Genomic DNA, 46,553 nt, shown 5'->3' with positions numbered 1-46,553 from the left:
GCCCGCATCGCCGACATGCCGCAGAACCGCCTCGACGACCTTCTGCCCTGGAATTGGGCAGCCGGAACTCTTGGGATCGAAAAGGTAGCCGCATAGCCACAGTATCACCGCAGGCCCTTCAAGCCGCGGTCCAGGCCGGACGGTTACCTCATTTTTGCTCTCATTCAGGTATTCGCACCTTACTGGCATCCGGATTATGTGGGTGAACAACGCCGCCTGATCACATTAGAAAACCAACTCGAGGCCATCCAAAGGCAGCTCGAAGAGTTTGAAATAACAGGCCCCTCGGTCCCTGATGCTGTAGACGGACCTGACCAGGTTGGTCCTCCGATGCCCGATAGCAACATTTCCGAAGGAGCTGATCCGTCTGATGCGAACTAATTGGCAGGCGGCTGCAGAAACAGAGTCGTTTCCTTCAAATGCAGCCTTCCATTTGGGACCTCTCCTAGGTCTGTCGACTGACCACCAGAGCGAGAAACGCTGAGACATCCATCAGCCAGTCCCTCTGTGCCGGCCTGAAGGTCTCATGGAGGCCTCGCGGCACCACCAGCTGCAGGAGTTTGGACCGCATCTCGTCGGTCTGGTTTTCCGACACCCCAGGCTGAAGGGTCAGAAGATGCTTCTGCTCAATCCTGATGGCTTCCGACAGCACCTGTCGCCAGCGGTCCTTGAGCGTGGATTTCGCTCCCAGCATTGTCAGGCGGGGCGAGGGGAAATCTGGATCACGGTATTCGTCCTGGCCGGGAAACAGGAAATCGGGCTTGTTTCGATTTTCCGTCTCGACCCCTCGCGCGTGGCGGAGACCGTGGACATCGAGAATGGCCGCCATGTGGTTCTCCAGAGCGGCACCGGCGCGCGACTTGCGTCGGTTCTGCACGCTCAGGGAAAACCCGAGGAAGCCGTCCACATCCACCGCATCCTCCGTGGCGAAGCCTTCCCGAATTCTTTCAGCCACGATGTGCCGCTCCAGCCTGCGGAAAAGCTGCTCCTCGCGCTCCATCCACAGGACCAGAGCCTCGTCGGGATCGTCCTTCGGATTCACCTCGGGAAGGGACATGCGCGCCAGTCCAGAAAGGACACGGGTGGGGGGGAACTTCAGGCCGAATTTTTCGATAAGGCTGTCGAGGCGATCCGCCTCGGGTTCTTCCGGCTCGATGCCAAGTTCGTCGAGGATGTAACGGGCCGCGAAGTCCAGCTCGGCATCCGTGTCCCTGCCGATCTCCTGCGATTCGAATGCCAGACCTATCTGATCGTCCAGTCCGAAGAGCCAGAGCAGCTGGTTCCGGATCGTTCCCCCATCTGGGGTGATGATGAACAGAAGGTGGCCGTCGGTCGTTCGGGCGAGGAACAGGATGTCGCCTGGCGACATCATGTCGGTTACGGGGTTGCTCTGGTAGTAGAGGCGCCATTCCGCACTCCGCTTGGGATCGTTACGGCGGGAGTCGTACCAGGAAAGCCACCCTTCTTCCGCGAGAGCCACCTGCTCCCCTTCCAGCCAGATGTAGGTCGCTGGAAAACGGTTGTCCTCACCGCCACGGGGAAATTTCCGGTCCTCGGGCCCGAGTATCCGGACGAGCGGTTCGGAGCCTGTCACCTCATGCTGGTTCGAGGAGTCGCGGCTGGCGTCCACCGGGGCCAGCTTCTTGACCGCCACACCATCGAAATGATGCGAGAGGTGGCCTCGCCTGATCGTCATTCCCGCCCCCGGATTTCCAGACTGTCGACATTGGATCGCAGCCAGTCCGCGCATGTCGCGATGACATCCTCCAAAGGAAGTCGGCTTCTCCCACGCAGGCTGCATTCCCAGACGATTCCCTGCCTCCACCCCAGTTCGCCGAGCGCCTGCAACACCACGGCATCCCGCTCCCTGTTCCGTGCGATCTTCGCCTGCCAGAATTCCGGACGCGTGCCAGGAAGGCGATGCAGATGACAGTCATGGCCGTGCCAGAAGCACCCGTTTGCGAAAAGCACCGCCCCATATCGAGGGAAAATGATGTCGGGGCTACCAGGCAGCGCACGGTCGTGCAGCCGGAAGCGGAAGCCTTGGGCATGCAGACCCTTTCGAAGGATCATCTCCGGCTTCGTGTTCGTCCCCCGAATCCTGGCCATGATCCGGCTGCGGATTTCGGGGGTCACGATATCAGGCATAGGCGGGTGTCTGCGGTCTCGCCGGCCTCGTGATGGTCGGCACGATGCGGTCCTTCTGCAGGGGCTGCCCCCCTGGAACCACGGCCCTGCGGATATGGGGTTCGATCGCTTTCGCGACATGCTCCACAACGGGGACCACCACCGCATTGCCGAACTGGCGGTAGGCCTGGGTGTCGGACACCCCGATCCGCCAGCGACGATCTCCCCGGTCAAATCCCATCAGGCGAGCGCACTCCAGCGGAGTGAGGCGTCGCGGCCTCTTCCCAGGCTGATCGATCAGGACTTCCGAGCCATCCTTGTAGTAGCGGGCCGAAAGGGTGCGCGCCACGTCGTCCGGGCCGAAGAGGCTGTACCCGAACCCGTTGCCCTTGGCCTGGTGCTTTGCCCGGTAATCCTGCAGGTACTGCCACAGGCGCGGTGTCAGCGTGTATTTCGGATCAACCTCCTCATGCGGCTGGAGAATGTCCTTCAGCTTTGGACCCGCGCTGGCATCCGGGAGCTCGACTGCCGCAAAGTCGAACTCCGTCGGCTCACGGAACCCGACGATGAAGATGCGCTCGCGCCGCTGGGGAACCCATGGCTCGGAGCTGATGACCCGGTGCTGGACATGGTAGCCCAGCTCGTTCCGCAAGACGTTCAGGATGGTCCCGAAGGTCCGGCCACCATCATGGCGCTCAAGATTCTTGACGTTCTCAAGGATGAAGGCCGCCGGCCGATGGTGGGCGATGATCTGGGCGGCATCGAAGAACAGGGTTCCCTGGGTGTCGCAAAGGAAACCGTGCGGCCGTTTCAGCGAATTCTTCTTTGAGACGCCCGCGATCGAAAATGCCTGACAGGGGAAGCCAGCCAGAAGCACGTCGTGCTCTGGGACCTTTCCGGGATCCGCCGAATACTCCCTGATGTCTCCACCGATCTCATGGTTGCTCCTGAAGTTGAGCGAATATGTCTTCTGGGCATTTGGATCCCATTCGGATGTGAAGACGCATCGGCCGCCGATCGCCTCGAATCCCAGTCGGAGGCCCCCGATGCCGGCGAAGAGATCGATGAAGCGGAAGGGGGCTGCATTCTTTTCCTGACCCGCAGACATCGGTGCCGCAGCATGCTCACGGAGTGTCCGGAGGGCGAGGCGGGAAACCCTGCCGCCGTCCTCATAGCGGTAGGCGGTCCGGACGGAGACCTCAAGAAGGTCCGCCGCCTGCTCGATCGTCAGGCAGGCCTGCTGCCGAAGGCTCGAGAATTCCGTCCGTTTGCTGCTGCGCATGCCGCTCCTGCCGAATCAGTCTCTGGGTCATATTTTGTCAAAGTGACAGAAGGCGGCCTCGTACGCAATGGATGTTCCTTTAATGTTCTATGCCAATCAACACCCCGTTCGGGAGGTCTGGGCATCGATGATCGGCAGCTTTGAAATTTCCCGAAACAGCGTTTTATGCTCGAAGTCGCCATAGTCTTCACCCACATTGGCGGGCGCATGTCCCTGCATGTACTGTCGGGCGCCAGGATTCATGTCTACACGCCTTGAGACCGTCGTGAACCTGTGCCGCCAGGCGTGGTTTGGCTGGATTTCTGTGTCGGTAATGCCAACCTCGTTCCGGACCCAGTTTGCAAGCCGCTCACCGACCTTTCGGTACTGGGCGTTTGCATCTGTTCCTCCACGACTCAGCGAAGGATCATAGAAGAGGGGGCCGGGTTTCGCCGTGGAGACAAATTCCAGAAACCCTTGATCGATGAGATGCGGATGGATCGGCACGTTGCGCGCATGGCCATCCTTGGTTGTTCCTGCTTCGGGGGTAATCCAGATCAACCAGATATCGTCGACCTTCTGTATGTCCTGTTTCCGCAGCTGGCCCATCTCTCCGACTCTCGCGCCAGTGTATGCGCACAGCCATGGAATCCATCTCCGTGCCATCCGATGATTGTGCCCGAGCCTTGCCGATTGCGGCTTCAAGGTTGCCCGCAGGATTAGCGTTGCCTCCTCGTCGGTGTAACCCTGCGGCCGCAGGCGCTTCTGCTTGCGCACTACGGTTTTGATTCCGCTTGCCGGATTGATGGTCAGACGCTTGTTGTCCACGGCCCACCCACACATTGCCCGCAGGGCCGCGATATGGGACTCGCGCACGTACTTGGGATCAAGGCCCTGATCCAGCAAGCTGTCTCGCCAGTCGATAATCCACTCGGTCGTAAGCTCGCGAAGGTCTGCGATCTCGCTTTGTACCCGGGCGATGTAGGGCCTCCACTTCTTGACGGTCTTGGGATTAAGATGGCTTCGCTTGGCATACAGATCGAAGATGTCCAGCGGAGCATAGGAAAACTTGGTCTCCTCGGGCTTGCGGACATCGGGCAGCGAGTCTGATGGAAATCGGTTCGCATCGGGATCGGGCCGATAGTCGCCCTTCGCCATGCGGTCCAGCTGTTCGCGTGCCTGTAGCACGGCCCGATCGACGGCGGTCCTGATCTTGGCACGATTATCGTCGTCGACCAGGAGCCCCTTGTCGGCAAGCCATCTGCTGGTGAACCTGTCGTTTCGTGTCAGGCGGAGTTTTTCAATCCATGCGCGGGTCTTTTCCGGGGCGGTGCCCATCGGAATGATCTTGGATTTTCCGTTGACGAAGGCCTGATCCAACATCAGAAATCCGATGCCACCTGGGACCTGATCAGGGTCCTCCTCGTGGATCGCCATCATTGCGCGGTAGATGTTCCCGGCGATCTCTTCGGCTTGCCTATGCGACAGCTTTTGTTGGCCCGCAGCCAGCTGTCTCCAGCGCGCCTCGACCTTCAGCGCGACCTCGGCGTGAAGGCGCTTGGCCTCCTCCGGATCGCGTGTTCCCAAACTGACTTTTTCCTCGGTCTTGCCGACCAAGGCTTGCAGGCATTCGGGCACCCGTTTGCGGAACCTGAAGATGCCTGTTTTCGGATCTCTGGTAGGACGTGCCATCGGAAGGACCATGTGTACCGCCTTTGTGTACCAATCTGGCGGTTACAGAATCCTTGATGCCCAAGGAATTGAGCGTTTTCAGCGACTTGATCGAGCGTATGGCGGAGAGGGGGGGATTCGAACCCCCGATACCCTTGCGAGTATGCCGCATTTCGAGTGCGGTGCATTCAACCACTCTGCCACCTCTCCATTGGGTCGGGCCGAGCGACGCCCGCTAGATAGCGATTGGCGTTGCCGGGCACAAGCCATTTCTCACGCCGATCTGCGATGGTCCTGAAGCCTTCCGAAGAAGCCTGTCGCGGCCTTGGCCCCACCGCTGCGGCGTCGGCTGAACAGCCTCAGTGCGCCTCGTCCCAGTTGCGGGCCGCGCGCGCGTCGACGGCCAGCGGCACCTTCATCGACAGGGCTGGCAGGGCGGCGTTCTCCATCACCTGCCGGATCACCGGGATCGCCCTTTCGGCTTCCGCCTCCGGCGCCTCGAAGATCAGCTCGTCATGGACCTGCAGGAGCATGCGCGTGTAATCCAGCCCCGCCTCGGCGAGCGCGGCTTCCATGCGGATCATGGCGCGGCGGATGATGTCGGCGGCCGATCCCTGGATCGGCGCGTTGATCGCCGCGCGCTCGTTGAAAGCGCGCATCGAGGGGTTGGAGGAGCGGATCTCGGGGTAATGGGCGCGGCGCCCGAAGATCGTCTCCACATAGCCGTTCTCGCGGGCAAAGGCCTTGGTGGCGTCCATATAGTCCTTGATGCCGGGGAAGCGCTCGAAATAGGCCTTGATGTAGCTTCCCGCCTCCTCGCGCGAGATGGAGAGCTGGTTGGCGAGCCCGAAGGCGGAAATGCCGTAGATGATGCCGAAATTGATCGCCTTGGCGCGCCGGCGCACCTCGCTTGGCATGCCTTCCACCGGCACACCGAACATTTCCGAGGCCGTCATGGCGTGGATGTCGACGCCGTCTTCAAAGGCCTGGCGCAATTGCGGGATGTCGGCGACATGGGCGAGCACGCGCAATTCGATCTGGCTGTAATCGGCGGAGATCAGGAGATTGCCGGGCTCCGCGATGAAGGCGGTGCGGATGCGCCGCCCCTCCGCCGTGCGGATGGGGATGTTCTGGAGGTTGGGCTCGGAGGAGGAAAGCCGCCCCGTCGTGGTGGCGGCCAGCGCATAGGAAGTGTGGACTCGCTTCGTCTCTGGATGGATGTAGCCCGGCAGCGCGTCCGTATAGGTGGATTTCAGCTTGGTCAGCTGGCGCCAGTCGACAATCCTGCGCGGCAGCTCGTGGCCGGCCGCGGCCAGATCCTCCAGTTCGCGTGCCGTGGTCGACCATTGCCCGGTCTTGGTCTTGGATCCGCCCGGCAGGCCCAGGCGCCCGAACAAAATGTCGCCCAGCTGCTTTGGCGAGCCGATGGTGAAGCGCTCGCCCACGAGTTGATAGACCTCGTCCTCGATGGCAGCAGCCTTTTGCGCCAGCTCGCCCGAAATGCGCGACAGGATCTGCCGGTCGACCGAGATGCCCTCCTGCTCCATGCGCGCCAGAACCGGCACCAAGGGGCGCTCCAGGCGCTCGTAGACGGAGACGAGCCCCTTGGCGACGAGGCGGGGCTTCAGCACCCGCCACAGGCGCAGCGTCACGTCGGCGTCCTCGGCTGCATAGGCCGTGGCCTTCTCGAGGTCCACCATGTCGAATGTGATCGCCGACTTGCCCGACCCGCAGACATCCTTGAAGGCGATCGGCGTATGGCCGAGCCAGCGTTCCGACAGCGCATCCATGCCCTGGCCGCCGGTCCCGGCATCGGTCACGTAGGAGATCAGCAGCGTGTCGTCATAGGGCGCGACGCCGATGCCGAGCCGCTGCATGACGACGAGATCGTATTTGAGGTTGTGGGCGATCTTCAGGACGGCCCTGTCCTCGAGCAGCTGCTTCAGCGCGGCAAGTGCCTCGGCTGTCGGCAGCTGGCCTTGCAGGAGCCCGCCGCCGAGCAGGTCGCCATCGCCTGCCTTGTGCGAAAGCGGGACATAGGCTGCGCGCCCGGGCGCCGTCGCGATCGAAAAGCCGCAGAGTTCTGCCTGCATGGGATCGAGCGAATTCGTCTCGGTGTCGAAAGCGACGATGCCGGCCTCGCGCGCCGCCTCGATCCAGCTTTCCAGTTCTGCCATGTCGGTGATGGTGACATAGGCCGAGCGGTCGATCCGGTCGCTCATGGCGGCCTGGGCGCGCGCATCCGCCAGCATCTGCGGCGTCAGCGCCCCGTCTGCGCGCGGCTCGCCCGAAGGCGCGATCTCTCCCTCGGCGCCCGGTTCCGCGGTGCCGCTCGCCGGCACGGTCAGGTCCGGCCCATGCGCGGCACCGGCTGTTTCCACCTCGACATGCGCAGGCTCGATCTCGCCGGCATCAGCGCCCGTCGCCTCGGCGACACGGCGGGTCAGCGAAGAGAATTCCATCGCCTTCAGAAAGCCGATCAGCTTCGGCCCGTCGGGCGGGTTGAGCGCCAGCGTCTCCAGCCCGTCGCCGACCGGGGCGTCATCGCGCAGCCGCACCAGCTCGCGCGAGATCCGGGCCATTTCCGCGTGCTCGATCAGATTCTCGCGGCGCTTGTTCTGCTTGATCTCGCCGGCACGCGCCAGAAGCGTGTCGAGATCGCCGAATTCCTCCAGCAGCTGGGCGGCCGTCTTCGGCCCGATGCCCGGCACGCCCGGCACGTTGTCGACCGAATCGCCCGTCAGCGCCTGCAGGTCGATCATCTTTTCCGGGCCCACGCCCCATTTCTCGATGACCTCGGGAACCTTGATCTCGCGGTCCTTCATCGGGTCGTACATGGAGACTGAAGGACCGACCAGCTGCATCAAATCCTTGTCGGAAGAGATGATGGTCGTGTCGCCGCCGGCCTCGCATGCGAGCCTGGCATAGGTTGCGATCAGATCGTCGGCCTCGAAGCCCTCCATCTCGATACAGGGCAGGTCGAAGGCGCGCGTCGCCTGTCGGATCAGCGCGAATTGGGGCACCAGATCCTCGGGCGGGGCGCTGCGGTTGGCCTTGTACTGGGGATAGAGCTCGTTGCGGAAGGTCTTGGACGAATGGTCGAAGATCACTGCAAAATGCGTCGGGGTGACGCCGACATCGGTATCGCGCGCATTCTGCAGGAGCTTCCACAGCATGTTGCAGAACCCCGACACCGCACCGATCGGCAATCCGTCGGATTTGCGCGTCAGCGGCGGCAATGCGTGATAGGCCCGGAAGATGTATCCCGAACCGTCGACGAGGAAAAGATGGTCGCCCTTTTTCATGGCGCAAACGGGTAGCGCGGGGAGGGGGACATGTCCATCGTCAATGCACCGCAGAAAGCACATGCTGGAACATCAGGAACCCGCTACTGACAAGGGCTGGCAAGGATCACGTCCATGTTACGTACTTGTAATGTTCGTGCCCTTGAATTGCCACGTTCGAATTCCAATTTTTCGGTCATCGGCAATTGATGCCGAAGTCCGGAATTAAGGCCCGTCCCCCGCCTAAACCGGACAGAGCGGCAGCCTCATCCCCCCTCTCCGGGCTGCCGCTCCGTTTTGACAAAGGCCGCCGTGGTTCCCCCTCCACCACGGCGGCACTTTTTTGCCGGGGCCTCCGACATCACCGTATTTTCGCCCGCCGCCGGCCTGGACCAAGGTCGGGTCCTTTGCTGTCGCGCGGGCTTCGCGTAGCGTTGCCGCTTTCCTCGCAACGGATCGCCCATCATGCTCGAACTTCCGACCGCGGCCGATGTCGAAGACGCCGCTCGCGCGATTGCCGGGGTGGCACGCCGCACGCCACTTCTGACCTCGCCGGAACTTGACGCCATCACCGGCGCGCGCGTCTTCCTGAAGTCCGAGATGTTGCAGCGCACCGGATCGTTCAAGTTTCGCGGCGCCTATAACCGCCTGTCGCGCATTCCCGAGGCCGAGCGCCAGAATGGTGTCGTGGCGGTCTCGTCGGGCAACCACGCGCAGGGCGTTGCAACAGCCGGGCAGATCCTCGGCATTCCGGTGACCTGCCTGATGCCGGCCGACAGCCCCGCCTCGAAGCTGGACCGCACGCGGCGAGCCGGGGCCGAACTGATCCTCTTCGACCGCGACCGCGACGATCGTTATGCGATGGCGCGCGCGCTGACCGACAAGCGCGGCTCCGTGTTCGTGCCGCCCTTCGACGATTTCCACATCATGGCGGGGCAGGGGACCGTCGGCCGCGAGATCGTCGAGGATCTGAAGGCGCTTGGCGTATTGCCCGAGGCGGTGCTGATCCCCTGCGGCGGGGGCGGCCTGACCGCCGGCTGTGCGCTCGCCATCCACGACCGCGCCCCGTCGGCGCGCATCTGGATGGTCGAGCCGCAAGGTTTTGACGACCAGGCGCGTTCCTTTGCGGCTGGCCACCGCCTTTCCAATGCCAAAAACTCGGGCTCGATCTGCGACGGCCTGCTGTCGAGCGAACCAGGCGAACTCACTTTCGCCGTCAACCGCCATCACGTGGCCGGCGGGCTCACCGTCTCGGATGACGAGGTCAAGCGCGCAGTGGCCTTCGCCTTTCGCGAGTTCAAGCTGGTGGTCGAACCCTCCGGCGCCGTCGCGCTGGCGGCGCTGCTCGAGGGCCGCCTCGACGTGAAGGGACGGATCGTCGCCGCGGTGCTGACGGGCGGCAATGTGGATGCGGGGCTGTTTGCCGGGATGATCGGGTGAGGATTGGTGACTTGCACTAGCTGGCCCTTCCAAGGGTTTGGCTTATTTGACGCTGGCATACCCCCCATCCGTCTCGGCGCTGACGCGCCGCCCCTCCACGCCATTCTTCAGTCTTTGCGGAGGGGACGCGGGCGCGCCGCGACTCCCCTTCTCCCCTTGTGGGAGAAGGTGGCCGACAACGAGCCGTGAGCTTGCCGAACGGCGAGGCGGAGGTCGGATGAGGGGTCTGCGCCATCAAGAAGCCCACCCCCTGTCACCATCTGCCAACAGTCTGCGCCTCGAATCTCCCCCCCAGCCCTTGCTCGGTGTGCACCGGACATGCGGGAGGGCGGCCGCGACTGTTGTCATTGGCGATCGCCAACCTTGCTCCTTCTCCACTGCCGGGAAGGGGGCTACTGGAGAGGGCAGAGCCCCCAATCACCCTGTCCCCGTTCCCTTTCGCGACCGCCCTCGCTAGTGTCGCGCCCGAAGAATCGAAAGGTAGGCCATGTCCGCAGTTACCCCCGTCCTCGACACACTCGATACCGAGATCAACGCCAGCGTCGAACGCCTGTTCGCATTGCTCCGCATCCCCTCCATCTCGACCGACCCGGCCTACAACGCCGAGTGTCGCCGCGCCGCCGAATGGCTGGTCGCCGATCTGAAGTCGATCGGGTTCGACGCGAGCGTCCGCGACACGCCCGGCCATCCGATGGTCGTCGCCCATCACGAGGGGCCGGCGGGCGCCCCGCACGTGCTCTTCTACGGCCATTACGACGTGCAGCCGGTCGACCCGCTGGAACTCTGGGAAGACGACCCCTTCGACCCCGCGCTGAAGGAGCGCGAAGGCGTCAAGGTCATCACCGGGCGCGGTTCTTCGGACGACAAGGGCCAGCTCATGACCTTCGTCGAGGCCTGCCGCGCCTGGAAGGCCGTGCATGGCTCGCTGCCCTGCCGCATCACCATCCTCTTCGAGGGCGAGGAAGAGTCGGGCTCGCCCTCGCTGAAACCCTTCATCGAGGCGAATGCAGACGAGCTGAAGGCCGATTTCGCTTTGGTCTGCGACACCGGCATGTGGGATGCGGAGACGCCCGCCATCTCCGTCGGGCTGCGCGGGCTGGTCGGCGAGGAGATCACCGTCAAGGCGGCCAATCGTGACCTGCATTCGGGCCATTTCGGCGGTGCGGCCGCCAATCCGATCCGCATCCTCGCCAAGGTGCTCGCCGACATCCATGACGAGACCGGCCGCATCACCATCCCCGGCTTCTATGATGGTGTCGACGAGACCCCGACCCAGATCCTGGAATCCTGGAAGGGCCTCGGCCAGACGGCCGAGAAATTCCTGGGCCCCATCGGCCTGTCCGAGCCGTCCGGCGAGACGGGCCGCTCGCTGCTCGAACTCGTCTGGGCGCGGCCGACGGCCGAGTTCAACGGCATCAATGGCGGCTATACCGGCAAGGGCTTCAAGACCGTGATCGCGGCCGAAGCCTCCGCCAAAGTGTCGTTCCGCCTCGTCCATAGCCAGGACCCGGCCCGGATCCGCGCCGCCTTCCGCGATTTCGTGCGGGCGCGTATCCCTGCCGACTGCTCGGTCGAATTCCACGAGCATGGCGGCTCGCCGGCTATCCAGCTTTCCTACGATTCACCCTTCCTCACCACCGCGCAGGGTGCGCTGACGGATGAATGGAACAAGCCGGCTGTCATGATCGCCATGGGCGGCTCGATCCCCATCGTGGGCGATTTCAAGTCCATGCTGGGCATGGAGTCGCTGCTTGTCGGCTATGCGCTCGAGGATGACCGCATCCATTCGCCCAACGAGAAGTACAATCTCGCCTCCTTCCACAAGGGCCAGCGAAGCTGGGCACGCATCCTGGATGCGCTGGCCAATGCGGGGGCGCGCTGATGACGATCCGTTTCCATAGGGGCGATCTTGCCGACCTGTCCCATTACCAGGGCGAGGCGGTCGCCATCGACACCGAGACGCTCGGTCTCAAGCCGCATCGCGACCGGCTCTGCGTCGTGCAGCTCTCGCCGGGCGACGGTTCGGCCGACGTGGTGCAGATCGCCAAGGGCCAGAAGGAGGCGCCCAACCTCGCCGCGCTCCTGGGCGACCCGGCGATCACCAAGATCTTCCATTTCGCGCGCTTCGACGTCGCCGTGCTCGAACACGCATTCGGTGTGGTGACCGGGCCGATCTTCTGCACCAAGATCGCCTCGCGCCTGACCCGCACCTACACCGACCGGCACGGCCTCAAGGACATCTGCAACGAGCTTCTCGGCGTGTCGCTGTCCAAGGTCCAGCAATCCTCCGACTGGGCCGCCGAAACGCTGAGCCCCGAACAGCTGGAATATGCCGCCTCGGACGTGCTGCACCTCCACGCGCTGCGCGACAAGCTCATCGGGCGGCTGGAGCGGGAAGGGCGCATGGACGAGGCGGAAGCCTGTTTCCGCTTCCTGCCGACCCGGGCCAGACTCGACCTGATGGGCTGGGACGAAGCCGACATCTTCGCCCACAGCTGATGGGGCTACTCGGCCGGCTGCGGCGCCGTCGGCCTGACGCGTCCCGACTTGTCGATCCAGGCCCAGTCGGGCCGCCCGAACAGGAACTTGCCCCAGCCGGTCTTCTTCACCGCGAGGAAGAGGATGACGGGCCCCACGATGCCGGCGATCGTGACCATCAACGCCACCAGTCCGACATCGGTGATGATGCCGGTGCGCACCAGCACGACGCGCGTCATCGCCATCGGCAGGAAGAAGGCGAGATAGACCACGATCGAATGGGCACCCAGCCAGGAGAGCCAGGCTGCCCAATCCTTGGTCGCCACCAACGAGGCGACTGCCACGACGGCCGCCGCGCCCGCCAGGCCGAGCAGGAGCGAAACAAATGGCAGCTCCGCAATACCGCCCGTGCCGCCGGTCACTTCCCCGTCCGGTGGAATCAGGCCGGCCAGCATCTCGGGCGCCGCGGTGAAGACCAGCACGCCGTTGACCACCGCCCACCAGGCCAGGAACGCCAGCGCCGCCTTGCGGTGGGTGCGCATCCAGATGGCCAGGTGAAACACGTTCTGGGCGAAGGCATAACCCACGAAGAAATACACATAGCGTGCGCAGAACTCGTCGAAGATCAGCCATCCGGTATGAATCGGCATGATTTCCAGCGCCGCCGCCCAGACGAACACGAACCACACCGGCAGCCGCTTCACCAGCCGCGTGAAGAGGAAGAACAGCGGCAGGATGTAGATGAACCACAGTGCCCCGTAGGGCTGAACGAAGGCCCAGAGATATTCCTGCACGGGTGCAGTCCACCCGCCCTCCATCGCCATGCCTGGCGCCTTGAAGGCGAACTGTATGGTCAGCCACAGAACGTAGAAATAGGCGAAGTGCACGACCTTGCGATCGATGTAGCGCAGCCATGGCCGGTCGATGACGAGGCCGAGGAATAGCCCTGACAGAAGGAAGAAGTCCGGCATCCGGAACGGGCGGGCGAAGGCCACGACGTCATGCATGAACCCTTGGCCGCCCATGGCGATGCCGACGCCCAGCGTCGAATGCATCATGACGACGAAGATGATGCAGATGCCCTTGGCGGCATCCACCCAGGTCACGCGCGGATCCGCTCCGCCTGCTCTTCCGCTGCTCATGACCTGCCTCGCTGCCTCGGTGCAACTGGCGCAATTATGCGCTCGCAGCCAGGTGCGAAGCATTAAGGCGGCCTCATCTGCGCAGAACTTTATCCAATACCGTTAACGGCGCGTTATCGGCATTGGCGGGCAGCACCGATTGTCCGCGGCCATCGGGAGCGATCAGTTTAACCCCCCCTTAAATCGCCGCATTTAGCCTGCAGCGCATCCGGGGCAATTCGCTGAAACGGCTTCCGGTGACGGGGATGACGGGCAACTCTGACATGAGACGAATCGAACCGAGCTTCGATGCGCCCGGGCGCTCCGACAACGGCCTGTCTCTCAGCGAGGAGGATCGCGTTCTGCCGACCAAGGGAAAGCGCAAGCCGAATTCGTCATCGCGCACCAGCAATGGACGCGCCCAGCCCGCGAGCCGAAAGCGTGGCACTTCCGGCCGCAAGGCGAAGCGCCGCGGCGGTTTGTTCGGTTTTCTGCGCGGCATGGTCTACTGGTCGCTGGTGCTTGCCCTCTGGGCCGGCATCGCGGGAGTGGGGGTGGTGGTCTATTACGGTGCGAGCATGCCGGCAGCCACCACCTGGTCGGTTCCCGACCGACCCCCAAACGTCAAGATCGTCGCCGTCGACGGGGAACTGGTTGCCAATCGCGGCATGACTGGCGGCCAGGCGGTTGGCCTCCATGAAATGTCGCCCCACTTGCCGAAGGCTGTCGTGGCCATCGAGGATCGCCGCTTCTTTTCCCATTTCGGCGTAGACCCGATCGGCCTTTCGCGGGCTATGGTCGAGAATGTCGTCAACCGCCGCTTGGTGCAGGGCGGCTCCACGATCAGCCAGCAGCTGGCCAAGAACCTCTTCCTCGATCCGTCGCGAACCATCGAGCGCAAGGTTCAGGAAGTGCTGATGGCATTCTGGCTCGAGGCGGAGTTCTCCAAGGAACAGATCCTCGAGATGTATCTCAACCGCGTTTATTTCGGCTCCGGCGCCTATGGCGTCGAGGCGGCCTCGCGGCGCTATTTCAATAAATCGGCCCGCGACATCACCCTGTCGGAATCTGCTCTCCTGGCGGGTCTCCTGGTCGCGCCGTCGCGCCTGTCGCCGGCCCGCGATCCGCAGGCGGCCGAGGCGCGCTCGCAGCTCGTTCTCGCCGCCATGCGCGATCAGGGCATGATCGGCGACAGCGAGATGGCATCGGCCATGAGCGCGCCGGCCACCCGTGCGCCGGCCTTTTGGACCGGGTCCGAACATTATGCCGCCGACCGGGTGATGGGCGAGCTGCGGCGTCTGATCGGCGATGTCCGCGACGACATCATCGTGGAGACCACGATCGACCTCAATCTGCAGAGGCAGGCCGAACGCACCATCCGCGCGATCATCGACGAGAACCGTGACAAGGCGAATGCCAGCCAGGCAGCGTTGGTATCGATGGATTCGACCGGTGCCGTCCGCGCCATGGTGGGCGGCTACGATTATGCCACGAGCCAGTTCGACCGGGCCTCGGAAGCCCGCCGCCAGCCGGGCTCCGCCTTCAAGCCGTTCGTGTTCATGGCAGCCCTGGAGAGGGGTCTCTTCCCCGACACGATCCGCAACGACCAGCCCGTACGTTTCGGTCGCTGGGCGCCGGAGAATTTCCGTGGCCGTTACGAGGGACCGATGACGCTGTCGGAAGCGCTGGCGAAGTCCTCGAATTCGATTGCCGCGCAACTCGCGATGGAAGTGGGACCGGAATCGGTCGTCGAGAGCGCCTGGCGCATGGGCATCCAGTCCGACCTCGAGCCCAACGCCTCGATCGCGCTTGGCACGTCGGAAGTCACGCCGCTCGAACTCACTTCAGCCTTCGTGCCCTTCTCCAACGGTGGCTACCGCCCCGAGATGCATTTCGTGCGGCGCATCACCACGGAAGCCGGCAAGATACTCTATGAAATGAGCCCGCAGCGCGGACCGCAGGTGGTCAGCCCCCACGTGGTGGGCATGATGAACGCGATGATGGCCGAGACGCTGAAGGACGGGACCGGACGCAACGCCGCGATTGCCGGCTGGCCTGCAGCCGGCAAGACCGGCACCAGCCAGAACTCACGCGATGCCTGGTTCGTGGGCTACACGGCAAAGCTGACCACCGGCGTATGGTTCGGCAATGACGACGGCAAGCCGATGAACAACATCACCGGCGGCTCGCTGCCTGCGCAGGCTTTCAGCCGCTTCATGGCGTCCGCCCATGAGGGTGTGCCCGTCGCTGCCCTTCCGGGGGACTGGCAGGGCGGCACCATGCAGCGCATCGAGGATGTGCTGCGCGCCGAGCGCGAGCGCGAGCCAGCCTTCCCCGTCCAGCCCGTGGCCGGCGATGGCGGGTACGGCCATACCGGTTCGATCGACCGTCCGCTTCCGCCCGCCGAAGTCGGTCGGCAGAACGGGGGCCGGATCGGTTCCATCATGGATGTGATCCTGGGAAACTAGCGAGGCACGCCGGCCCTGTGCGGTAAGGCTTGGGCCGGCGCTCCGATCGGCGCGGTGACCTAGCTTGCCATCAGGATCTTTTCCATCTCGTCGACTGTGTGGTTGGTCAGAGTCTTCGGCACCTCGGCTGTCACCTTGTCGGCGACTTCCTTGTGCAGATCCTTTCGCAATTCGCCCAGGACCACCGGGGGCGCAACCAGCACGATCTTCTTGAAGGAATGGCGATGGGCCATCTTGTAGAGCCTATCCGAGAGTTCCTTGGCGAAGCGGGCCTTCTCGATCCGGTGCCAGTCGGTTTCCTGGACGGCACTTCGGTGGGCCTGGGTCCCGTCATGAAGCCTGCCGGGCCGGTCTGTACCCTGGTCATGGGTCGCCGGATTGTCCTCATGGATTTCGCGAAAGACCTCCAGATGCGGGTATTCGGCGTCGCCCTCGTTGCGCAGAAACAGCGCCTTCTCGCCATCGGCAACCAGCACCCAGATGTCATGTTCCAATCTCACGGCGGACATGTGAAAACTCCTTGAACGCATTCCGTTTTTGGCTCCCTTCAAAACGTTTCTCATCCAGTCGCGTTCCGCCTTGATCGGAGGCAATCGCGGGAACGGTTTTTCGCGTCGCTCACAGCCCGCGCAAAACCAATTGCCCGCTCGCGCGCACGGCGCCAGCGGGTTTCTTCAATTCCCGGAGCAGGCACCGGAGAATGGTCGCCATGATCCGGAGACCCTCCATGTCCGCCACTCGCCCGCGAAAGCTCGATGCCTTCCCTGTCTTTCTGAAGGTCGCCGGCCGCATGGTTGCGATCGTCGGTAATGGCGAGGAAGCGCTCGCCAAGGCGCGGCTCCTGGGCCAGTCCAGTGCCCGGCTGCGCCTGATCGCCGATGCGCCCGAGCCCGCCCTTCGTCTGTGGGCCGAGGAAAACGACGCCGAATTGCTGGAGACCTCCTACGCCCCGCATCTGCTGGAAGGCGCGGCGATGGTATTTGCCGCCACCGACGATGAGGCGGCCGACTGCCGCATCATCTCCGACTCGCGGGCGATGAAGATTCCGTCCAACGCCGTGGACCGTCCCGAGATCTGCGACTTCTATACGCCGGCGCTGGTCAACCGTGCCCCCGTCGCGGTGGCCATCGGCACGGAGGGCGCAGGCCCGGTGCTCGCGCAGATGATCCGCGCCCGTGTCGACCGGATGCTCTCGCCATCGCTCGGCGCGCTGGCCGCGCTGGCAGCCTCCTATCGTATCGCGGTCGAAAAGCTGCTCCCACGTGGCAGCGCCAGGCGCAGCTTCTGGCGCGAGTTTTTCGCGGGTGCCCCTGCGCGCGCCATGGAAGTCGGCCACATCTCGGAGGCGCGCCGCGCGGCGACGCGGCTCCTGCGCAACGAAGGCCGCGCTGACGGCCAGGTCGCGCTGGTGGGCGCCGGCCCAGGCGCCGAGGATTTGCTCACTCTTCGTGCCCACCGGCTCCTGATGCAGGCCGACGTCATCGTTCACGATGCCCTCATACCCGATGCGGTCATCTCGATGGGGCGACGCGACGCCGAGCGTATCCCGGTCGGCAAGCGCAAGGGCGCGCATTCCTGGTCCCAGGACGAGATCAACCGTCTTCTGGTCGACCTGGGTCGTGAGGGCAAGCGGGTCGTGCGGCTGAAGTCCGGTGACCCGTCGATATTCGGCCGTGCGGCTGAAGAGATGGCCGCCCTGCGTGCTGCGGGCGTCGCCTACGAGGTTGTGCCCGGCGTCACTGCGGCTCTCGCCGCTGCGGCCGATCTGGAACTTCCGCTGACCCTGCGCGGTGTCGCATCCTCCCTGGTGTTCACCACCGGACACGACCTGAAAGGCGGGACGCTGCCTGATTGGGCTCGCCTTGCCGTCTCCGGCGCCACCGTCGCCGTCTATATGGGCCGGTCGGTTGCCGCCGAAATCTCAGCGCGTCTGGTCGAGGCAGGTCTCTCTGCCGCCACGCCGGTTGCCGTCGTGGAGAACGCCAGTCTCGCTGACCGGCGGCTGATGCACGGCTCCCTCGCCGATCTCGCCCTGGTCGAAGATCGAAGCGACCTTTCCGGGCCGGTCTTGACCATCATCGGCGAGGCGGTGACCGCCGCCAACCTCCGGAACTCCGAACCCCTTGCCGCGCCGCTTGCAGCGCTATCCGCAGCCTGAACGAGGACATGTCCATGAAGATACTGACCGCCAACCGCCTGATCGATGGGGAAGCCGTGTGGCTTGCTGCCGACCACAGCTGGGCCGAGACGATTCACGCCGCCGACATCGCCCGCGATGACGCGACCGTCGAGAAACTGGAGCGTGCCGGCCGCGCCGCGCTCTGCAAGAACGAGGTGGTCGACGTCAACCTGATCGACATCGAGATCGCCAATGGCGAGATCCGGCCGCTGCGCCTGCGCGAGCGCATCCGCGCCGCGGGCCCGACCACGCACCCTCTTTTCGGCAAACAGGCCCGTCCCGGCATCTCGATTGCCGCCTGAAGACAGCACCTGAAGGAAAGCGCCATGTATCGCTATGACGAGTTCGACCATGCCTTCGTCAAGGCCCGCGTCGCGGAACTGGCCGATCAGGTCGAGCGACGGCTGGCCGGCGAGATAACCGAGGATCAGTTCAAGCCGCTCCGGCTGATGAACGGAGTCTATCTTCAACTCCACGCCTATATGCTGCGCATCGCCATCCCCTACGGCACGCTGTCGTCGCGGCAGATGCGGATGCTGGCGCATATCGCGCGCAGATACGACAAGGGATACGGCCACTTCACCACGCGCCAGAACATCCAGTTCAATTGGCCCGCGCTCTCCGACATTCCTGCGATCCTGGACGAACTGGCGAGCGTCGAGATGCACGCCATCCAGACGTCGGGCAATTGCATCCGCAACGTGACCGCGGACCATTTCGCCGGTGCGGCCGCCGACGAGGTTGCCGATCCGCGGCCCTATGCAGAGATCCTGCGGCAGTGGTCGTCGGTGCATCCGGAATTCTCGTTCCTGCCGCGCAAGTTCAAGATCGCCGTGACCGGCGCCGACCGCGACCGCGCCGCCATCCAGGTCCATGACATCGGGCTGCATCTGAAGAAGAACGGGAAGGGCGAACTGGGCTTCGCCGTCTATGTCGGCGGCGGTCAGGGTCGCACGCCTATGGTTGCCAAGAAGATCAGGGACTTCCTGCCCGAAGAGGATCTCCTGTCCTACACGACCGCGATCATGCGCGTGTACAATCTCAACGGCCGCCGCGACAACAAATACAAGGCGCGTATCAAGATACTCGTGCACGAGACCGGCGTCGGGGAACTGACGCGCCAGGTGGAAGCCGAATTCGAAGCGCTGAAGGACGGCGAGCTCAAGCTGCCGGAGACCGACATCCGCGCCATTGAACGCTATTTCGCGCCACCCGATCTCCCCGAACGGCCGGAAGGCTGGGCCGAACTCGCCGCCAGCCGCAAGGACGATGCGGCATTCGCCGCCTGGCTGCGCCGCAACGTCAACGACCACTGGCACCCCGACTACGCCTCCGTCACCATATCCCTCAAGGGGATCGGCGAGATACCGGGCGATGCCAGCGACGCGCAGATGGATGCCATCGCCGATCTCGCCCAGGAACTCGCCTTCGACGAAATCCGCGTCAGCCACGAGCAGAACCTGATCCTGCCGCATGTCGCACGCGCGGACCTCCGGCTTGTCTTCGAGCGGCTCGTCGAGATCGGCCTGGCCACGGCCAATGCCGGGCTTGTCACCGATATCATCGCCTGCCCGGGGCTCGATTACTGCGCGCTGGCCAATGCGCGTTCGATCCCGGTGGCGCAGGAAATCTCGCGCCGGCTCGGCGACCAGCAGCGTCAGGAGGAGATCGGCGACCTCAAGATCAAGATCTCCGGCTGCATCAATGCCTGCGGCCACCACCATGTCGGCCATATCGGCATTCTGGGCGTCGAGAAGAAGGGCACCGAACTCTACCAGATCACGCTCGGCGGTTCGGGCGACGAGAACACGACCATCGGCGAGATCGTGGGTCGCGGCTTTGCTCCTGACGAGATCACCGATGCCATCGAGACCGTGGTCGAGACCTATCTCGGCCTGCGCCAGGACAGCGCCGAGACGTTCCTTTCCGCCTATCGGCGCGTCGGGGCTCTGCCCTTCAAGGAGGCCCTTTATGGCTCGTCCGCCACTGCCGCCTGAAGCCTCGGCGCACGCGGAGGCGGCGGCGCTGGAAGCTGCCTACGGCACTCTGGATCCGCGTGAGCTCGTCGTCTTGGCGACCAACCGGTTCCGGCCAGGCGAACTCGCGGTCGTGTCGTCCTTCGGCGCGGATTCCGCCGTGCTCCTTCACATGATCGCGGAATTCGACCGCGACCTGCCCGTGCTGTTCCTGGATACCGGCAAGCATTTCGAGGAAACCCACGACTATCGCGATGCGCTGGTGGATGATCTGGGTCTGCGGGATCTGCGCATCATCGCCCCGCTGGCGGAGCGTCTGGACCGCGACGATCCCGCGGGCCTGCTCCATACGCGCGATGCCGAAGGATGCTGCGCCATCCGCAAGGTCGAGCCCATGCAGCGGGCGGTGCGGCCCTTCCGCGCCTGGTTCACCGGCCGCAAGCGCTTCCAGGCCTCGACCCGGGAGAAGATGCCGGTCTTCGAAGCGGTGGGACCGCGGATCCGGATCAACCCGCTTGCCGCCTGGGGTGCCGACGAGATCGCCGCCTATATGGACGAACACGGCCTGCGCCAGAATCCGCTGGTCGCCTATGGCTACCTCTCCATCGGCTGCTTTCCCTGCACCCAGCCGGTGGCAGTCGGCTCCGATCCCCGCTCGGGTCGCTGGGCCGGGCAGGCCAAGACCGAATGCGGCATCCATCTGCCGGGCGCCCTGGGCGAGACCCCGGCCAAGCTATCGTGAGAAAGCCATGACCGAAAAGCTCGATCAGAAGGAACCGCGCCTGTGGACCCGCGAGGGATTTCGCGAAGACGACTGGACGCGGATCGGCAGCCCGGATGAGGCCGTGCCCGGGGAAAGGCAGATCGCGCCGCTGGAGGTGTGGCTTGCACTCAGCGGGAACGAACGCGCTGGCATGGGCGTACATGTCGCTCCGGGCGAGGCTCTGGATGCCCTGGTCGATCATCTGGACGAGATATCACTGATATCGCTCGGCTTTCCCGCCTTCAGCGACGGCCGCAGCTTCTCCAAGGCCGAACTGCTGCGCTCGCGCCATGGCTATGAGGGGGAAATCCGCGCTTCCGGCGACGTTCTCATCGACCAGATCCCGCATATGCTGCGCACCGGTTTCGACAGTTTCGAGATCGTCAACGAGACCGCGCTTCGGCGCCTCGAAGAGGGGAGGGTGGGCGGCCTTCCGGTCCACTACCAACCGACATCTGTGCGCGCCGCCGGCGAACGCTATTCCTGGCGCCGCGTTCCGGGCTGAGCCTACTTGCTCTCCTGGCGTTTTTCACGCCGCCAGCCGATGAACTCTTCCAGCACGATCAGGATCGCACCGACCGTGATGAATGCGTCGGCGAGGTTGAAGATCGCGAAGGACCAGCCCGGCAGGTGGAACAGGAAATAGTCCACCACATAGCCGAGCCACACCCTGTCGATGAGGTTGCCGAAGGCGCCCGACAGCACCAGCGCGAAGCCGATCCGGCCCATTGTCTGATGGGGTTCGGTGCGCAGGGCCAGCCAGGTGACGAATGCGATCACCACGATGGTGATGAGGATGAGGAACGGGCCGGCCATCCAGTCCAGCATGGAGAAGGCGATGCCGGTGTTATGGGTGCGATAGAGCGCCAGGAAAGGCAGAACGTCGATCGCCACATGCATGTCCATGCGTGTCTCGACCAGCCACTTGATCCACTGGTCGAGTGCCACGCCGATGGCGGCCAGCAATCCGTATAGCCCTATTATTCTCATCCCGGTCCCTGCGTTTCGCCGACCATCGGCAAAGCCTTGCGGCGGATTTCGTAAAGCATCACGCCCGTGGCGATCGACAGGTTGAGCGAATCCGCCCTTCCGGCCTGCGGGATGCGCACCAGCACGTCGCACGCCTCGGCAAGCGAAGGCGGCAGGCCCTGCTGCTCGTTGCCCATGACGAGCACGACCGGGCCGTCGGCGTAATCAACGGTGCGATAGTCGACCGCGCCTTCCAGATGCGTGCCCACCAGGCGCGCGCGGCTGGCCTTGCTCCAGGCGAGAAACTCGTCTTCCCTGGCTCTTGCCAGCGGCACCGAGAACAGCGAGCCCATCGTGGCGCGCACGGTTTCCAGGGAGAACGGATCGGTCGTGTCGCCGACGAGGATCACGCCCTTGGCGCCCACGGCATCCACGGTGCGAATGATGGTGCCCAGATTGCCGGGATCACGCACCCGATCGAGCGCCACCCAGACATCGCCATCCTGCGGCTTGATCTCGGGCAGCTGCGACAGACGCTGCTCGAAGACGGCCGCCACCATTTGGGGATTGTCGCGACGCGTGATGGCACCGAGCACCTTTTCCGGCACTTCCAGGACCAGCGCGCCGGCCGCCACGGTGCGGGCCGCGGCCTTTTCGACGAGGGCATTGCCCCGCCCTGCCTTGGCATAGATGAGGGTGCGGATCTTCCAGCCGGCATCGAGCGCGTCGAGCACCAGTTTCAGGCCTTCCGCCAGAAACACCTTCTCCCTGTCGCGGAACTTCTTGAGCGCCAGCGCGCGGATGTCCTTGATGATGGGATTGGCGAGGCTGGTGACCTCCTTGACCTGCCCGGGCGCCCTGGCGCTGCGCTCCTCGCTCATTTGGCCACCCATCTGGAAAAGAGCGAAGTCGAAAGCGCCCGCCCGGCGGATGCCTCGCGAATGATCAGTTCGCCCGACTCCACCCGGCCGCCCATGCCGGCAAAGGTGTCGCGCACAAGCCCGTGGATCGAGAAGAACGATGCGCGGATCGAATAGGCGGTCAGCACCATCGCCAGCGGGCGGTCCGACAGGATCGCCCGGCAGGTCTCCACGAGGAAGGGCAGATCCTCGAACAATTGCCAGACCTCGCCCTTCGGCCCGCGCCCGAAGGCGGGCGGGTCGAGCAGGACGATCTCGTAGCCATTGCCGCGCCTCACCTCGCGTTCGGCGAACTTGACGGCGTCCTCCACGATCCAACGGATCGGCTTGTCCGAGAGCCGTGCCATGTCCTGGTTCTCCCGAGCCCAGCCGACCGCTTTCTTGGAGGCGTCGATATGTGTCACCTCCGCGCCCGCACGGGCGGCCGCCAGCGAGGCGACGCCGGTATAGCCGAACAGATTCAGCACGCGCACGGGCCGATTGGCGCCCTTGATGAGGTCTTCCATGTGGCGCCAGTGGGAGGCCTGTTCAGGGAAGACGCCGACATGCCGGAACGAGGTAAAGCGGCCGAGATAATCTATCCCGTCATGCTTCATCGGCCAGGTCTCGCCCAACGGCGCCTTCGGGAAGCGCCAGCGGCCCATGCCCTCCTCGTCCGTATCGCCGGTGAAGATGGCGTCCGCGTTGTGCCATTCGTGGTCGGGCAGGGCGGGGCGCCATATGGCCTGTCCTTCGGGGCGCACGATCCGGTAGTCGCCGTAGCGCTCGAGCTTCTGCCCGTCGCCGGAATCGAGCAGCGCATAGTCCTCGTTGGGCTCGACCTCCAGGATCACCGGCAGGCGTTCGGCCGGGAGCTTGCCGTCACGGCGCGGCGGCAATACCCGCGGACCGGGAGCCTCATTCGCCGGTTTCTCACCGCCCACCACGGTCGCCGCCTGCGGATCGCGCCCGCGCGCCTCCGGCTTCCCGGTCTTGCGGGGCGGGCGGTCCTTGTGACGCGGTTTGCGGGAGGCGTTCAAGCAGGGGGTCTCCGGGTGGCAATCGACCGCGCTTCTGCCACAGCGCGATTGCGCTCGCAACAGAAGCCGCGGGCGCTAGAGCTGCAACAGTTCCTCCGCCAATATGCCATGCACCAGCCGGATTCGCGGGGCAGCCTGCAATTCCTGGTGGGTAACAAGCCAGAGCGGCACCTCGATCGGCTTCGTGTCCGGCAGCAGTCTCACCACGCCCGGTGTCCGGTTGGCGATCTCGCGCAGCATGGGCGCCACACCCATGCCACGCCGAACCATTTCCCAGATCGCGACGGAGGAACTGGAAAGAAGCCGGAAGTCGGCCTCACCGGCCGGCACGCCCATTTCGCGCAGGTAGCCGGCGTAGCGGCCGGCGTCTTCGAACCCGATCAGTTCGAGCCCGGCCAGATCGGCCAGCGCCTCGGGCTGCCCGTTCCGGGCTACCCATTCCTGCGAAGCGTAGAAGTCGGCCTGCGCGTCGCGCAGATGCTGGCCGACAAGGCCGAGGCGGTCGGGTGCGACGTGGCGGATGGCTATGTCGGCCTCGCGCCGGTGAAGGTTGCTCAGATCGTTGGAGGCGAGAAGGGCGATCGTCAGTTGCGGCGCTTCCGAGCGGATGCGCTGGATGATCTCGGGCAGGATGTAGGCGGCATAGGTGTCGGTGGCGGAAATACTGACGCGCCCGCTGATCTCGTTGCCGCGGCCGCTGGCGGCAAGTGCAACGGTCTCCGCTGCCTCGCCCATCATCCGTATGTGGGCCAGGAGATCGGATCCCGTAGCGGTCAGGACAAGCTTGCGGCCGACCCTGTCAAAGAGGGAAACGCCGAGTTCGGCTTCCAGGGCAACCACTTGGCGGGACAGCGTGGGTTGCGTGAGACCGAGCTGTCTGGCTGCGGCCGAGAGAGAGCCAGCGGAGGCCGTGGCATAAAAGGCCCTTATGTGGTTCCAGTCCAGCGTCTTCATGTATCCGCGTATATCATTCTTGCGAATTTCGGCAATTTTCTTCTTCAGTGCATATGCTAGATCGCTCCCCGAAGGAGATCCCCATGATCAGCACCGCACGCGACGCCCGCTTTTGGGACCGGGCATCCGAAAAATACGCCAGATCCACGATCAAGGACCAGGCCGGGTACGAGCGCACGCTGGAGCGCACGCGGGAACTCCTGCCGGCCCATGCGAGCGTGTTGGAACTGGGCTGCGGCACGGGGACGACGGCGCTCCGGCTTGCAGAAAGCGTGCAACGCTATCTGGCCACCGACATCGCGCCGGCGATGATCGCCATTGCCCAACAGAAACACGAGGCCAACCCGCTTCCCTCGCTGGCATTCCAGGTTGCGACCGCCGAGACGCTGGCGGACGAGGCAGAGGTCTTCGATGCTGTTCTGGGCTTCAACTATCTCCATCTGGTGCACGACCTGCCGGCCACGTTGCGCGCGGTTCATGGTTTGCTGGCGCCTGGCGGCCTCTTCATCTCGAAGACCGCCTGCCTCGGCGACATGAACCCGTTGATCCGGCTGCTGTTGTTGCCTGTCATGCGCGTGGCGGGGCTGGCACCAACCGTCGTCGTTTTCGACGCGGCCGGTCTGGAGCGCGAAATCCGCGCGGCGGGGTTCGAGATCGTCTTGCGTGAAAGCCATGCCTCGAAAGGCAAGGACACGCGTCCCTTCATCGTGGCGCGCAGGAAATGAACAGGGTGGCTAGCCGCCGAGCTTTTCCCAAACGGCAATGCCGGCCGCGAGATCCTCGATTGCCGCCCCCACGGACTTGAAGAGCGTGATCTCGTCGTCGCTCTCGCGGCCCTTCTTCTGGCCGCGGCAGAGGTCGTAGAGATCGGCCTGGATATCGTCTCGGGACAAGGCGCCGCTTTCCAGTGCCTGGACGATGTCGCCCGCTTCCTTGGTCGCGCCGCCAATGGTGTCGACAAAGACGCGCGCGCGGCGGATCGCCTCGTCGTCGCTTTCGCGCATGGTGGGGGCGAAGGCACCGACCAGATCGACATGGGTACCGGGTTGCAGCTTCGCCCCGTGGATCAGCGGGACGGACGAGATCGTCGCGCAGGAGACGATATCGGCTTCACCCAGTTCGTCGTCGATCGTCTCCGCCAGCCGCGCCTCGAAGCCATCGGCCTGAAGGGTTTCGACCAGTCTTTCGGCATTGGCGGGCGTCCGGTTCCAGACCGCCACGCGCTTGACGGGTCGCACGGCCGCATGGGCGCGCACCAGGAAGGGGGCCAGTGCGCCGGCTCCGACCATCAGCATGCTGGATGCGTCCTTGCGGGCCAGATAGTCGGCCGCCAGCGCCGAGGCGCAGGCGGTGCGCCACAGCGTGATGCGCTGGCCGTCGATGAGCGCACGCGGCTCGCCCGTCTGGCCGTCCAGCAACAGATAGATGCCCATGATGGCGGGCAAACCCTTGGCGTTGTTGTCGGGCGAGACGGTGACGATCTTCACGCCGACATACCCATCACCCTCGAAGGCAGGCGCGGAAAAATCGCTCCAGGCCGGCATCAGAAGCAGTGTAGATGCCGTGCCGGCTGGCCGTTCGACGGTGTGATGATGCCGCAGCGGCTGGACCGCGCCTTTGCGAAAAGCCTCTCGCAGCGTTTCCACCAGACCGCCATGGGTCAGCACTCCGTCCACTTCCTCGGCCGAAACGAAACGCATGCTTGCCCTCCCTACGCTGCGGATTGTTCTGGTTTTGGGGTAACGGGGCGGAAAATGATCAGACGGTGCGGGCGGGAAGCACGGCGTTCGCGCGATGCTCGCGCTCCTCCTTGACCTCGTGTTCGCGCGCCACCTTGCGGTATTTGTGCTGCTTGAACCAGGTCACCATGCTGCCGGCGATCAGGCCGAGGGCAAGCGTCAGAAGGAGAAGCACGAAGAGCGGCATCTGCACGCTCAAGGCCGGATTGCCGGGATTGAACGGATCGAGGGTGAAGATTGTGGGCGCGCGGTTCGCGACCGACACGGCGATCAATGCGATGGCAATGGGAACGACAACGAGGACGGTGAAGATGCGGTGCATCATGGTCTGGTTCCTTCCCGCCTCAGATGTCCGAGCCGCCGGGATTGAGCCGGTCGCGCAGTTCCTTGCCGGTCTTGAAGGTAGGGACCCATTTTTCGTCGACTTCAACCGACTCGCCGGTGCGCGGGTTGCGGCCGACGCGGGCCGGGCGGTTCTTCACCGAGAAAGCGCCGAACCCTCTGAGCTCTACCCGATTGCCCGTCGCCAGCGCCTCGCTGATCTCGTCCAGTATCGCGTTGACGATGTTCTCGACGTCGCGCAGGTACAGGTGAGGATTGCGATTGGCGATGGTTTGGACAAGTTCGGACTTGATCATATCGACGTTCCCGGCATCCCTGTGGATACTTACTTAGTACAATGTTTTTATTGATTTTTCGGCTATTCGGACAAGCGGCCGAGATCAGGTTGCCAGACCGACACCAGCCCGTCAAGGAAGATGCGGTCGGCGCCCACGCGTGCCAGCATGTGATCGATGCCGTCGAAGCCCATTATCCATGCGGCCAGGGTGCCAATGCCGGGGATGCGGAAAAATCCGTCGCCGGACGAGCGTTCGCGCCATTCCACCACGTCGAGATCGGCACTCAGCCCCTGTTCGACCAGCCATGCCTTGGCCACGTCCTCGCCGCCCAGCGCGTCGATCAGGCCGCGCTCGAGCGCCTGGCGTCCGGTGAAGATGGAGCCGTCGGCCAGCTGGAGCACCTGCTGGCGCGTGAGGGCGCGCCGGTCGGTCACCAGGTCGACGAACCAGTCGTAGCTGTCCATGACGAGCGCGCGCAACATCTCGCGTTCCTCATCCGTGGTCGGCGTGAAGGGGGAGGGCTCGGCCTTGAGCGGCGAGGATTTGACGGCCTCGTAGCGCACGCCGATATTCTCCATCAGGCCGGTGACGTCGGGAAATTGGACCAGCACGCCGATCGAGCCGACGATCGAGGACTGGCGCGCGACGATGTGGTCGCTGGCGGTGGCGATCATGTAGCCGGCGGAGGCCGCCAGCGTTCCCACCTCGGCGACCATGGGCTTCTGCTCCGAGAGCTTGCGCAAGGCCTCGAAAATGGCTTCGCCGCCGGTGGTGGTCCCGCCGGGCGAGCTGATCGCCACGATCACGCCCTGGACCGCGCTCGACTCGCCGATACGCTGGATACGCCGCTGCAGTTCGCGGTTGTCGGTGATCGTGCCTTCGATGCGGATCTTGGCGATATGGCTGCCCGCGGTGGAGGTATCCTGGAACATCCAGGTTGCGGCAGCGAGCACCGCGGCTGCGGCAACGAGGACCGCGGCGCCGCGCCAGAAGGTCAGCTTGCGCCGCAGCCGCCTGCGGTCGATCATGTCGTCGGCCTTGCTTGCCATGTGTGACTCCCGATCGTTTGTGCGCGGGTTCGCGCCCGTCGCCGCCTCATGGCTGCCTTTTAGATCATGCCGGCCCAATGGGAAATGGCCCGATCCGCAGCGCGACCATTTGTGATGGCGGCTCCGTGGTGGTGGAAATACAACCCAAAAAAGCCCATATTCCTTCCGATACACCCTTTCAGTCGGGATTGCGCGGCGGGCATTTGGGGTTCGCGTCCGCCCGCATCGCGCCGTCAGGCCCCCCGCACCCAGCCAGGTTGACCTTGCCAGCATGAGCAGATCCCGCAGCGACCAGTTACCAGACCCGGCGGCTTCCAGCCCCGTCTCCGGCACGCCGGAGGCGGGTGCGGCCTTCGAACACGCCTATCGTCGGGCGCAGCGTCATTCGCGCCGGGTGCGGATCCTGAAGGTCGCGCTGCCCGCCCTGGCCCTTCTGCTGGTCGTCGGGGTGGGGCTGTATTCCCTCGTCGGGCTTCCCTCGGGGGTCTCCGTCAGTCTCAGCGGCACCACGCTGGAAGGCGGTCGCCTCGTCATGGCCAATCCGGAGCTGGATGGCCACACGCCCGATGACCGCCCCTATTCGATGCACGCCGAGCGCGCGATCCAGGATGTCGGCAACACCAGCGTGATCCAGTTGGAGAAGATCGGCGCCCGTCTGCCGATCAATGCCGAGAACTGGGCGGACGTGGATGCCGAACGCGGCGTCTTCGATCGCGAGGCCAATACGCTCGAGCTCTCCGACGGCGTGGTCTTCACCATGGATACCGGCATGACGGCCAATCTGCGTTCGGCAATGGTCGACATCGGCCTCGGCGTCATGTCCAGCACCGAACCGGTTGAGATAAACATGGAAGGCTCTACGCTTTCCGCGGATTCCATGCGGGTGACGGAACGCGGTGGTGTAATGATATTCGAGAATCGCGTCCGCATGCAGGTCGACCTGCAGCGGCTGGACAGAGCACAAGCGAACGAGGAAGCGTCGAATGCCCAATAGATTTGTCGCGCCGGTATTGGGGCTTCTGGCGGCCTTTGCGACCGCCGGCATGGTTCTGCCCGCCGAGGCGCAACAGACACGCATGACCGGCATGCAGCTGTCCGGCGACGAGCCGATCCAGATCGAGAGCGACCGGCTCGAGGTGCGCGACGCCGAAAGCCTGGCCATATTCACCGGCAATGTGACCGTCACCCAGGGTGACACTGTCATGCGGGCTGGTACCATGCGGGTCTTCTATTCTGGAGAAGGCGGTGCCGGCGGTGCCGGTGCGGGCGACATCGAGCGCCTGGAAGTCGAGGGGGGCGTCCACATGCGCTCGGGCGATCAGATCGCGACCGGCGACACCGGCGACTTCAACATGCTGACCGAGGTTCTGGTTCTCAGGGGGCAGGAGGTCGTGCTGAGCGAAGGCGACAATGTCATCATGGGCTGCAAACTGACGGTCCAGATGCAGTCTGGCCTCGCCCAGCTCGATGGCTGCACCGACGGGTCCGGGAGCAGTCGCGTCAGGATGCTGCTTCAGCCGGGTTCGCAGGACCGCTGATGCCGGTCTTTTCCGGCCTCATGTCCAGATTCAGGAGGGACGGGCAAAAGCCTGTACCTGCAACCGAATCTGGCGACCCGTCGCGATCCAAGGGCACGCTGATCGCCCGCGGCCTGAGCAAGAGCTACAAGGGACGCCAGGTCGTCAGCGGTGTTTCCTTCGGCATTCGCGCGGGCGAAGCCGTTGGCCTCCTGGGGCCGAACGGCGCCGGCAAGACGACCTGCTTCTACATGGTCACCGGCCTGGTGCCGGTGGACCAGGGCACCATCGAACTGGACGGCCACGACGTCACCGCGCTGCCCATGTACCGGCGGGCGCGGCTCGGGGTCGGATATTTGCCGCAGGAAGCCTCGATCTTCCGGGGTCTTTCGGTGGAGGAGAACATCCTCGCAATTCTCGAAGTCACGGAGCGCGACCGCAGCCGCCGGAAGCGGCGGCTCGACGAGCTGCTGGAAGAATTCAACATCGCGCATCTGCGCAAGGCACCCTCCATTTCGCTGTCCGGCGGCGAAAGGCGCAGGCTTGAGATTTCTCGTGCCCTGGCCAGCGACCCGCAATTCATGCTGCTCGACGAACCATTCGCGGGCGTCGACCCCATCGCGGTGTCGGACATCCAGCAGCTCGTCAGGCATCTGACGGGACGCGGCATCGGCGTGTTGATCACCGACCACAATGTGCGCGAAACGCTTGGATTGGTGGAGCGCGCCTACATCATCCATGCCGGGCAGGTGCTGACCCACGGGCTTCCCTCGCAGATCGTCGAGAATCCCGATGTGCGGCGGCTCTATCTGGGAGAGAGCTTCTCGCTCTAAAGGCTTCTACCAGGAGTCGTTTTTCCATTTGATCGAGCAGCCCATCGAGGGCTGCTGCTCGCGGGGACCTTCCCCGGAGCGGGCGACCTTGACCATTGCATCATAGAGATCGCGCTTCATGTCGTCGGGCGCCGGGCCGGTGCGCGCAGCGTCCAGCCGACCGCGATATTGCAGCTTCAGGTCCGCGTTGAACCCGAAATAGTCCGGCGTGCAGACCGCACCGTAGGCCCGCGCGACGTTCTGCTCTTCGTCATGGAGATAAGGGAAATCGATGCCATGCTCGCGCGCGAAGACCTGCATCTTCTCGAAAGAGTCCTCAGGATGCGAGACGGCGTCGTTGGAGTTTATCGCCACGAAGCCGATCCCCATCGGTCGCAGATCGCGCGCATCGCGGACGATGCGTCCGATCGAGGACTTCACATAGGGGCAATGGTTGCAGATGAAGGCAATCACCAGCCCGCCCGGGCCGGCCTGCTCGTAGAGCTGATGGCGCCGTCCGTCGGTGCCGGGCAGGTGAGCGTCGATGGCCGGCCAGCCGAAATTGCAGAGGGGTGCCGTTTCCGCCATGTCGTTCGCTCCCGAATGAACCTCGTCGTTCAGGCGGCGTTCCCGACTGCAAGATCGGCCGCCTGCCTGATCGCGCCGATGTTGGCACGATAGGCGTCCGCCTGGCCACCCTTGAAGACGGCTGAACCGGCAACGAGCACGTCGGCGCCCGCCTTCGCAACCAGCGGCGCGGTCTCGACCGTCACGCCGCCATCGACCTGAATGTGGATGGGGCGCTCGCCTATCATCGCCTTGATGCGCCGGATCTTGTCGACCATCGCCGGAATGAAGGCCTGGCCGCCGAAGCCCGGATTGACCGTCATGACCAGGATCAGGTCGAGCCGGTCGAGCACATGTTCGATGGCGCTCTCGTGCGTGGACGGGTTGAGCGAGACGCCTGCCTTCTTGCCCAGCGCCCGGATGGTCTGCAGCGAACGATCGAGATGCGGCCCGGCTTCGGCATGTACCGTGATGATGTCGGCGCCGGCCTCGGCGAAGGCGGCCAGATAGGGATCGGCCGGCGCGATCATCAGGTGGCAGTCGAACACCTTGTCGGTGCGGTCGCGGATCGCCTTGATGACGGGAGGGCCGAAGGTGATGTTAGGCACGAAATGGCCGTCCATCACGTCGAGATGAACCCAGTCCGCCCCGGCGGCGACGATGGCTTCCACTTCGTCGCCCAATCGGGAGAAGTCGGAGGACAGAATCGAAGGAGCGATGAGGGTGGGTCTGTTCATGATCGGCATTCCGGATGGTCGGCGGCGTCTGCGCCCCGCCTAGCCCGGTGCCGTCGAGGAGTCGAGCGGAATCGGGACCGAAGCCGGGCAACGAACGGGGATAGGCCCTACGAAGGGCGCTTGCCTGCGTCCTTCTTGGGCTTGCGGGGCGGCTTGCCGCCGCGCGCTTCCTTCTCGGCGGCAGACCATCTGGGCTTGACCTTGCCTTTGCCTTTCGGCTTGGGCTTGTCCCCGTCTCTCGCGCTGCCCTTGGGGGCCGAGCTTGGCTTGCCACCGCCACTGCCACCGCGGGTGATGGTGATGCCGCGTTCCAGCTTGCCCTGGTTCAACTGTGCGGCAAAGGCGTCTGCCTTGTCGGAGGAAATCTCGAAACGGGTTTCGGTGTCGTCGATCTTGATCGAACCCACGTCGCGTTTGGTGACGCCACCTGCCTTGCAGATCATCGGCAGCAGCCATTTGGGATCGGCGCGCTGCTTGCGACCGACTGAAAGCGTGAACCAGACACCGTCCGTCATGTCGGGAGCGCGCGGAGGGCGGCCGCCGCCCTCGGTTCCGCCGGCATCGAAGCGGTTGTCTCGGCGGATGGTGGTCCGTCCATCCCTCGACAGGGGAAGGGCTGCAATGTCTTCTGGAACGGGTCGCTGGCTTATCTGCTGGCGGAAGAAGGCAGCAGCCAGGCGTTCCGGCGAGACACGCTCCAGGAGCTCGGCCACGAAGCCGGCCTCGGCTTCGTCGGGCTCGGCAGCTTCAAGTGCTGTCTCCATGATCTGGCGCCGATAATGGGCCTCGATCTCGGCAATGTCGGGCGCGCTGCGTATCGTGGCCGTCAGATTGGCATTGGAAAGGACCCTGGTGGCCGCCCCGCGCCTGTGCTCGGGCACGATGAGCACGCAGATACCCTTGCGCCCGGCCCGCCCCGTGCGCCCGGAGCGGTGGAGGAGCGTCGCCGGGTTACTGGGAATGTCGGCGTGGATCACCAGGTCGAGATTGGGTAGGTCGATGCCGCGCGCTGCCACGTCGGTTGCCACGCAGACGCGTGCCCGCCCATCACGCATTGCCTGGAGCGCGCTCGAGCGTTCCGACTGGGCGAGTTCGCCCGACAAGGCGACGACCGAGAAGCCCCTGTTGGCGAGCCGTGCCGTCAGGTGCCGGACGGCCTCGCGTGTGTGACAGAAGACAAGTGCGCTGGTGCTGTCGGCATGCAACAGGGTGTTGATGATGGCGTGTTCGCGCTCGTCGCGGCGCACCAGCATCAACTGATATTCGATGTCCGAATGCTGCTGGCTGGCGGCACCGGCTGCGACCCTGATGGCGTCGCGCTGGTAGGTCTTCGCCAGTTCGGCGATGGCACGCGGCACCGTTGCCGAGAACATGAGGATACGGCGCTCGTCGGGCACGGAGGCCAGGATGAACTCCAGATCCTCGCGAAAACCGAGATCGAGCATCTCGTCCGCCTCGTCCAGCACCACCGCACGCAGTGCGCCGGTGTCCAGCGAGCCCTTCGTGATGTGGTCGCGCAAACGGCCGGGCGTGCCGACGACCAGATGCGCTCCGCGGTCGAGCGCGCGCCGCTCGTTGCGCATGTCCATGCCGCCGACGCAGGTGGCGATGCGGATGCCGGCATCCGCGTAAAGCCAGTCAAGTTCACGCTGGACCTGCATGGCCAGCTCGCGTGTCGGGGCGATAACGAGGCCGAGCGGTGTCTTCGGCGCGTCGAAACGCTGCGCATCGCCGAGAAGTGTCGGTGCCACGGCAATGCCGAATGCGACCGTCTTCCCGGACCCCGTCTGGGCCGAAACCAGGAGGTCGGCGCCGTCATGGGCGTCATCCAGCATCGCCGTCTGAACGGGTGTGAGCTGGGTATAGCCATGCGCGCCGAGCGCGGTTGCCAATGCGGGATGCACCGCGGCCGGCAGGGCCGCAGGCGTATCGGATGTTTGTTCTGTCATCGAAAGGGCCTCGTTTGCCCGCCGCATATCAGCTTAATGGGCGGTTGGGCCAGTCTTTCCTGCCGGAAACGGAAATCAGGCCTGGCCGGCGGGTGCGGGTTCGGGGGCAGGGCGGCGGATGGTCTTGGCTGCCTCGACCACCTGGGGCTTCAGTCCTTCGCCGCCCGCATCGACGATGTCGAAGAATTGGCGCCGCATGCGTGGCTCCCAGAATTCGTTGATGTGCTTGGCAATCCCTTCTGAAGCGGCATCCCCTGGCTGGGCCTCGAAGAAGGTTGCGATCTGGTTGGCCATGTAGATGAGCTTGTCCCTGCCGGCGCGGATACTGGGGTCATGCGACATGCTGTGCGGCTCCGGATGAGATGCGGTCGGGGTGGGTGAAGATGTCGTATTCATCGCCGCGCACGAGTGCGACCAGCGTCATGCCGGCCGCTTCGGCAGTGCGGATGGCGAGCGCCGTCGGGGCGGAAACGGCGAATATGAAGGGCGAGCCGATGGCGGCCGTCTTCTGCACCATCTCCACTGATACGCGGGAGGTGACGACCACGGCACCCGTGGCGCCATCGATACCGGCACGAACCAGTGCGCCGGCCAGCTTGTCGAGCGCGTTGTGACGGCCGACATCCTCGCGGGCAGCCACGATGCCCCTGCCGGGGACGTAGAAGCCAGCCGCATGGACGGCTCCGGTCTCGGCGTGGAAGGGCTGGTTCCTGGAGAGAAGACGCACAGCATCCGAAATGGCGGCTGGTTCCAGCGGGGGATGGTTCCCGCCGACCTTGCTGGCCTCGCGCATCGCCTCTTCGATCGACTCGATGCCGCACAGCCCGCAGCCGACAGGACCTGCAAGACGTCTGCGCCTGGCCTCGAAGCGTCGGTTGGCGACATCCTTCAGGTGGATGCGGATGTCGATGCCGGGTCCCATCTCCTCGACCTCAAGCGTGTCGATCTCCTCGGGCGAGGCGATAATGCCTTCGGTTATCGAGAACCCGATCGCGAAATCCTCGAGATCGGCAGGCGACGCCATCATCACCGCGTGGGTGGTCCCCGCGTAGGAAAGCGCCACCGGGGTCTCCTCCGGCACCATGCGCGCCGACGCGCTCGTGCCGGCCGCGCGGCGCGCGATGCGCGGGGTGGAGGCGAGGGGAGGTCGGGTCATGGCGAACCTACTCCGCCGCCTCCAGCGGGGCGATGCGCCGACTCTGGCGGGCCTGTTCCGAATATTCCTCCTGCCAGTCCGATGGTCCGTTGGAGGGCGCTATCTGGACCGCCGTCACCTTGTATTCGGGACAATTGGTGGCCCAGTCCGAAAACTCGGTCGTGACCACATTGGCCTGCGTGTTGGGGTGGTGGAAGGTCGTATAGACCACGCCCGGCGCCACGCGTTCGGTGATAAGCGCGCGCAGGGTCGTCTCGCCGGCCCGGCTCTGGATCTTCACCCAGTCGCCTTCGCGCACGCCGCGCTGCTCGGCATCGTGGGGATGGATCTCGAGCCGATCCTCGTGATGCCAGGCGACATTTTCGGTGCGCCGCGTCTGCGCGCCGACATTGTACTGCGACAGGATACGACCGGTCGTGAGCAGCAGCGGAAAACGCGGTCCCGTCTTCTCGTCGGTCGCGACATATTCGGTGCGGATGAACTTGCCCTTGCCGCGCACGAAGCCATCGATATGCATGACCGGAGTGCCCAACGGCGCCTTCTCGTTGCACGGCCACTGGACGGAGCCCTCCCGCTCCAGAAGCTCGTAATTGACGCCGGCGAAGGAGGGCGTGGTCGCCGCGATCTCGGCCATGATCTCGGAGGGATGCTGGTAGTTCCAGTCCCGGCCGAGTGCGCGGGCGAGCTCCTGGGTCACCTCCCAGTCGGCAAGACCGTTCTTGGGCGCCATCACCTTGCGCACGCGGTTGATGCGGCGCTCCGCATTGGTGAAGGTGCCGTCCTTTTCCAGGAAGGTCGAGCCCGGCAGGAAGACATGGGCGTAGTTGGCGGTCTCGTTGAGGAAGAGGTCGTGGACGACCACGCATTCCATCGCCGCCAGGCCTTCCGCCACGTGGCGCGTGTTGGGATCGGACTGGAGGATGTCCTCGCCCTGCACATAGATGCCCTTGAAGGTGCCCTCGACGGCGGCGTCCAGCATGTTGGGAATGCGCAGGCCGGGTTCGGGGCTGAGTTCGACGTCCCACAAGGCCTGGTAGATCTCGCGGGCGGCGTCCTCCGACATGTGGCGGTAGCCCGGCAGCTCGTGCGGGAAGGAACCCATGTCACAGGCGCCCTGGACGTTGTTCTGGCCTCTGAGCGGGTTCACGCCGACGCCCGGCCGGCCGATATTGCCGGTCAGCATGGCCAGATTGGCGATCGCCATCACCGTGGTCGAGCCCTGGCTGTGCTCGGTGACGCCAAGGCCATAATAGATCGCACCATTGCCCCCGGTCGCAAACAGCCGCGCCGCCTCACGCACGCTCTCAGCGGGCACGCCGGTCGTGGCTTCCATGGCTTCGGGGCTGCGGGTCTCTTCCGAAACGAAGGCGGCGTAGTCCTCGAATTCCGACCAGTCGCAGCGCTCGCGCACGAACGCCTCGTCGAACAGGCCCTCGGTGACGATCACATGGGCAAGCGACGTCAGCAGCGCGACATTGGTGCCGGGCCGCAGCGGCAGATGGTGTGCAGCCTCGATATGCGGCTGGCGCACGAGGTCGATGCGGCGCGGATCTACGACGATCAGCTCGGCACCCTGGCGCAACCGCTTCTTCAGCCTGGAGGCAAAGACCGGGTGACCATCGGTCGGGTTGGCGCCGATGACCATGACGACGTCGGTCTGCTCAACGGAATCGAAATCCTGCGTGCCGGCCGAGGTGCCGAAGGTCTGCTTCAGGCCGTAGCCGGTCGGTGAGTGGCAGACGCGCGCGCAGGTGTCGACATTGTTGTTGCCGAAGCCCTGGCGGATCAGCTTCTGGACGAGATAGGTCTCCTCGTTGGTGCAGCGCGAGGAGGTGATGCCGCCGATGGCGCCCTTGCCGTACTGGTACTGGATGCGCCGGAACTCCGATGCCACATGGGCGAATGCCTCCTCCCAGGTGACCTCGCGCCAGGGATCGGTGATCTTCTCGCGGATCATAGGGTTGAGGATGCGGTCGGTGTGCGAAGCATAGCCATAGGCGAAGCGGCCCTTGACGCAGGAATGGCCGCGATTGGCCTTGCCGTCCTTGTACGGCACCATGCGTACCAGCTCGTCGCCACGCATCTCCGCCTTGAAGGAGCAGCCGACGCCGCAATAGGCGCAGGTGGTGACGACCGAGCGATCGGGCTGGCCGATTTCGATGACGGACTTCTCCCGCAACGTGGCTGTCGGGCAGGCCTGCACGCAGGCGCCGCAGGACACGCACTCGGATTCCAGGAACGCCTCATGCATGCCGGCCGAAACCCGGCTTTCGAAGCCACGGCCCTCAATGGTCAGCGCGAAGGTGCCCTGCACCTCCTCGCAGGCGCGAACGCAGCGCGAGCACACGATGCATTTCGACGGATCGTAGGTGAAATACGGGTTCGACTCGTCCTTCGGCATCCAGTGGAAATTCGCTGAGCCGTCCTGACGGTCCCTGGCGAAGACATGGTTCTCGCCGTCATTGCCGTAGCGCACGTCACGCAGGCCGACGACGCCGGCCATATCCTGCAGCTCGCAGTCGCCATTGGCGGAGCAGGTGAGGCAGTCCAGCGGGTGATCGGAGATGTAGAGCTCCATCACGCCGCGACGGATGTCCTTCAGCCGGCCGGTCTGGGTGTGCACGACCATGCCGTCGGAGACCGGCGTGGTGCAGGAGGCAGGCGTGCCGTTGCGGCCCTCGATCTCGACCAAGCAGAGCCGGCATGAGCCGAAGGCGTCCACCATGTCGGTTGCGCAGAGCTTCGGGATCGCGATGCCGGCCTCCACCGAGGCGCGCATGACCGACGTGCCCTCGGGAACGGAGATGGTGTGGCCATCGACCGTCAGCGTGATCTGCTTCTCGGCTTTCGAGGCGGGGGTGCCAAAGTCGATTTCCTGAATGAGACCCATGGTGGTTCTCCTATTCCGCTGCTTCCGCGACGAGGCGCGGCTTGAAATCGTCGGGGAAGTGGGTGAGCGCGCTCATCACCGGATAGGGGGTAAACCCGCCCAGAGCGCAAAGGGATCCGAACTTCATCGTGTTGCACAGGTCGGTGATGACCTCGATCTGCCTGTCGGGCTCGATGCCGGCGGCCAGCTTGTCGAGCGTCTCGGTCCCGCGCACCGAACCGATGCGGCAGGGCGTGCACTTGCCGCAGCTCTCGATGGCGCAGAACTCCATGGCAAAGCGCGCCTGCTTGAGCATGTCGGCGGTGTCGTCGAACACGACCAGCCCCGCATGGCCGATGAGCCCTTCCTTGGCGCTATAGGCCTCGTAGTCGAAGGGGATGTCGAAATAGGAGGGCGGGAAAAAGGCGCCGAGTGGTCCGCCGATCTGGACCGCCTTGACCGGCCGACCGGAGGCCGTACCGCCGCCGATTTCGTTGACGATCTCGCCCAGGGTCAGGCCGAAGGCTGCCTCGAACAGGCCGCCATGCTTGACGTTGCCGGCGATCTGGATGGGGATCGTGCCGCGCGAGCGGCCCATGCCGAAATCGCGGTAGAACGCGGCGCCCTTGTCCATGATGACCGGCACGGAGGCGAGCGATATGACGTTGTTGACCACGGTTGGCTTGCCGAACAGACCCTGGATCGCCGGAAGCGGCGGCTTGGCGCGCACAACGCCGCGCTTGCCCTCGAGCGAGTTGAGCAGCGACGTCTCCTCGCCGCAGACATAGGCGCCCGCGCCGACGCGCACTTCCATGTCGAAGAGGTGCTGCGAGCCCAGAACGTTCCACCCGAGCACGCCTTCCTTGCGGGCAATCTCGATGGCCGCGTTCATGACGCGGATGGCGTGCGGATATTCGGAGCGCAGATAGACATAACCCTTGGTCGCGCCCACCGCGATGCCGGCGATTGCCATGCCTTCGATCAGGACGAAGGGATCGCCTTCCATAATCATGCGGTCGGCGAAGGTGCCGCTGTCGCCTTCGTCGGCGTTGCAGACAATGTATTTGTGGCTCGCCGGCGCGTCGTGCACCGTCTGCCACTTGATGCCGGTCGGGAAGCCCGCGCCGCCCCGGCCGCGCAGCCCGGACTCGGTGACCTGCTTGACGATGTCGAGCGGCGGCATGACGACGGCCTTCTCGAGGCCTTTCAGGCCGCCATGGGCGCGGTAATCGTCGAGCGACAGCGGGTCGGTGACGCCGCAGCGCGCAAAGGTGAGACGGGTCTGTTTCGCCAGGAACGGTAGCTGTTCGGGATCTCCAAGCGACAGGGCATGCGTGCCGCCCGAAAGGAAATCGCTCTCGAAGAGGGAAGCGACGTCCTTGGTTCGCACCGGACCATAGGCAACGCGCCCCCGTTCGGTCGCCACCTCCACCATCGGCTCCAGCCAGTAGAGCCCGCGCGAACCGTTGCGCACGATCCTGGCCTCGATGCCGCGGGCAGCAAGCTCGGCCTTCATGGCCGTGGCAACCTTTTCGGCGCCCAGCGCCAGGGCGCCGGAGTCGCCTGGAATGTAGATGACGGGGGTCATGCTCGCACCTCTGCGACGATCTCGTCGAGGGCTTCGTCGTCAAGCCGCCCGACAGGCACGCCATCGACGAGGGCCGCCGGGGCGCAGGCACACAGGCCGATGCAATAGATCGGGTCCAGCGTCACGGAGCCATCGGCAGTGGTTTCATTGAACGAGATGCCCAGCAAACGCTGAAGCTTCGCAGCGATCTGGTCGCCACCTACCGATTGGCACGCCTCGGCACGGCACAGCTTGATGACGTGGCGTCCGGCCGGCTGTTCCCGAAAGTCGTGATAGAAGGTCATGACGCCGTACACTTCGGCGCGCGACAGGTTCAGCGCTTCGGCGATCACCGGCAGGGTCTCCTGGGGGACGCAGCCGAACTCGTCCTGCATGCCATGGAGAATGGGAAGTAGCGGGCCTTCGCGCTCGATGTGCTCGGCGATCACGGCTTTGGCGCGCGCCTCGATCTGGGTACCTTGCGCCTGCATGATGCAGCGCCCTCCCTGTATACATGAACCTGTCGACAGGGGGCATGAGTGCGGCGAAACTGTGAAAAAATCAATAAAGCAAATTCGTCATTTGATAGAAAGTTTCTATCAAAGGGGGGTTCTGTATACAGCGTGGCCTAGCCGTCGAGATGGGATTGCCTGCGGGCCTCGGTGAGAAGGGCCGCCACGAGCGGCGTGTGGGGTTCGCGCTGCGCCGCCACCAGTCCGACCGTATGGCGGGCATCCGGCTCGACGATCGGAATAGCGCGGATCGGCTCGCCGAAGCCGAATGTCTCAGCCAGGTTGAGCGGCATGATCGACGACCATTTGCCGGTCCGTATATGCGAGAACAGCACGATCATCGAGTTGGATTCCAGCGTCGGTCGCGCCACCGATCCGGCCTCTGCCAGGTGCTGGTCAATCAGCCGTCTGTTCTGCATGTCGGGGGTGAGCAGGCAGAGCGGCAGTTCCCCGACTTCGGCCCAGCTGACGCGATCGCGATCGGAGAAGCTGTTCCCCGCGCCCGTGATGAGGTGATAACGCTCCTCGTAGAGCGGCACGGAGACGACACGGCCCAGCGGCTCGTTGTCGAGATAGGTGATGCCGGCATCGATGTCGAAATTGCCGAGCAGAGTCAGTACCTCGACCGAAGTCCTTGAAAGGATGGAGAACGTCACGCCGGGATGTTCCTCGCGAAACGGTGTCGTCAGCCTCGCGACCATGGCCAGCGCGGTCGGGATCGCGGCAATGCGCAGCCGGCCGGAAAGACCATGGCGCGCGGCGCGCATCTCCTCCTTCATGGTGCGCGCATCGCCGGTGATACGGCGTGCCCAGGCGAGAACCTGCTCGCCCTCCGGTGTCAGCCCCTGGAAGCGCGAGCCGCGCTTGACCAGCATGACGCCGAGTTCCCCCTCAAGCTGCTTGATGGCTGCCGAAAGTGTGGGCTGGGTGATGCCGAGCTCTTCGGCTGCTCGGCCGAAATGCTGCGCCCTGGCCAGCGCGATGAAGGATTCGAGCTTGTCTATCATGGGCCGACCCTAGTCTGGTCGGCGCGCAAGTTCCACGATGTTCTTGTCAGTCCTTCGCCACCCTTCAGGCCGCCGCTTGCTCCTGCTCGATCATCCCGCAATTGATCATCCAGGGCGTACCAAAGCGGTCCCTGACCATGCCGAACTGCCTGGCCCAGAAGGTCGGTCCATAGGGCATGACGATCGTGCCGGCCTCGGCGAAGGCGTCGAAGATGCGCTGGGCGCGCGCCTCGTCATCGATCTGGATGGAAACCCAGAACCCGTTCATCGTCGCGTCGCCCGTGTGGGGCGGCGCGTCGCAGCCCATCAGTTCCTGCTGGCCGAACACCATATGCGCGTTCATGATCTTGTCGTCCCAGTCCGGGTCCATCCCGGACCCGCCCGGCGCCTCGCCGAAGGTGAAGATTCCGGTTATCTCGCCGTCCAGCAGCTTCGCGTAGAACTCGAACGCCTCGCGGCAATCACCCTTGAAGTTCAGATAGGGAACGAATCTCATCTGCTAACCTCCTGTTTGCCGATTCAAATCCGGTCTCCGCGATGGGCGGCTTCGAGCTGCGCGACGTCGATCTTGACCATCTGCAGCATCGCCTTCATCGCGCGTTCGGCCTTTTTGGGATCGGGGTCGCCGATTAGGCTGGGCAGGGCCTCGGGTATGATCTGCCAGCACAGGCCGTAGCGGTCCTTCAGCCAGCCGCATTGCTGCGGCTTGCCGCCGCCATCCAGCAGCCGGTCCCAGTAATAGTCGACTTCGGCCTGGTCCTTGCAGTTCACATAGAGCGAGATGGCCTCGGTGAACTGGAATTGCGGCCCGCCATTCAGCGCCATGAGTTTCTGCCCCGCCAGTTCGAACTGGCCAAGAAAGAACTTTCCGTTCTGCCGCTGCACGTCGCTTATCCGCGCATCGGGGAAGATCGAGGCATAGAACGCGATCGCGTCCTCGGCATCGTCGTTGAACCAGAGAAAGGGCGTGATGCTGGCCATGGGCTCCTCCTTCTTTGCTATTGCGTGCGAAGGACGGGACAGGGCCCGGCGATCCGACACATCGACGCAATTCTTTTTCCGATGGTGGCGCTGTCGCTGGCTCTGGTCGCCGCGCGTTTCATGGATATATGATCAAGCAGATAACGCGGTCGACGAAGGGAGGTATTCGCCGGCATGCAGCAAAAACATAAGCTCCGATTCCACGTGCCGGAGCCCGAAGTCCGCCCGGGCGACCAGCCCGACTTCTCCAACGTCAAGATTCCGCGCGCCGGCACCGTGCCGCGTCCCGAGGTCGATGCCGACCCGCGCGACATGCGCGACCTGGCCTATTCCATCATCCGGGTTCTCAACCGCGACGGTGAGGCGGTCGGCCCCTGGGCCGGGACGCTGACGCCCGACGAATTGCTCGACGGTCTCAAGCACATGATGACGCTGCGCGCCTTCGATGCGCGCATGCAGACCGCGCAACGCCAGGGCAAGACCTCCTTCTACATGCAGCATATGGGCGAGGAGGCCGTCTCCTGCGCCTTCCGCCGCGCCCTCGACGATGGCGACATGAACTTCCCGACCTATCGCCAGGCCGGGCTGCTCATCGCGGGTGGTTATCCGATGGTCGACATGATGAACCAGATCTATTCCAACGAGGCTGATCCGCTGAAAGGCAGGCAGCTTCCGGTTCTCTATTCCTCGAAGGAGTACGGCTTCTTCTCCGTCTCCGGCAATCTCGGCACCCAGTACATCCAGGCCGTCGGCTGGGCCATGGCCTCCGCCATCAAGGGCGACACCCGGATCGCCGCCGGCTGGATCGGCGACGGCTCGACCGCCGAAAGCGACTTTCACGCGGCCCTCGTCTTCGCCTCCACCTACAAGGCGCCCGTCGTGCTCAACATCGTCAACAACCAGTGGGCGATCTCGACCTTCCAGGGCATCGCGCGCGGCGGCTCCGGCACCTTTGCCGCTCGGGGCTTGGGCTTCGGCATCGCCGCGCTCAGGGTCGACGGCAATGACTATCTGGCGGTCCACGCGGTCGCCAAATGGGCGGTCGAGCGCGCGCGGCGCAATCTCGGGCCCACCCTCATCGAGCACGTGACCTACCGCGTCGGTGCGCACTCCACATCCGATGATCCCTCCGCCTATCGGCCAAAGACCGAATCCGATTCCTGGCCGCTGGGCGATCCGGTGATCCGGCTGAAGAACCATCTGATCAAGATCGGTGCCTGGAGCGAGGAACGGCACGTCCAGGCCGAGGCGGAGGTCAAGGACACCATCATCGCCGCGCAGAAGGAGGCCGAAAAGCACGGCACGCTGCATTCGGGCGGCAAGCCTTCGGCGCGCGACATGTTCGAGGGCGTCTATGCCGACATGCCGGCTCATCTCAGGCGCCAGCGCCAGAAGGCGGGGATCTAGCCGATGCCGCGCATGACCATGATCGAGGCCATCCGCGATGCGATGGACGTCTCCATGGGCCGCGACGAGGACGTGGTCGTGTTCGGCGAGGATGTCGGCTATTTCGGCGGCGTCTTCCGCTGTACCGCGGGTCTGCAGCAGAAATACGGAACGCATCGCTGTTTCGACGCGCCGATCTCGGAGCTCGGAATTGTGGGCGCCGCCATCGGCATGGCGGCCTATGGGCTGAAGCCCTGCATCGAGGTGCAGTTCGCCGACTACGTCTATCCCGCCTACGACCAGATCGTCTCCGAGGCCGCCCGCATCCGCTACCGCTCGGCCGGCCAGTTCACATGCCCGATGGTCATCCGCATGCCGACCGGCGGCGGCATTTTCGGCGGCCAGACCCACAGCCAGAGCCCGGAGGCGCTGTTCACCCATGTCAGCGGGTTGAAGGTCGTTGTCCCCTCCAACCCGGTGGATGCGAAAGGCCTTTTGATCGCGGCAATAGAGGACCCCGACCCGGTCATCTTCCTGGAACCCAAGCGGCTCTATAACGGCCCCTTCGATGGCCATCCCGACCGTCCCGTCACGCCATGGTCGAAGCATCCGCTGGGTGAGGTCGGCGAGGGGCATTTCGCCACCCCGCTCGGCAAGGCGATCGTGCGTCGGCAAGGGGCAGCCGTCTCGGTTCTGGCCTATGGGACGATGGTGCATGTCTCGGAAGCCGCCGCCCGGGAAGCCGGAATCGATGCCGAGATCATCGATCTCAGAACGCTCCTGCCGCTGGACCTCGAGACCATTGTGGCCTCGGTCAAGAAGACCGGGCACTGTGTCATAGTGCATGAGGCGACACTCACCTCGGGTTTCGGGGCGGAACTCGCGGCGCTTGTCCAGGAGCACTGCTTCTATCACCTTGAGGCGCCGATCGCCCGGGTGACCGGCTGGGACACGCCCTATCCGCATGCCCAGGAGTGGGACTATTTCCCCGGACCGGCGCGCATCGCCAGGGCCCTTGTCGAAGTGATGGAGGCCGCGTGATGGGCGAACACACCATCAAGCTGCCGGATGTCGGCGAAGGCGTCGCCGAAGCCGAACTGGTCGAGTGGCACGTCAAGGTCGGCGACCCGGTTCGCGAGGACGACGTCGTGGCTGCGGTGATGACCGACAAGGCGACCGTGGAAATACCGACGCCCGTCGACGGCGAGATCATCTGGCTTGGTGCCGAAGTCGGCGATGTCGTGGCCGTGGGCTCTCCGCTGGTGCGCATCGGTATCGCAGGGGAGGGCACCCGATCGGCGGAACCGGCTGCTGACGCTGCCGATCCGATGGATGACGGCCAGGGCGAGGCACCCATCGCAGAAGGCATGGCCCCCGAGGGTGAGCACCTGCCGCCACCGTCAAAGGAGGACGTGGTGGAGGCGAGGCTTCCCCAGCCATCCGAGGCCGACCGGACGCGTGTCGCACAGCGTGCTCCCGCCGAAAAGCCGGTTGCGTCGCCGGCGGTGAGGCTGCGCGCCCGCGAGGCTGGCATCGATCTGCGCCAGCTCGCGGGAACGGGTCCGGCAGGCCGCATCACCCACGAGGATCTCGACGCGTTCGCATCCACTGGCCCTTCCACAACTGCGGGCCCGGCACTCTTGCGCGACAGTTCCATCACCGAGGTCAAGGTCACGGGCCTGCGCCGTCGCATCGCCGAAAAGATGACGCTCGCGAAATCTAAGATCCCTCACATCACCTATGTGGAGGAGGTCGATGTCACCGAATTGGAGCATCTGCGAGGCAAGCTCAACCGCGAGAAGCAGGGAGAGACGAGATCCAAGCTGACCCTGCTCCCCTTCCTCGTGCGGGCGATCGTCAAGGCGGTGGGCGAGCAGCCCGGCATCAATGCGCTCTTCGACGACGAGGCCGGCATCGTCCATCGCCATGGCGGCGTCCATGTCGGCATTGCGACGCAGACCCCGTCGGGCCTGATGGTACCCGTCCTGCATCACGCGGAAGCTCGCGACATATTCGGATGCGCGGCCGAGATTTCCCGGCTTGCTGAAGCGGCCCGCGATGGCTCGGCACGACGCGAGGAACTGTCGGGTTCCACCATCACCATCACGTCTCTGGGTCCGATGGGGGGCATAGTCACCACGCCCGTCATCAATCATCCCGAGGTGGCCATCGTCGGGGTGAACAAAATCGCCGTCCGGCCGCATTGGGATGGCTCGCAATTCATCCCGCGTCGCATGATGAACCTCTCCTGCGGTTTCGATCACCGGGTGGTCGACGGGTGGGATGCCGCCACCTTCGTCCAGCGGCTGAAGACGCTGCTCGAGACACCCGCGCTGATCTTCGTGGAGTAGGCTGATGAAGGAAATCTCATGCAGGCTGCTCGTGATCGGCGCCGGTCCAGGGGGATACGTATGTGCGATTCGCGCCGGGCAGCTGGGCATCGACACGGTGATCGTGGAGGCAGGCCAGGTGGGCGGCGCCTGTCTCAATGTCGGCTGCATCCCGTCAAAGGCGCTGATCCACGTGGCTGGAGAATATGAAAAGGTTGCCGGGCTGGCAGCCGGAGACAGCCCGCTTGGTATCGGCTTGAGCGATCCCAGCTTCGATCTTTCCCGTGCGGTCGAATGGAAGGATGGCATTGTGGGTCGTCTCACCACCGGCGTCAGCGGCCTTCTCAAGAAAGCCAAGGTCAAGATCGTGCACGGCCATGCGCGTTTCAGGGATGGCAAGACGGTCGAGGTCGAGTCGGAGACCGGCAGGCAGGTCATCCGCGCCGAGAACGTGGTGATCGCCACCGGTTCGCGTCCGAGCGAACTCTCCGGTCTTCCCTTCGGCGGCAAGATCATCTCCTCAAGCGAAGCTCTTTCGCTGACCGCGCTGCCAGGATCGCTGGCGGTTCTGGGGGCCGGCTATATCGGGCTGGAGCTGGGTATGGCCTTTGCGCGTCTGGGAACCAGCGTGACGATCGTGGAAGCGGAAGAGCGTATTCTGCCGCGCTACGACCCGGAACTCACCCGGCCGGTCGAGAAGCGGCTCGGGGAACTCGGCGTCGAGTTGATGCTTGGCGCCAGGGCGCGCGGGCTATCGTCCCGCGAGGGCGTGCTCCTCGTCGAAACCGCTCAGGGCGAGGAGGCCCGGCTGGCCTGCGACAACGTTCTGGTGACGGTAGGACGCAGGCCGGTCACGGATGGGTGGGGTCGCGAAGAGCTCGTCCTCGACATGGATGGGCGTTTCATCCGGGTCGACGAAGGCTGCCAGACCTCCATGCGGGGCATATATGCCATTGGCGACGTTACCGGCGAGCCGATGCTGGCACACCGCGCCATGGCTCAAGGAGAAATGGTCGCCGAGATCGTGGCCGGCCATCGTCGGCTGTGGGACAAGCGCTGCATCCCGGCCGTCTGCTTTACCGACCCCGAGATCGTGACGGTTGGACTGTCGCCGGAGGAGGCCCG

43 protein-coding genes and 1 tRNA gene (1 of these 44 only partly in view) are annotated in these 46,553 nt (G+C 64.6%); 17 read left to right on the top strand and 27 right to left on the bottom strand.

Annotated features, from left to right (window positions below; genetic code table 11):
• Positions 1-445 precede the first annotated feature (445 nt).
• The 6 genes from GRZ55_RS09435 to polA form a co-directional block, all read right to left on the bottom strand.
• Positions 446-1,696, bottom strand: a complete 1,251-nt coding sequence (locus GRZ55_RS09435; RefSeq protein WP_210257285.1) for a type II restriction endonuclease — start codon at positions 1,694-1,696, stop codon at positions 446-448.
• A complete protein-coding gene (locus GRZ55_RS09430) occupies positions 1,693-2,148 on the bottom strand; it encodes a very short patch repair endonuclease (protein ID WP_169286640.1) in 456 nt (151 codons plus the stop codon). The genes GRZ55_RS09435 and GRZ55_RS09430 overlap by 4 nt, the downstream gene beginning before the upstream one ends.
• Positions 2,141-3,409 carry a DNA (cytosine-5-)-methyltransferase gene (gene dcm / locus GRZ55_RS09425; RefSeq protein WP_169286639.1) on the bottom strand — a complete coding sequence of 423 codons (1,269 nt, stop codon included), beginning with the start codon at positions 3,407-3,409 and terminating at the stop codon, positions 2,141-2,143. Before dcm ends, GRZ55_RS09430 begins: the two co-directional genes overlap by 8 nt.
• A gap of 96 nt (positions 3,410-3,505) precedes the next feature.
• Entirely contained in the window at positions 3,506-5,092 is a 1,587-nt protein-coding gene (locus GRZ55_RS09420) for a DUF6538 domain-containing protein (protein WP_169286638.1), read from the bottom strand.
• Between the two features lie 87 nt (positions 5,093-5,179).
• Positions 5,180-5,269: transfer RNA gene (locus tag GRZ55_RS09415), tRNA-Ser, on the bottom strand.
• A 149-nt stretch (positions 5,270-5,418) separates the two neighbouring features.
• Positions 5,419-8,364, bottom strand: coding sequence for a DNA polymerase I (polA, locus tag GRZ55_RS09410; RefSeq protein WP_169286637.1), 2,946 nt, complete (start codon positions 8,362-8,364; stop codon positions 5,419-5,421).
• A gap of 444 nt (positions 8,365-8,808) precedes the next feature.
• Between polA and GRZ55_RS09405 the strand changes: the two genes are divergently transcribed.
• The 3 genes from GRZ55_RS09405 to GRZ55_RS09395 all read left to right on the top strand — a co-directional run bounded on the left by GRZ55_RS09405 (position 8,809) and on the right by GRZ55_RS09395 (position 12,282).
• On the top strand, positions 8,809-9,783 hold the full coding sequence (locus GRZ55_RS09405) for a threonine/serine dehydratase (protein WP_169286636.1): 975 nt from the start codon (positions 8,809-8,811) through the stop codon (positions 9,781-9,783).
• A gap of 487 nt (positions 9,784-10,270) precedes the next feature.
• Positions 10,271-11,665: a M20/M25/M40 family metallo-hydrolase gene (locus GRZ55_RS09400; protein WP_169286635.1), complete on the top strand. Its 1,395-nt coding sequence runs from the start codon at positions 10,271-10,273 to the stop codon at positions 11,663-11,665.
• Positions 11,665-12,282, top strand: a complete 618-nt coding sequence (locus GRZ55_RS09395; RefSeq protein ID WP_169286634.1) for a ribonuclease D — start codon at positions 11,665-11,667, stop codon at positions 12,280-12,282. Before GRZ55_RS09400 ends, GRZ55_RS09395 begins: the two co-directional genes overlap by 1 nt.
• A gap of 5 nt (positions 12,283-12,287) precedes the next feature.
• On the opposite strand, the gene GRZ55_RS09390 is transcribed toward GRZ55_RS09395, so the two are convergent.
• Positions 12,288-13,403: an acyltransferase family protein gene (locus GRZ55_RS09390; RefSeq protein ID WP_169286633.1), complete on the bottom strand. Its 1,116-nt coding sequence runs from the start codon at positions 13,401-13,403 to the stop codon at positions 12,288-12,290.
• A 263-nt stretch (positions 13,404-13,666) separates the two neighbouring features.
• Between GRZ55_RS09390 and GRZ55_RS09385 the strand changes: the two genes are divergently transcribed.
• Positions 13,667-15,850, top strand: coding sequence for a transglycosylase domain-containing protein (locus tag GRZ55_RS09385; RefSeq protein ID WP_246734624.1), 2,184 nt, complete (start codon positions 13,667-13,669; stop codon positions 15,848-15,850).
• Between the two features lie 59 nt (positions 15,851-15,909).
• On the opposite strand, the gene GRZ55_RS09380 is transcribed toward GRZ55_RS09385, so the two are convergent.
• Positions 15,910-16,359 (bottom strand): host attachment protein, encoded by a 450-nt coding sequence (locus GRZ55_RS09380; RefSeq protein WP_169286631.1) that lies wholly within the window; start codon positions 16,357-16,359, stop codon positions 15,910-15,912.
• A gap of 218 nt (positions 16,360-16,577) precedes the next feature.
• Between GRZ55_RS09380 and cysG the strand changes: the two genes are divergently transcribed.
• The 5 genes from cysG to GRZ55_RS09355 are packed head-to-tail and all read left to right on the top strand — an operon-like array spanning position 16,578 to position 21,273.
• On the top strand, positions 16,578-18,008 hold the full coding sequence (cysG, locus tag GRZ55_RS09375) for a siroheme synthase CysG (RefSeq protein ID WP_169286630.1): 1,431 nt from the start codon (positions 16,578-16,580) through the stop codon (positions 18,006-18,008).
• Between the two features lie 14 nt (positions 18,009-18,022).
• Positions 18,023-18,331 (top strand): DUF2849 domain-containing protein, encoded by a 309-nt coding sequence (locus GRZ55_RS09370; protein WP_169286629.1) that lies wholly within the window; start codon positions 18,023-18,025, stop codon positions 18,329-18,331.
• Positions 18,332-18,355: 24 nt separating this feature from the next.
• A complete protein-coding gene (locus GRZ55_RS09365; RefSeq protein WP_169286628.1) occupies positions 18,356-20,026 on the top strand; it encodes a nitrite/sulfite reductase in 1,671 nt (556 codons plus the stop codon).
• On the top strand, positions 20,001-20,747 hold the full coding sequence (locus GRZ55_RS09360) for a phosphoadenylyl-sulfate reductase (RefSeq protein WP_169286627.1): 747 nt from the start codon (positions 20,001-20,003) through the stop codon (positions 20,745-20,747). Before GRZ55_RS09365 ends, GRZ55_RS09360 begins: the two co-directional genes overlap by 26 nt.
• Before the next feature lie 7 nt (positions 20,748-20,754).
• Positions 20,755-21,273, top strand: a complete 519-nt coding sequence (locus GRZ55_RS09355; RefSeq protein ID WP_169286626.1) for a DUF934 domain-containing protein — start codon at positions 20,755-20,757, stop codon at positions 21,271-21,273.
• Positions 21,274-21,275: 2 nt separating this feature from the next.
• Here the strand turns inward: GRZ55_RS09355 and lspA are convergent, their stop codons facing one another.
• From lspA to GRZ55_RS09335, 4 genes are all read right to left on the bottom strand, one after another.
• The gene (gene lspA, locus GRZ55_RS09350; RefSeq protein ID WP_169286625.1) at positions 21,276-21,758 is read right to left on the bottom strand and encodes a signal peptidase II; all 483 of its coding nucleotides are present in this window, start codon (positions 21,756-21,758) and stop codon (positions 21,276-21,278) included.
• Complete coding sequence (locus GRZ55_RS09345; RefSeq protein WP_169286624.1) at positions 21,755-22,618, bottom strand: RNA methyltransferase; 864 nt, start codon at positions 22,616-22,618, stop codon at positions 21,755-21,757. Before GRZ55_RS09345 ends, lspA begins: the two co-directional genes overlap by 4 nt.
• The gene (locus tag GRZ55_RS09340; protein WP_169286623.1) at positions 22,615-23,676 is read right to left on the bottom strand and encodes a class I SAM-dependent methyltransferase; all 1,062 of its coding nucleotides are present in this window, start codon (positions 23,674-23,676) and stop codon (positions 22,615-22,617) included. The genes GRZ55_RS09345 and GRZ55_RS09340 overlap by 4 nt, the downstream gene beginning before the upstream one ends.
• A gap of 75 nt (positions 23,677-23,751) precedes the next feature.
• Complete coding sequence (locus GRZ55_RS09335) at positions 23,752-24,630, bottom strand: LysR family transcriptional regulator (RefSeq protein WP_169286622.1); 879 nt, start codon at positions 24,628-24,630, stop codon at positions 23,752-23,754.
• 83 nt (positions 24,631-24,713) lie between these two features.
• Here GRZ55_RS09335 and GRZ55_RS09330 point away from each other — a divergent pair, with 83 nt between their 5' ends.
• Complete coding sequence (locus tag GRZ55_RS09330; protein ID WP_210257284.1) at positions 24,714-25,355, top strand: bifunctional 2-polyprenyl-6-hydroxyphenol methylase/3-demethylubiquinol 3-O-methyltransferase UbiG; 642 nt, start codon at positions 24,714-24,716, stop codon at positions 25,353-25,355.
• A 9-nt stretch (positions 25,356-25,364) separates the two neighbouring features.
• On the opposite strand, the gene GRZ55_RS09325 is transcribed toward GRZ55_RS09330, so the two are convergent.
• The 4 genes from GRZ55_RS09325 to sppA form a co-directional block, all read right to left on the bottom strand.
• On the bottom strand, positions 25,365-26,330 hold the full coding sequence (locus GRZ55_RS09325) for an ornithine cyclodeaminase family protein (protein ID WP_169286621.1): 966 nt from the start codon (positions 26,328-26,330) through the stop codon (positions 25,365-25,367).
• Positions 26,331-26,388: 58 nt separating this feature from the next.
• Complete coding sequence (locus GRZ55_RS09320; RefSeq protein WP_169286620.1) at positions 26,389-26,694, bottom strand: lipopolysaccharide assembly protein LapA domain-containing protein; 306 nt, start codon at positions 26,692-26,694, stop codon at positions 26,389-26,391.
• Between the two features lie 19 nt (positions 26,695-26,713).
• Entirely contained in the window at positions 26,714-27,007 is a 294-nt protein-coding gene (locus GRZ55_RS09315) for an integration host factor subunit beta (RefSeq protein ID WP_169286619.1), read from the bottom strand.
• 62 nt (positions 27,008-27,069) lie between these two features.
• A complete protein-coding gene (gene sppA, locus GRZ55_RS09310; RefSeq protein WP_169286618.1) occupies positions 27,070-28,038 on the bottom strand; it encodes a signal peptide peptidase SppA in 969 nt (322 codons plus the stop codon).
• Positions 28,039-28,309: 271 nt separating this feature from the next.
• Here sppA and lptC point away from each other — a divergent pair, with 271 nt between their 5' ends.
• From lptC to lptB, 3 genes are read left to right on the top strand one after another with little or no spacing between them, the layout of a single operon-like run.
• The gene (gene lptC, locus GRZ55_RS09305) at positions 28,310-29,032 is read left to right on the top strand and encodes an LPS export ABC transporter periplasmic protein LptC (protein ID WP_169286617.1); all 723 of its coding nucleotides are present in this window, start codon (positions 28,310-28,312) and stop codon (positions 29,030-29,032) included.
• The gene (locus GRZ55_RS09300; protein ID WP_169286616.1) at positions 29,022-29,576 is read left to right on the top strand and encodes an LptA/OstA family protein; all 555 of its coding nucleotides are present in this window, start codon (positions 29,022-29,024) and stop codon (positions 29,574-29,576) included. The genes lptC and GRZ55_RS09300 overlap by 11 nt, the downstream gene beginning before the upstream one ends.
• A gap of 20 nt (positions 29,577-29,596) precedes the next feature.
• On the top strand, positions 29,597-30,388 hold the full coding sequence (gene lptB, locus GRZ55_RS09295; RefSeq protein WP_246734622.1) for an LPS export ABC transporter ATP-binding protein: 792 nt from the start codon (positions 29,597-29,599) through the stop codon (positions 30,386-30,388).
• A 6-nt stretch (positions 30,389-30,394) separates the two neighbouring features.
• Here lptB and GRZ55_RS09290 read toward each other — a convergent pair whose 3' ends face one another.
• The 11 genes from GRZ55_RS09290 to GRZ55_RS09240 form a co-directional block, all read right to left on the bottom strand.
• The gene (locus GRZ55_RS09290) at positions 30,395-30,955 is read right to left on the bottom strand and encodes a thioredoxin family protein (RefSeq protein ID WP_169286614.1); all 561 of its coding nucleotides are present in this window, start codon (positions 30,953-30,955) and stop codon (positions 30,395-30,397) included.
• A gap of 29 nt (positions 30,956-30,984) precedes the next feature.
• On the bottom strand, positions 30,985-31,671 hold the full coding sequence (rpe, locus tag GRZ55_RS09285) for a ribulose-phosphate 3-epimerase (RefSeq protein ID WP_169286613.1): 687 nt from the start codon (positions 31,669-31,671) through the stop codon (positions 30,985-30,987).
• Between the two features lie 107 nt (positions 31,672-31,778).
• Positions 31,779-33,620: a DEAD/DEAH box helicase gene (locus GRZ55_RS09280; RefSeq protein WP_169286612.1), complete on the bottom strand. Its 1,842-nt coding sequence runs from the start codon at positions 33,618-33,620 to the stop codon at positions 31,779-31,781.
• Positions 33,621-33,695: 75 nt separating this feature from the next.
• Positions 33,696-33,962: a formate dehydrogenase subunit delta gene (locus GRZ55_RS09275; RefSeq protein ID WP_169286611.1), complete on the bottom strand. Its 267-nt coding sequence runs from the start codon at positions 33,960-33,962 to the stop codon at positions 33,696-33,698.
• Positions 33,952-34,776, bottom strand: coding sequence for a formate dehydrogenase accessory sulfurtransferase FdhD (gene fdhD / locus GRZ55_RS09270; RefSeq protein ID WP_169286610.1), 825 nt, complete (start codon positions 34,774-34,776; stop codon positions 33,952-33,954). Before fdhD ends, GRZ55_RS09275 begins: the two co-directional genes overlap by 11 nt.
• A gap of 7 nt (positions 34,777-34,783) precedes the next feature.
• Positions 34,784-37,666 carry a formate dehydrogenase subunit alpha gene (gene fdhF, locus GRZ55_RS09265; protein WP_169286609.1) on the bottom strand — a complete coding sequence of 961 codons (2,883 nt, stop codon included), beginning with the start codon at positions 37,664-37,666 and terminating at the stop codon, positions 34,784-34,786.
• Between the two features lie 10 nt (positions 37,667-37,676).
• A complete protein-coding gene (locus GRZ55_RS09260) occupies positions 37,677-39,233 on the bottom strand; it encodes an NADH-quinone oxidoreductase subunit NuoF (RefSeq protein ID WP_169286608.1) in 1,557 nt (518 codons plus the stop codon).
• Entirely contained in the window at positions 39,230-39,703 is a 474-nt protein-coding gene (locus tag GRZ55_RS09255) for a formate dehydrogenase subunit gamma (RefSeq protein ID WP_169286607.1), read from the bottom strand. The genes GRZ55_RS09260 and GRZ55_RS09255 overlap by 4 nt, the downstream gene beginning before the upstream one ends.
• A gap of 137 nt (positions 39,704-39,840) precedes the next feature.
• Entirely contained in the window at positions 39,841-40,731 is an 891-nt protein-coding gene (locus tag GRZ55_RS09250) for a LysR family transcriptional regulator (protein WP_169286606.1), read from the bottom strand.
• 64 nt (positions 40,732-40,795) lie between these two features.
• Complete coding sequence (locus tag GRZ55_RS09245; protein WP_169286605.1) at positions 40,796-41,227, bottom strand: VOC family protein; 432 nt, start codon at positions 41,225-41,227, stop codon at positions 40,796-40,798.
• Between the two features lie 23 nt (positions 41,228-41,250).
• On the bottom strand, positions 41,251-41,712 hold the full coding sequence (locus GRZ55_RS09240) for a VOC family protein (protein WP_169286604.1): 462 nt from the start codon (positions 41,710-41,712) through the stop codon (positions 41,251-41,253).
• Between the two features lie 174 nt (positions 41,713-41,886).
• Between GRZ55_RS09240 and GRZ55_RS09235 the strand changes: the two genes are divergently transcribed.
• The 4 genes in view from GRZ55_RS09235 to lpdA are tightly spaced (at most 4 nt apart) and all read left to right on the top strand, a layout consistent with a single transcriptional unit that may run on beyond the window.
• Positions 41,887-43,119 (top strand): 3-methyl-2-oxobutanoate dehydrogenase (2-methylpropanoyl-transferring) subunit alpha, encoded by a 1,233-nt coding sequence (locus tag GRZ55_RS09235; RefSeq protein WP_169286603.1) that lies wholly within the window; start codon positions 41,887-41,889, stop codon positions 43,117-43,119.
• Between the two features lie 3 nt (positions 43,120-43,122).
• Positions 43,123-44,139 (top strand): alpha-ketoacid dehydrogenase subunit beta, encoded by a 1,017-nt coding sequence (locus GRZ55_RS09230; protein ID WP_169286602.1) that lies wholly within the window; start codon positions 43,123-43,125, stop codon positions 44,137-44,139.
• Positions 44,139-45,449, top strand: coding sequence for a dihydrolipoamide acetyltransferase family protein (locus GRZ55_RS09225; protein WP_169286601.1), 1,311 nt, complete (start codon positions 44,139-44,141; stop codon positions 45,447-45,449). Before GRZ55_RS09230 ends, GRZ55_RS09225 begins: the two co-directional genes overlap by 1 nt.
• A gap of 4 nt (positions 45,450-45,453) precedes the next feature.
• Positions 45,454-46,553, top strand: the 5' portion of a protein-coding gene (lpdA, locus tag GRZ55_RS09220; RefSeq protein ID WP_169286600.1) for a dihydrolipoyl dehydrogenase. The gene runs 298 nt beyond the window's last position; only the first 1,100 of its 1,398 coding nucleotides appear in the window; the start codon lies at positions 45,454-45,456; its stop codon lies beyond the right edge, outside the window.

Origin of the sequence: Chelativorans sp. ZYF759 (genome assembly GCF_012911015.1) — a bacterium.
Taxonomy (GTDB): domain Bacteria; phylum Pseudomonadota; class Alphaproteobacteria; order Rhizobiales; family Rhizobiaceae; genus ZYF759.
The sequence above is the reverse complement of the archived record's forward strand: the minus strand, read 5'-3'. Positions and strand labels throughout refer to the sequence as shown.

Bases quoted from the DNA above. Each gene is read 5' to 3' on its own strand.
- GRZ55_RS09315 (WP_169286619.1), bottom strand. From the start codon at position 27,007: ATGATCAAGTCCGAACTTGTCCAAACCATCGCCAATCGCAATCCTCAC.
- GRZ55_RS09250 (WP_169286606.1), bottom strand. From the start codon at position 40,731: ATGATAGACAAGCTCGAATCCTTCATCGCGCTGGCCAGGGCGCAGCAT.
- GRZ55_RS09390 (WP_169286633.1), bottom strand. From the start codon at position 13,403: ATGAGCAGCGGAAGAGCAGGCGGAGCGGATCCGCGCGTGACCTGGGTG.
- cysG (WP_169286630.1), top strand. From the start codon at position 16,578: ATGTCCGCCACTCGCCCGCGAAAGCTCGATGCCTTCCCTGTCTTTCTG.
- GRZ55_RS09365 (WP_169286628.1), top strand. From the start codon at position 18,356: ATGTATCGCTATGACGAGTTCGACCATGCCTTCGTCAAGGCCCGCGTC.
- GRZ55_RS09235 (WP_169286603.1), top strand. From the start codon at position 41,887: ATGCAGCAAAAACATAAGCTCCGATTCCACGTGCCGGAGCCCGAAGTC.
- dcm (WP_169286639.1), bottom strand. From the start codon at position 3,409: ATGCGCAGCAGCAAACGGACGGAATTCTCGAGCCTTCGGCAGCAGGCC.
- lptB (WP_246734622.1), top strand. From the start codon at position 29,597: ATGTCCAGATTCAGGAGGGACGGGCAAAAGCCTGTACCTGCAACCGAA.
- GRZ55_RS09335 (WP_169286622.1), bottom strand. From the start codon at position 24,630: ATGAAGACGCTGGACTGGAACCACATAAGGGCCTTTTATGCCACGGCC.
- GRZ55_RS09275 (WP_169286611.1), bottom strand. From the start codon at position 33,962: ATGTCGCATGACCCCAGTATCCGCGCCGGCAGGGACAAGCTCATCTAC.
- rpe (WP_169286613.1), bottom strand. From the start codon at position 31,671: ATGAACAGACCCACCCTCATCGCTCCTTCGATTCTGTCCTCCGACTTC.
- GRZ55_RS09245 (WP_169286605.1), bottom strand. From the start codon at position 41,227: ATGAGATTCGTTCCCTATCTGAACTTCAAGGGTGATTGCCGCGAGGCG.
- GRZ55_RS09345 (WP_169286624.1), bottom strand. From the start codon at position 22,618: ATGAGCGAGGAGCGCAGCGCCAGGGCGCCCGGGCAGGTCAAGGAGGTC.
- lptC (WP_169286617.1), top strand. From the start codon at position 28,310: ATGAGCAGATCCCGCAGCGACCAGTTACCAGACCCGGCGGCTTCCAGC.
- polA (WP_169286637.1), bottom strand. From the start codon at position 8,364: ATGAAAAAGGGCGACCATCTTTTCCTCGTCGACGGTTCGGGATACATC.
- GRZ55_RS09355 (WP_169286626.1), top strand. From the start codon at position 20,755: ATGACCGAAAAGCTCGATCAGAAGGAACCGCGCCTGTGGACCCGCGAG.
- GRZ55_RS09320 (WP_169286620.1), bottom strand. From the start codon at position 26,694: ATGATGCACCGCATCTTCACCGTCCTCGTTGTCGTTCCCATTGCCATC.
- GRZ55_RS09420 (WP_169286638.1), bottom strand. From the start codon at position 5,092: ATGGTCCTTCCGATGGCACGTCCTACCAGAGATCCGAAAACAGGCATC.
- GRZ55_RS09400 (WP_169286635.1), top strand. From the start codon at position 10,271: ATGTCCGCAGTTACCCCCGTCCTCGACACACTCGATACCGAGATCAAC.
- GRZ55_RS09385 (WP_246734624.1), top strand. From the start codon at position 13,667: ATGAGACGAATCGAACCGAGCTTCGATGCGCCCGGGCGCTCCGACAAC.
- fdhF (WP_169286609.1), bottom strand. From the start codon at position 37,666: ATGGGTCTCATTCAGGAAATCGACTTTGGCACCCCCGCCTCGAAAGCC.
- GRZ55_RS09240 (WP_169286604.1), bottom strand. From the start codon at position 41,712: ATGGCCAGCATCACGCCCTTTCTCTGGTTCAACGACGATGCCGAGGAC.
- GRZ55_RS09430 (WP_169286640.1), bottom strand. From the start codon at position 2,148: ATGCCTGATATCGTGACCCCCGAAATCCGCAGCCGGATCATGGCCAGG.
- GRZ55_RS09380 (WP_169286631.1), bottom strand. From the start codon at position 16,359: ATGTCCGCCGTGAGATTGGAACATGACATCTGGGTGCTGGTTGCCGAT.
- lspA (WP_169286625.1), bottom strand. From the start codon at position 21,758: ATGAGAATAATAGGGCTATACGGATTGCTGGCCGCCATCGGCGTGGCA.
- GRZ55_RS09370 (WP_169286629.1), top strand. From the start codon at position 18,023: ATGAAGATACTGACCGCCAACCGCCTGATCGATGGGGAAGCCGTGTGG.
- GRZ55_RS09395 (WP_169286634.1), top strand. From the start codon at position 11,665: ATGACGATCCGTTTCCATAGGGGCGATCTTGCCGACCTGTCCCATTAC.
- GRZ55_RS09225 (WP_169286601.1), top strand. From the start codon at position 44,139: ATGGGCGAACACACCATCAAGCTGCCGGATGTCGGCGAAGGCGTCGCC.
- sppA (WP_169286618.1), bottom strand. From the start codon at position 28,038: ATGGCAAGCAAGGCCGACGACATGATCGACCGCAGGCGGCTGCGGCGC.
- GRZ55_RS09405 (WP_169286636.1), top strand. From the start codon at position 8,809: ATGCTCGAACTTCCGACCGCGGCCGATGTCGAAGACGCCGCTCGCGCG.
- GRZ55_RS09230 (WP_169286602.1), top strand. From the start codon at position 43,123: ATGCCGCGCATGACCATGATCGAGGCCATCCGCGATGCGATGGACGTC.
- GRZ55_RS09255 (WP_169286607.1), bottom strand. From the start codon at position 39,703: ATGCAGGCGCAAGGTACCCAGATCGAGGCGCGCGCCAAAGCCGTGATC.
- GRZ55_RS09280 (WP_169286612.1), bottom strand. From the start codon at position 33,620: ATGACAGAACAAACATCCGATACGCCTGCGGCCCTGCCGGCCGCGGTG.
- GRZ55_RS09300 (WP_169286616.1), top strand. From the start codon at position 29,022: ATGCCCAATAGATTTGTCGCGCCGGTATTGGGGCTTCTGGCGGCCTTT.
- fdhD (WP_169286610.1), bottom strand. From the start codon at position 34,776: ATGACCCGACCTCCCCTCGCCTCCACCCCGCGCATCGCGCGCCGCGCG.
- GRZ55_RS09260 (WP_169286608.1), bottom strand. From the start codon at position 39,233: ATGACCCCCGTCATCTACATTCCAGGCGACTCCGGCGCCCTGGCGCTG.
- GRZ55_RS09435 (WP_210257285.1), bottom strand. From the start codon at position 1,696: ATGACGATCAGGCGAGGCCACCTCTCGCATCATTTCGATGGTGTGGCG.
- GRZ55_RS09330 (WP_210257284.1), top strand. From the start codon at position 24,714: ATGATCAGCACCGCACGCGACGCCCGCTTTTGGGACCGGGCATCCGAA.
- GRZ55_RS09290 (WP_169286614.1), bottom strand. From the start codon at position 30,955: ATGGCGGAAACGGCACCCCTCTGCAATTTCGGCTGGCCGGCCATCGAC.
- GRZ55_RS09325 (WP_169286621.1), bottom strand. From the start codon at position 26,330: ATGCGTTTCGTTTCGGCCGAGGAAGTGGACGGAGTGCTGACCCATGGC.
- GRZ55_RS09360 (WP_169286627.1), top strand. From the start codon at position 20,001: ATGGCTCGTCCGCCACTGCCGCCTGAAGCCTCGGCGCACGCGGAGGCG.